Origin of the sequence: Dyella lipolytica (assembly GCF_030160075.1) — a bacterium.
Classification (GTDB): Bacteria; Pseudomonadota; Gammaproteobacteria; order Xanthomonadales; family Rhodanobacteraceae; genus Dyella_B; species Dyella_B lipolytica.
In genome coordinates this window covers 1,068,851-1,120,357 of record NZ_BSNQ01000003.1, presented here as the reverse complement: position 1 = coordinate 1,120,357, position 51,507 = coordinate 1,068,851, and the positions used below count along the sequence as shown (strand labels likewise).

At 59.8% G+C, this 51,507-nt stretch carries 43 protein-coding genes and 3 tRNA genes; 29 read left to right on the top strand and 17 right to left on the bottom strand.

The annotated features are described in order from the left end of the window. Both scpB and QQL64_RS06375 read right to left on the bottom strand, forming a co-directional pair. Window positions 1–687 (bottom strand): SMC-Scp complex subunit ScpB (gene scpB, locus QQL64_RS06380; RefSeq protein WP_284399673.1); only part of this gene is annotated, 687 nt, incomplete at its 3' end. A 45-nt stretch (window positions 688–732) separates the two neighbouring features. Further along, window positions 733–1,659: a segregation and condensation protein A gene (locus QQL64_RS06375; RefSeq protein ID WP_404601019.1), complete on the bottom strand. Its 927-nt coding sequence runs from the start codon at window positions 1,657–1,659 to the stop codon at window positions 733–735. Between the two features lie 768 nt (window positions 1,660–2,427). Between QQL64_RS06375 and QQL64_RS06370 the strand changes: the two genes are divergently transcribed. Then, window positions 2,428–2,799, top strand: a complete 372-nt coding sequence (locus QQL64_RS06370; RefSeq protein ID WP_284397197.1) for a PilZ domain-containing protein — start codon at window positions 2,428–2,430, stop codon at window positions 2,797–2,799. Window positions 2,800–2,861: 62 nt separating this feature from the next. On the opposite strand, the gene QQL64_RS06365 is transcribed toward QQL64_RS06370, so the two are convergent. Beyond that, window positions 2,862–4,550 (bottom strand): long-chain-fatty-acid--CoA ligase, encoded by a 1,689-nt coding sequence (locus QQL64_RS06365; protein ID WP_284399670.1) that lies wholly within the window; start codon window positions 4,548–4,550, stop codon window positions 2,862–2,864. A 126-nt stretch (window positions 4,551–4,676) separates the two neighbouring features. On the opposite strand from QQL64_RS06365, the gene QQL64_RS06360 reads away from it, so the two are divergent. Next, window positions 4,677–5,123: a hypothetical protein gene (locus QQL64_RS06360; RefSeq protein ID WP_284397195.1), complete on the top strand. Its 447-nt coding sequence runs from the start codon at window positions 4,677–4,679 to the stop codon at window positions 5,121–5,123. 70 nt (window positions 5,124–5,193) lie between these two features. On the opposite strand, the gene acnA is transcribed toward QQL64_RS06360, so the two are convergent. Then, window positions 5,194–7,938 (bottom strand): aconitate hydratase AcnA, encoded by a 2,745-nt coding sequence (gene acnA / locus QQL64_RS06355; RefSeq protein WP_284397192.1) that lies wholly within the window; start codon window positions 7,936–7,938, stop codon window positions 5,194–5,196. Window positions 7,939–8,265: 327 nt separating this feature from the next. Here acnA and acnB point away from each other — a divergent pair, with 327 nt between their 5' ends. Together acnB and QQL64_RS06345 are read left to right on the top strand one after the other, a co-directional pair. Then, window positions 8,266–10,857, top strand: coding sequence for a bifunctional aconitate hydratase 2/2-methylisocitrate dehydratase (gene acnB / locus QQL64_RS06350; RefSeq protein WP_284397189.1), 2,592 nt, complete (start codon window positions 8,266–8,268; stop codon window positions 10,855–10,857). A 255-nt stretch (window positions 10,858–11,112) separates the two neighbouring features. Further along, window positions 11,113–12,015, top strand: a complete 903-nt coding sequence (locus tag QQL64_RS06345; protein WP_284397186.1) for a LysR family transcriptional regulator — start codon at window positions 11,113–11,115, stop codon at window positions 12,013–12,015. A gap of 2 nt (window positions 12,016–12,017) precedes the next feature. Here QQL64_RS06345 and hflD read toward each other — a convergent pair whose 3' ends face one another. From hflD to QQL64_RS06330, 3 genes are read right to left on the bottom strand one after another with little or no spacing between them, the layout of a single operon-like run. After that, on the bottom strand, window positions 12,018–12,641 hold the full coding sequence (hflD, locus tag QQL64_RS06340) for a high frequency lysogenization protein HflD (protein WP_284399667.1): 624 nt from the start codon (window positions 12,639–12,641) through the stop codon (window positions 12,018–12,020). A gap of 10 nt (window positions 12,642–12,651) precedes the next feature. After that, window positions 12,652–13,776, bottom strand: coding sequence for a tRNA 2-thiouridine(34) synthase MnmA (gene mnmA / locus QQL64_RS06335; protein ID WP_284397185.1), 1,125 nt, complete (start codon window positions 13,774–13,776; stop codon window positions 12,652–12,654). Continuing rightward, window positions 13,773–14,261, bottom strand: coding sequence for an NUDIX hydrolase (locus QQL64_RS06330; RefSeq protein WP_284397184.1), 489 nt, complete (start codon window positions 14,259–14,261; stop codon window positions 13,773–13,775). The genes mnmA and QQL64_RS06330 overlap by 4 nt, the downstream gene beginning before the upstream one ends. Window positions 14,262–14,395: 134 nt before the next feature. On the opposite strand from QQL64_RS06330, the gene clpS reads away from it, so the two are divergent. Together clpS and clpA are read left to right on the top strand one after the other, a co-directional pair. Next, window positions 14,396–14,722 carry an ATP-dependent Clp protease adapter ClpS gene (gene clpS, locus QQL64_RS06325; RefSeq protein WP_284397182.1) on the top strand — a complete coding sequence of 109 codons (327 nt, stop codon included), beginning with the start codon at window positions 14,396–14,398 and terminating at the stop codon, window positions 14,720–14,722. A gap of 97 nt (window positions 14,723–14,819) precedes the next feature. After that, window positions 14,820–17,090, top strand: coding sequence for an ATP-dependent Clp protease ATP-binding subunit ClpA (clpA, locus tag QQL64_RS06320; protein WP_284397179.1), 2,271 nt, complete (start codon window positions 14,820–14,822; stop codon window positions 17,088–17,090). Window positions 17,091–17,169: 79 nt separating this feature from the next. Here the strand turns inward: clpA and infA are convergent, their stop codons facing one another. Further along, complete coding sequence (gene infA, locus QQL64_RS06315; protein ID WP_019466733.1) at window positions 17,170–17,388, bottom strand: translation initiation factor IF-1; 219 nt, start codon at window positions 17,386–17,388, stop codon at window positions 17,170–17,172. Between the two features lie 80 nt (window positions 17,389–17,468). Continuing rightward, window positions 17,469–17,744 carry a polyhydroxyalkanoic acid system family protein gene (locus QQL64_RS06310; RefSeq protein WP_284397108.1) on the bottom strand — a complete coding sequence of 92 codons (276 nt, stop codon included), beginning with the start codon at window positions 17,742–17,744 and terminating at the stop codon, window positions 17,469–17,471. A 100-nt stretch (window positions 17,745–17,844) separates the two neighbouring features. Here QQL64_RS06310 and QQL64_RS06305 point away from each other — a divergent pair, with 100 nt between their 5' ends. The 11 genes from QQL64_RS06305 (at window position 17,845) to QQL64_RS06255 (ending at window position 26,647) form a co-directional block, all read left to right on the top strand. Next, window positions 17,845–18,615 carry an FHA domain-containing protein gene (locus QQL64_RS06305; protein WP_284399665.1) on the top strand — a complete coding sequence of 257 codons (771 nt, stop codon included), beginning with the start codon at window positions 17,845–17,847 and terminating at the stop codon, window positions 18,613–18,615. 89 nt (window positions 18,616–18,704) lie between these two features. Further along, the gene (gene serC, locus QQL64_RS06300) at window positions 18,705–19,790 is read left to right on the top strand and encodes a 3-phosphoserine/phosphohydroxythreonine transaminase (RefSeq protein ID WP_284397106.1); all 1,086 of its coding nucleotides are present in this window, start codon (window positions 18,705–18,707) and stop codon (window positions 19,788–19,790) included. Between the two features lie 87 nt (window positions 19,791–19,877). Continuing rightward, window positions 19,878–20,966, top strand: coding sequence for a prephenate dehydratase (pheA, locus tag QQL64_RS06295; RefSeq protein ID WP_284397101.1), 1,089 nt, complete (start codon window positions 19,878–19,880; stop codon window positions 20,964–20,966). Next, window positions 20,963–22,279: a 3-phosphoshikimate 1-carboxyvinyltransferase gene (gene aroA, locus QQL64_RS06290; protein WP_284397098.1), complete on the top strand. Its 1,317-nt coding sequence runs from the start codon at window positions 20,963–20,965 to the stop codon at window positions 22,277–22,279. Before pheA ends, aroA begins: the two co-directional genes overlap by 4 nt. A 55-nt stretch (window positions 22,280–22,334) precedes the next feature. Beyond that, window positions 22,335–23,111 carry a 3-deoxy-manno-octulosonate cytidylyltransferase gene (gene kdsB, locus QQL64_RS06285; RefSeq protein WP_284397096.1) on the top strand — a complete coding sequence of 259 codons (777 nt, stop codon included), beginning with the start codon at window positions 22,335–22,337 and terminating at the stop codon, window positions 23,109–23,111. Continuing rightward, the gene (locus QQL64_RS06280) at window positions 23,108–23,575 is read left to right on the top strand and encodes a low molecular weight protein-tyrosine-phosphatase (RefSeq protein WP_284397093.1); all 468 of its coding nucleotides are present in this window, start codon (window positions 23,108–23,110) and stop codon (window positions 23,573–23,575) included. Before kdsB ends, QQL64_RS06280 begins: the two co-directional genes overlap by 4 nt. A 54-nt stretch (window positions 23,576–23,629) precedes the next feature. After that, window positions 23,630–25,456, top strand: coding sequence for an excinuclease ABC subunit UvrC (gene uvrC, locus QQL64_RS06275; protein WP_284397091.1), 1,827 nt, complete (start codon window positions 23,630–23,632; stop codon window positions 25,454–25,456). Window positions 25,457–25,499: 43 nt separating this feature from the next. Continuing rightward, entirely contained in the window at window positions 25,500–26,141 is a 642-nt protein-coding gene (pgsA, locus tag QQL64_RS06270; protein ID WP_284397088.1) for a CDP-diacylglycerol--glycerol-3-phosphate 3-phosphatidyltransferase, read from the top strand. 54 nt (window positions 26,142–26,195) lie between these two features. After that, window positions 26,196–26,271 (top strand) — tRNA-Gly (locus QQL64_RS06265). A 147-nt stretch (window positions 26,272–26,418) separates the two neighbouring features. Then, window positions 26,419–26,494, top strand: a tRNA-Gly gene (locus QQL64_RS06260). Window positions 26,495–26,573: 79 nt separating this feature from the next. Next, window positions 26,574–26,647: transfer RNA gene (locus tag QQL64_RS06255), tRNA-Cys, on the top strand. 436 nt (window positions 26,648–27,083) lie between these two features. On the opposite strand, the gene QQL64_RS06250 is transcribed toward QQL64_RS06255, so the two are convergent. From QQL64_RS06250 to QQL64_RS06235, 4 genes are all read right to left on the bottom strand, one after another. Next, complete coding sequence (locus QQL64_RS06250) at window positions 27,084–27,962, bottom strand: DUF2971 domain-containing protein (protein ID WP_284397086.1); 879 nt, start codon at window positions 27,960–27,962, stop codon at window positions 27,084–27,086. Window positions 27,963–27,998: 36 nt separating this feature from the next. Then, the gene (locus QQL64_RS06245) at window positions 27,999–28,934 is read right to left on the bottom strand and encodes a restriction endonuclease (RefSeq protein ID WP_284397081.1); all 936 of its coding nucleotides are present in this window, start codon (window positions 28,932–28,934) and stop codon (window positions 27,999–28,001) included. An 876-nt stretch (window positions 28,935–29,810) separates the two neighbouring features. Continuing rightward, window positions 29,811–30,599, bottom strand: coding sequence for a hypothetical protein (locus tag QQL64_RS06240; protein ID WP_284397079.1), 789 nt, complete (start codon window positions 30,597–30,599; stop codon window positions 29,811–29,813). A gap of 32 nt (window positions 30,600–30,631) precedes the next feature. Then, complete coding sequence (locus QQL64_RS06235; RefSeq protein WP_284397075.1) at window positions 30,632–31,582, bottom strand: FRG domain-containing protein; 951 nt, start codon at window positions 31,580–31,582, stop codon at window positions 30,632–30,634. Between the two features lie 464 nt (window positions 31,583–32,046). Here QQL64_RS06235 and QQL64_RS06230 point away from each other — a divergent pair, with 464 nt between their 5' ends. The 7 genes from QQL64_RS06230 (at window position 32,047) to QQL64_RS06205 (ending at window position 40,848) form a co-directional block, all read left to right on the top strand. Further along, window positions 32,047–32,868, top strand: a complete 822-nt coding sequence (locus QQL64_RS06230) for an SMP-30/gluconolactonase/LRE family protein (RefSeq protein WP_284397070.1) — start codon at window positions 32,047–32,049, stop codon at window positions 32,866–32,868. Between the two features lie 133 nt (window positions 32,869–33,001). Continuing rightward, window positions 33,002–33,331: a DUF2946 domain-containing protein gene (locus QQL64_RS18250; RefSeq protein WP_404601033.1), complete on the top strand. Its 330-nt coding sequence runs from the start codon at window positions 33,002–33,004 to the stop codon at window positions 33,329–33,331. A 233-nt stretch (window positions 33,332–33,564) separates the two neighbouring features. After that, complete coding sequence (locus QQL64_RS06225) at window positions 33,565–34,620, top strand: transporter (RefSeq protein ID WP_284397068.1); 1,056 nt, start codon at window positions 33,565–33,567, stop codon at window positions 34,618–34,620. 123 nt (window positions 34,621–34,743) lie between these two features. After that, a complete protein-coding gene (locus QQL64_RS06220) occupies window positions 34,744–35,232 on the top strand; it encodes a peroxiredoxin family protein (RefSeq protein ID WP_284397065.1) in 489 nt (162 codons plus the stop codon). Between the two features lie 149 nt (window positions 35,233–35,381). Beyond that, window positions 35,382–36,734, top strand: a complete 1,353-nt coding sequence (locus QQL64_RS06215; RefSeq protein ID WP_284397063.1) for a TolC family protein — start codon at window positions 35,382–35,384, stop codon at window positions 36,732–36,734. Continuing rightward, entirely contained in the window at window positions 36,731–37,804 is a 1,074-nt protein-coding gene (locus QQL64_RS06210) for an efflux RND transporter periplasmic adaptor subunit (RefSeq protein WP_284397061.1), read from the top strand. Before QQL64_RS06215 ends, QQL64_RS06210 begins: the two co-directional genes overlap by 4 nt. Further along, entirely contained in the window at window positions 37,801–40,848 is a 3,048-nt protein-coding gene (locus QQL64_RS06205; RefSeq protein ID WP_284397057.1) for an efflux RND transporter permease subunit, read from the top strand. Before QQL64_RS06210 ends, QQL64_RS06205 begins: the two co-directional genes overlap by 4 nt. A 1-nt stretch (window position 40,849) precedes the next feature. Here the strand turns inward: QQL64_RS06205 and QQL64_RS06200 are convergent, their stop codons facing one another. The 3 genes from QQL64_RS06200 to QQL64_RS06190 all read right to left on the bottom strand — a co-directional run bounded on the left by QQL64_RS06200 (window position 40,850) and on the right by QQL64_RS06190 (window position 44,261). After that, window positions 40,850–42,049: a cation:proton antiporter gene (locus tag QQL64_RS06200; protein WP_284397055.1), complete on the bottom strand. Its 1,200-nt coding sequence runs from the start codon at window positions 42,047–42,049 to the stop codon at window positions 40,850–40,852. Window positions 42,050–42,093: 44 nt separating this feature from the next. Continuing rightward, window positions 42,094–43,545, bottom strand: coding sequence for an MFS transporter (locus QQL64_RS06195; RefSeq protein ID WP_404601021.1), 1,452 nt, complete (start codon window positions 43,543–43,545; stop codon window positions 42,094–42,096). An 89-nt stretch (window positions 43,546–43,634) separates the two neighbouring features. Beyond that, entirely contained in the window at window positions 43,635–44,261 is a 627-nt protein-coding gene (locus tag QQL64_RS06190; RefSeq protein ID WP_284397052.1) for a phosphatase PAP2 family protein, read from the bottom strand. Window positions 44,262–44,381: 120 nt separating this feature from the next. Between QQL64_RS06190 and ligA the strand changes: the two genes are divergently transcribed. Both ligA and epmA read left to right on the top strand, forming a co-directional pair. Further along, the gene (gene ligA / locus QQL64_RS06185; RefSeq protein ID WP_284397047.1) at window positions 44,382–46,775 is read left to right on the top strand and encodes an NAD-dependent DNA ligase LigA; all 2,394 of its coding nucleotides are present in this window, start codon (window positions 44,382–44,384) and stop codon (window positions 46,773–46,775) included. Next, the gene (gene epmA / locus QQL64_RS06180) at window positions 46,775–47,743 is read left to right on the top strand and encodes an EF-P lysine aminoacylase EpmA (protein ID WP_284397045.1); all 969 of its coding nucleotides are present in this window, start codon (window positions 46,775–46,777) and stop codon (window positions 47,741–47,743) included. Before ligA ends, epmA begins: the two co-directional genes overlap by 1 nt. A 7-nt stretch (window positions 47,744–47,750) precedes the next feature. On the opposite strand, the gene QQL64_RS06175 is transcribed toward epmA, so the two are convergent. After that, window positions 47,751–48,404, bottom strand: coding sequence for a response regulator (locus tag QQL64_RS06175; RefSeq protein ID WP_284397042.1), 654 nt, complete (start codon window positions 48,402–48,404; stop codon window positions 47,751–47,753). Window positions 48,405–48,547: 143 nt separating this feature from the next. On the opposite strand from QQL64_RS06175, the gene QQL64_RS06170 reads away from it, so the two are divergent. The 3 genes from QQL64_RS06170 to QQL64_RS06160 form a co-directional block, all read left to right on the top strand. Then, the gene (locus tag QQL64_RS06170) at window positions 48,548–49,240 is read left to right on the top strand and encodes a response regulator (RefSeq protein WP_284397039.1); all 693 of its coding nucleotides are present in this window, start codon (window positions 48,548–48,550) and stop codon (window positions 49,238–49,240) included. 135 nt (window positions 49,241–49,375) lie between these two features. Continuing rightward, window positions 49,376–49,618, top strand: a complete 243-nt coding sequence (locus QQL64_RS06165) for a hypothetical protein (RefSeq protein WP_284397036.1) — start codon at window positions 49,376–49,378, stop codon at window positions 49,616–49,618. Window positions 49,619–49,913: 295 nt separating this feature from the next. Continuing rightward, a partial coding sequence (locus QQL64_RS06160) for an ESPR-type extended signal peptide-containing protein (RefSeq protein ID WP_284397034.1) occupies window positions 49,914–51,507 on the top strand: 1,594 nt, incomplete at its 3' end.

Genomic DNA, 51,507 nt, shown 5'->3' with positions numbered 1-51,507 from the left:
GGGGGGGGGGGCAGTGTCCGCGTGATCGTGTTGATCTTCGTCGGAAGGTTGTTCGCTTGCAGCTTGTTCGCTTTCGAGCTCGTCGGCATCCGGGTCGATCGGCAGATCGCGAATGACCCGCGGCGGAAACGGTTCGTCGTCCAGGCGAAGCTGCGGGTCTTCCAGATCGCGAATTTCCGAGAGCGGCGGCAGTTCGTCCAGCGATTTGAGATTGAAGTAATCCAGAAAGACGCGCGTGGTGCCGAACAGCGCAGGTTTGCCCGGTACATCGCGATGGCCCACCACGCGAATCCACTCGCGTTCTTCCAACGTCTTGATGATATTGGAGGAGACCACCACACCGCGGATTTGTTCGATTTCCGGTCGTGTGATGGGCTGCCGGTAGGCGATCAACGCGAGCGTTTCCAATAGCGCGCGCGAATAGCGGCTAGGCTTCTCGGTCCACATGCGCGACACCCAAGGATGCACGTCATGGCGAACCTGATAGCGGAAGCCGGAACCGACTTCCTTCAGCTCGACGCCGCGGCCGTTGCAGTCTTCGGCCAGCGCTTCGAGCGCCATCGCGATCTGCGACCGGTCGACGCCGTCTTCCTCGACGAATAGCTCGCTCAGCTGCGCCGCGCTCAAAGGTTGGCTGGCGGCCAGCAGTGCTGCTTCGATAATGGGTTTGAGTTGCTCGATCTGCATGGCCTTGGGAACGGATGCGGATGTCAGGACGAATGACATGTTTTTTTATTCAGTGCCGGACGCAGCGTTTTGTTCTTCGAAAGCGTCGTCACCGGCGATGACTTCGGCCTCTTCTTCGGCCGAGCTGGCGTTAGCCTTGATATAGATCGGCGCCAGCGGTTCTTCTTGCACGATGTTGATCAAAAACTCCTTGGCCAGCTCCAGCATAGCCAGGAAGGTCACCACCACACCCAGCTTTCCTTCGGTGACGTCGAACAGGCTTTCAAAACGATGGAACTGGTCGTCATCCAGACGGCTGAGCAATTCACCCATGCGCTGGCGCACACTCAGCGCCTCGCGTTTGATGGCGTGATGCCCGAACAATTCGGCCCGGTGCATGACGTCCTTGAGCGCCAGCAGCATTTCCTTCAGGTCGAGCGGCGGCGGCAACTTGATCACGTTGCGCTCGCCCACATCGGCCTGCACGGTGACCGTATCGCGCTCCAGCCGGGGCAGGGCGTCGATATCTTCGGCAGCGCGCTTGAACCGTTCGTACTCCTGTAGACGCCGCACCAGTTCGGCACGAGGATCGTCTTCCAGCCCTTCTTCCGCGGGCGGTCTCGGTAGCAACAGCCGCGACTTGATCTCAGCCAGGATCGCGGCCATCAGCAGGTATTCCGCGGCCAGTTCCAGGCGCATCACGTCGCGCATCATCTCGATGTATTCCATATATTGCCGGGTGATTTCGGCGATAGGAATGTCGAGAATGTCGAGGTTTTGCCGGCGGATCAGGTAGAGCAACAGATCCAGCGGTCCTTCGAATGCCTCCAGGATGACTTCCAGCGCATCCGGAGGAATATAAAGATCCTGCGGCATTTGCAGCATTGGTTCGCCGCGCACGATCGCCAGCGGCATTTCCTGCTGCTGCGGAACCCCGGCGAACGCGTCATGCGTTGCTTGTATAGGCTGAGACTCGGTTGGCTCAGTGGTCATCAATGCATGTCGTTGGGCCGCCCGGCGTGGGCTGGCAATTCGTTCTGTTGACGATCAGAACCTTCTTTCGATCCCTAACCGAAGAAAGGTCCGTGCCCGGAATGCCTGGTTTGCAGAGGCGATTCCCATGAAGCCAATCTGCGCGATGCCCAGCCAGGGCGTGCGGTTTCCCGCTATTGCTAGTCCTGATGAAGCCACACTCGTGGTTCGATCAGATGGGCGGTCGCTAGGGCCGGGTCGGTCGCTACTACTCTAGGAACGATCAAGCAGGAACCAAGCGTGACGCCGCCGGCGTCGCCCGCGATTCGTAATGGTTGGCTGAATGCATCGGGTGGAGTCCACCCCGACCGGGGCTCCCGGCGGGTATCCGTACGTGGCTCCACACGCGGGTTACAGATTAGCTGCAGTCCGAGGGCATGTCCAGCAAGCGCTTCAGCTGCCGTAAGGGTTCGCTATCGGGGGTGCTCGCGCGTCTAGGCAAGACGGGGCAGCATGTGACCTAACGCGTCTCCCGCTCATCCTTCCTGCATAGCGAAACACCTGAAATCAGCCTTTGAAACGTAGTTGTAGCAGTGGCATGTGGCTTGCATCATCATATGGCGATATCAGGGGGACATCGACCACGAAGGGTCGGTGCTGGCAAGCGAAGGAGATCGCACCGAAGAGAAGGTGTGACACTCCGGCGCGAGGCAGGACGCTGAAAATATGAGATCCGGGATGGGGTCTTGGCGCGTGGCAGCGACGCTGCGCGGGAGGGATATAAAAGACATGACGACAATGAACGACGATGCCATGGACGATTCCGACAGCGAACATTTGCGCCCCGCGCGCATGCGCATCAAGACCACCGTGCTGATGAGTCATGGAGACGAATCGCATCCGACCGACCTGATCGATATTTCGGCGACAGGCGTGTTGCTGCGCCGTCCGCTCCATTGGGGGGGTAAGCAGGGCGAGAGCTGGGTGCTGGACATGATCTTCGGGCATGACCTGCACATTCACCTGGAAGCCAAGGTGGCGCGCCTCTCCGAAAAACATATCGGCTTCGCCTATACGCACATTCCGGAAGACAAGCAGGTGCCGCTATGGAATCTGCTGGGCGGCTACGCCGACATTCTTGAGATGTGGCACGACGAATAAACGTGTCCAGCCACCCCGCTTGATGCAGGGTGTGCTGTTTCTACGCTTCTATCTGTGCAATATCAGCCGGCCGCGACGGCTTTCTTTTCGTCACGCAGTTCACGACGCAGGATCTTGCCCACGTTGCTCTTGGGCAGTGCATCGCGAAATTCGATCACCTTCGGGCGCTTATAGCCGGTGAGGTTTTCGCGGCAGAACTCCTTGAGTTGTTCCACCGTCAGGTTCGGGTCCTTGCGCACCACGAACAGCTTCACCACTTCGCCCGAATGTTCGTCGGGTACGCCGATGGCAGCCACTTCAGCCACACCTGGGTGCTGCATCACCGTATCCTCGATCTCGTTCGGATAGACGTTGAAGCCCGACACCAGGATCATGTCCTTCTTGCGATCGACGATGTAGATAAAGCCGGCATCGTCCATGCGGCCGATGTCGCCTGTTCGCAGCCAGCCGTCTTCGCTAAGCACCTTGCGCGTTTCGCCCGGCTGGTTCCAGTAACCCTTCATCACCTGAGGGCCCTGGATACAAATTTCGCCGACCTCGCCGATACCTAGCTGCTTGCCATCCTCGTCCTGGATGCTGATCGAGGTGGAGGGAACGGGCAAACCGATCGAGCCGCTGAAGTGTGCGCCATCAACCACGGGATTGATGGTGGCGACTGGAGAACTTTCGGTCATGCCATAGCCTTCGATCAGGGCGCAGCCGGTGACTTTCTCCCATTTCTCGGCGACTGCGCGCTGTACGGCCATGCCGCCGCCAAAGCTCATCCGTAGGCTGGAAAAGTCGATCTGGTCGAAGCCTGGGGTATTCAACAAGCCATTGAACAGCGTGTTGACGCCGGTAATCGCGGTAAAGCGCGTTTTGGCAAGCTCCTTCACGAAGCCCGGCATATCGCGCGGATTGGTGATCAGTAGGCTGCGTCCGCCGAAGCGTAGAAAGATGAAGCAATTACAAGTGAGCGCGAAGATGTGATACAGCGGCAGCGCCGTGATGATGGTTTCTTCGCCCGGTTTGATCTTCGCACCGAACCATGCACCGGCCTGCAGCATGTTGGCGATCATGTTGCCGTGGGTGAGCATGGCACCCTTGGCGACACCGGTCGTGCCGCCGGTGTACTGCAAGAACGCAATATCGTCGTGCCCCATCGATGGGTTTGGCACTTCGTGCCGCGCGCCGCGCGAAAGCGCATCGCTGAAACGCACCGCATGCGGCAGCTCATACGCCGGCACCATCTTTTTGACATGTTTGAGCGCGAAATTGATCAGCACGCCCTTGGCGCCCAGCATGTCGCCAATACCAGTGGTGATGATGTGCTTCACCCCGGTCTCGGCGACGACTTGCTGCAAGGTCGCGGCAAAGTTGTCGAGCACTACGATGGCCTGGGCGCCCGCATCTTCCAACTGGTGCTTGAGTTCGCGCGCCGTGTACATCGGGTTGGTGTTCACCACCACCATGCCGGCACGCAAGGCGCCGAACATGGCGATCGGGTACTGCAGCACGTTAGGCATCATGATCGCGATGCGATCGCCCTTCTTGAGCTTGAGCTCCCCCGTCAGGTAAGCGGCGAACTGGCGGCTGAGCGTATCGATCTCGCCGTAGCTGAGGCTCTTGCCAAAATTGGAGAACGCAGTGCGCTGGCGATAGCGTTCAAAGCCTTCGTCCAGGACGGCAACAACCGATGCGTACTGATTGATGTCGATCTCTGCGGGTACGCCATCCGGATAGTGATTCAGCCACGGACGCAGGTTGCTCATGTTCGATCCAAGCTCCAGTAGTGACAAGCCGATGGTGACGACGACGGGCATCGGGCATCATGCAGGCGAAGCATTGGAGCATACGCCAGCGTATAGCAGCAAGCCGCGTTGCAGCGAGATTAGAGCATGTTGAAAATGAAGCGGATGTTCCTGTTTTTGTGTTTGTCGGCCATGCTGATCCTTGGCGTCGTCGGGTGCCATCGCACGCCCGACGAGGTGCTGATTCGGCAAGCTGTCGATACGGCGGCCAAGGCAACCGAGCAGGTGGATGCGTCCGCGCTCACCGGGCAGCTCACCGATGATTTCGACGGCCACAGCGGCGAGATGACCCGCCAGGACATCGGCAACCTGCTGAGGGTGGCGAGATTTCGCGGCGAAACGTTGCATGCGGTGCTCGGACCGGTGGAAGTCGAACCGCGCGGCGACCGCTACGTTGCGGACTTCACCGTCACGCTGACCAGCGGCGGCAGGCTGTTTCCTTCGGAGTTGGGTGTCTACAAGGTCGAAACAGCGTGGCGCCGGGACGGGCGCGACTGGCGGTGCTACGAAGCCACCTGGACCCAACAGCTTTGATGCGTGATCCCGAACAGAAACGCCGCCTTACGCAGGCGGCGTTTCTGTGCTTTGCGAATCAAGCAGCCGATTACGCGGCTTTTTTGCTGGCCAACTGACGCAGCACGTACTGCAAGATGCCGCCGTGGCGGAAGAACTCGCGTTCCTTCGGCGTCAGGAGCAACACCTTGACGGTGAACTTCTTCTCGCCTTTATCGCCCTTGGCGACCACCGTAGCCTCTTTCGATTCGCCGTCCTTCAGGCCGGTGATCTCGAACGTTTCCTTGCCGGTCAAACCCAGCGACTTGGCGTTCTCGCCATCCTTGAACTGCAATGGCAGCACGCCCATGCCGACCAGGTTGGAGCGGTGGATGCGCTCGAAGCTCTCGGCGATCACGGCCTTCACACCCAGCAGCAGGGTGCCCTTGGCCGCCCAGTCGCGCGAAGAGCCGGTGCCGTATTCCTTGCCGGCCAGCACGACCAGCGGCGTCTTTTCGGCTTTGTATTTCATCGCGGCGTCGTAGATGGCCATCTGCTCACCACTCGGCACGTGCAAGGTATAGCCGCCTTCCACGCCATCCAGCATCAGGTTCTTGATGCGAATGTTGGCGAAGGTGCCACGCACCATTACATCGTCGTTGCCGCGACGTGAGCCGTAGGAGTTGAAGTCTTTCGGTTCCACGCCCTTGGAGATCAGGAAGCGACCCGCCGGGCTGTCTTTCTTGATCGAACCGGCTGGCGAGATGTGGTCGGTGGTGATCGAGTCGCCGAACAGACCGAGCACGTGTGCACCGTGGATGTCTTCGATCTTGCCGGTCTGCATCGTCATGCCGTCGAAGTAGGGCGGGTTCTTGATGTAGGTGGAATCGCTCCACTTGTAGACCGAGCCGTCCGGCGAGGCGATATGGTTCCAGCGTGTATCGCCTTTGAAGACATCGGCGTAGTTCTTCTCGAACATGGCCGGATTGATCGCGCCGGCGATGGTGTCGGAGATTTCCTTGTTGGTCGGCCAGATGTCTTTCAGATACACCGGCTTGCCATCGCTGCCTTCGCCGATCGGATCCTTGGAGAGATCGACATCGAGCGAACCGGCTAGCGCATAGGCCACCACCAGCGGTGGCGAGGCGAGGTAATTCATCTTCACTTCCGGATGCACGCGACCTTCAAAATTGCGGTTGCCGGAAAGCACGGAAGCCACGGCGAGATCGCCCTCGGCGATGCCCTTGCTGATTTCCATGGGCAAGGGGCCGGAGTTGCCGATGCAGGTGGTGCAGCCATAACCGACGATATAGAAGCCGACCTTCTCCAGTTCTTTCAGCAGGCCGGTCTTTTCCAGGTAGTCGGTGACGACCAGCGAGCCCGGGCCGATCGATGTCTTCACCCACGGTTTGGCCTTCAGGCCCTTGGCCGCAGCCTTCTTGGCCAGCAGGCCGGCGCCCAACATCACTGCCGGGTTTGACGTGTTGGTGCAGGAGGTGATCGCCGCGATCACCACCGCGCCGTCACCCAGCATGAAGTTCTCGCCGTTCTTCTGCACACGCACGCCGTTGTTGGTGATGCTGTTGGCCGGATTGCCAATCGCTGCAGCACCACCTTCGTTCTGGAAGCTTCCACCATCGCCGCTGGACTTGCGATTCGCGGTGAGCGGGCCGATGGCGTCATGGAAGCTCTTCTGCACGCCTTCCAGCAGTACGCGGTCTTGCGGACGCTTCGGACCGGCCATGGAAGGTCTTACGTCGGCCAGATTGAGTTCCAGCGTGGTAGTGAATTGGGCGTGCGGGGTGTTCTCGTCATGCCACAGGCCCTGTGCCTGGGCGTAGGCTTTGACCAGTTCGATGTGATCGTCGCTGCGTCCAGACAGGTGCATGTAGTTCAGCGCTTCCTGGTCGACCGGGAAGATGCCGCAGGTCGCGCCGTATTCGGGCGCCATGTTGGCGATGGTGGCGCGATCCGCCAATGGCAAATGCTTGAGGCCGTCGCCGAAGAACTCGACGAACTTGCCCACGACGCCAAGCTTGCGCAGCATCTGCGTCACGGTCAGCACCAGATCGGTAGCGGTGACACCTTCCGACAGCTTGCCGGTGAGCTTGAAGCCAACGACCTGTGGAATCAGCATCGACGACGGCTGGCCCAGCATGGCGGCTTCGGCTTCGATGCCGCCCACACCCCATCCCAACACGCCGATGCCGTTGATCATGGTGGTGTGCGAGTCGGTACCGAACACGGTATCCGGATAGGCCCAACTCTGGCCGTCCTTGTCGGCGGTGAACACCACGCGTGCGAGATGCTCGAGGTTCACCTGATGCACGATGCCGGTGCGCGGCGGCACGACCTTGAAGTTGTTGAACGCTTTCTGTCCCCAGCGCAGGAACGAGTAACGCTCTTGATTGCGTTCGAATTCGATCTCGACGTTTTTCTCCAGCGCTGACTCGGAGCCGTAAACATCGACCTGCACCGAGTGGTCGATCACCAGTTCGGCGGGAGCGAGCGGATTGATCTGGTTGGCGTCACCGCCGAGCTTCACCACCGCATCGCGCATTGCGGCCAGATCGACCACGCAGGGCACGCCGGTGAAATCCTGCAACACCACACGCGCAGGCATGAAAGCAATCTCGGTATCCGGCTCCGCCTTGGGATCCCACTTCGCTACTGCCTCGATTTCCTTCTTGGTCACGCTGACGCCATCTTCGTGACGCAATAGGTTCTCCAGCAGGATCTTCATCGAATAAGGCAAATGCTTGAGATCGAAGTGCTGACCGAGTTTGGTCAGGCTGGCGATCTGGTATGAGCTGCCTTTGACCTTGAGGGTGTCGCGGGTGGCGAATGAATCCAGCATGGGAATAACTCCTGTTGCTTGAAGTCTGGCGGACGCACGAGGTGTAGCTGAGACATGCTAGACCAGGGAGCGTTAGGGGAATTGCAAGGAGGTCCGGCTTGCTTTTGGGGATACCGCAAAGTTTGGGGCAAATCGCAAAGCGCGCAAGCCACTTTGGAGTTATTTCAGCACGATGCCATTGCAAGATTTCGAACGCTGCCGGAAATGCCGCTTTGGATTGCAGCACTTATGGTGCGACTGGCAAAATATGCGGCTGAAATGCTCCAAATAGCGGCATTCGGACGAGGCATTCGCCCTTGTCCAGCCCCATCCACAGGACGAGACCACATGCTCAACGCCTATCGCCAACATGTCGCCGAGCGCGCCGCGCTGGGTATTCCCCCGCTGCCGCTGTCGGCCCAGCAGACCGCCGACCTGGTCGATCTGCTGAAGAATCCGCCTGCTGGCGAGGAAGCAGTCCTTGTCGATCTGATCACCCATCGCGTACCCGCGGGCGTGGACGATGCGGCCAAGGTCAAGGCTTCCTATCTTGCGGCCGTAGCCTTCGGCACCGAGAAGTGCACGTTGATCAGCCGCGAGAAGGCAACCGAGTTGCTGGGTACCATGCTGGGTGGCTACAACATCCATCCGCTGATCGAGCTGCTCGACGACGCACAGGTGGGTGGTATCGCCGCCGAAGCGTTGAAGAAAACCTTGCTGATGTTCGACTCGTTCCATGACGTCAAGGAAAAGGCCGACAAGGGCAATGCAAACGCCAAGTCCGTGCTGCAAAGCTGGGCCGATGCGGAGTGGTTCACCAGTCGACCGGAAGTGCCCAAGAGCCTGACCGTCACCGTGTTCAAGGTGCCGGGCGAGACCAATACCGACGATCTGTCGCCGGCTCCCGATGCCACCACGCGTCCGGACATTCCGCTGCATGCGCTGGCGATGCTGAAGAACAAGCGCGACGGTGCGCCGTTCCAACCGGAAGAAGACGGCAAGCGCGGTCCCATCCAGCAAATCATCGACCTCACCAAGCAGGGCCATTTGGTTGCTTACGTGGGCGACGTGGTCGGCACCGGCTCCAGCCGCAAGTCGGCCACCAACTCGGTGCTGTGGTGGACGGGTGAAGACATTCCCTTCATTCCGAACAAGCGCTTCGGTGGCGTCTGTCTGGGTAGCAAGATCGCTCCGATCTTCTACAACACGATGGAAGACGCCGGTGCGCTGCCGATCGAACTCGACGTCTCCAAGATGGAGATGGGCGACGTAGTCGAACTGCGCCCCTATGACGGCAAAGCGCTGAAGAATGGCGAAGTCATCGCCGAATTCCAGGTGAAGTCCGACGTGCTGTTCGACGAAGTGCGCGCGGGCGGCCGCATTCCGTTGATCATCGGCCGCGGCCTTACCGCCAAGGCGCGCGAAGCGCTGGGCCTGCCGCCGTCGAACCTCTTCCGTCTGCCGCAGAACCCCGTTGATACCGGCAAGGGCTACACGCTCGCGCAGAAGATGGTCGGCCGCGCCTGCGGTCTGCCGGAAGGCAAGGGTGTGCGCCCGGGCACTTACTGCGAACCGGAAATGACCTCCGTAGGTTCGCAGGACACCACCGGGCCGATGACCCGCGACGAGCTGAAAGACCTGGCTTGCCTAGGCTTCTCGGCCGATCTGGTGATGCAGTCGTTCTGCCACACCGCCGCTTACCCCAAGCCCGTCGACGTGAAGACCCATCACGAGCTTCCCGCCTTTATCTCCACACGCGGCGGCATCAGCCTGCGCCCGGGTGACGGCGTGATCCATTCCTGGCTCAACCGCATGCTGCTGCCCGATACCGTCGGCACGGGCGGCGACAGCCACACGCGTTTCCCGATCGGCATTTCCTTCCCGGCGGGTTCCGGCCTGGTCGCCTTCGCCGCAGCCACCGGTGTGATGCCGCTGGATATGCCGGAATCCGTGCTCGTGCGCTTCAAGGGCGAATTGCGCCCGGGCGTGACCCTGCGCGACCTGGTGAACGCGATTCCGCTTTACGCCATCAAGCAGGACCTGCTGACGGTTGCCAAGCAGGGCAAGAAGAACATCTTCTCCGGCCGCATCCTCGAAATCGAAGGCTTGCCGAACCTCAAGGTGGAGCAGGCGTTCGAACTATCCGACGCATCCGCCGAGCGTTCCGCTGCCGGCTGCACGGTGCATCTCAACAAGGAACCGATCATCGAGTACCTCAACTCGAACATCACCTTGCTGAAGTACATGATCGCCCAGGGCTACCAGGACGTCCGCAGCCTGCAGCGTCGCATCAAGGCGATGGAAGCGTGGCTGGCCCATCCGCAGCTGATGGCGCGCGATGCGGACGCCGAGTACGCAGCGGTGATCGAGATCGACCTGGCCGACGTGCATGAGCCCATCGTGGCTTGCCCGAACGATCCGGACGACGTGAAGACGCTCTCCGACGTGGCCGGCGCTGCGATCGACGAAGTGTTCATCGGTTCCTGCATGACGAACATCGGTCACTTCCGTGCCGCGTCGAAGCTGCTGGAAGGCAAGCGCGACATCCCCACCAAGCTGTGGGTGGCTCCGCCGACCAAGATGGATCAGAAGCAGCTCACTGAGGAAGGTCATTACGGCGTGCTCGGTACCGCTGGCGCGCGCATGGAAATGCCGGGCTGCTCGCTGTGCATGGGCAACCAGGCGCAGGTGCGCGAGGGCGCGACGGTGTTCTCCACCTCCACCCGCAACTTCCCGAACCGTCTGGGCAAGAACTCCAACGTCTACCTGGGTTCGGCCGAGCTGGCCGCGATCTGCTCGCGTCTTGGCCGCATTCCGACCAAGCAGGAGTACATGACGGACATCGGCGTGATCAACGCCAACGGCGACAAGATTTACCAGTACATGAACTTCGACAAGATCGAGGACTTCAAGCAGGTCGCCGATACGGTCGAGGCTTAAGCGCGACTTTTTGCGTTCGCTTCCTCTCCCCTTTGGGGAGAGGATGGAGGTGAGGGGCTGGGGCTTGCCCCGATCTTCATTCAGAGCACGCTCCGAATCACCCATTACGCAAGATTGGCCCCTCATCCCAACCTTCTCCTCGCTCCTCAGAGCCGAGCACATCCATGTGCTCTCCCCGCATACCCTCAAAGGGGAGAAGGAGCCGGTGCGTGCTGTCGTTTATGCTTTGCCCAGATACAGCAGCAGGGCGCACGGATGATTTCCACCCAATTGTCGGTAGTTTCGTTGCGCGACCTCACGCTGGTGCAAGCCGTGCACCGGCATGGCAGTTTCAACAGCGCGGCCCGCGCCATGCACATCAGCCCCTCGGGCCTGTCGCATCAGGTGCAAAAGGTGGAGCAAGCACTGGGAACGCCGCTATTCGAACGCGGCGGTCGGCGCATCGTGCCGACGGCTGGTGGTCAGCGTCTGCTGGAACAGATCGATGCCGTGCTGCTGGCCGCGGAGCACTTGCAACAAGCGGCGCGTGCCGGCGCGGTCGCTTTTGGCGGCGAGTTGCGGCTCGGTGTGCCGGTATCGCTCGGGCCCTACTTGCTCCCGCATTTGATCGAACCGTTTCCACAGCATTTTCCAGGCGCGCGTCTCAGTCTCTCCGAAGGTAAACCACGCGGCTTGCTGCGACGTCTGCATGAAGGCGAACTGGACGCCGTGTTGGCGCCACCGGCACCCATTGTTAGCGGCATTACGATGAATCCTTTGTTCTTCGAGCCATGGGAACTGATCATGCGTGCCGATCATCCATTGGCAGGTAAGCGCCAAGTCGCGTTGGATCAGTTAGAGGCTAGCGAGGCGATTCTGATGGCGGAAAGCCATGCCGATGGCGAAGGCTACGTGCAGGATGTGAGTCTGGAGAGTTTGGCCGCACTGGTCACATTGCGTGGCGGTCACGCGCTGGTTCCAGCGCTTGCCCATGATCGCCTGGCATCGATGCCCGATATCGTGCTGGCCAAAATCAAAGGACAGGCGCCAGGGCGGGAGATTGCGCTGTACTGGCGCGAAGCCTCCCCTTGGCGAGCGGAATTACAGGCGTTCGCAGAATTGCTGCGCAGACTGGCGCGTCAACGACCCGGCCTGCGCGTGATCGACGCGCTGCGCTGAATTTAGCGGTTGTCGAGCGTCGTGCCCGTCAGCAGGCCACGCGCCAGCATGCTGCATTGACGACGATGCAGCAGCAGCTGCCATTGCCGTCCACCGATCTGCCGCCACAGCACGGCCGAACGCACTGCGGCCAGTAGGCTGGCGCGTACACGCTCCACCAATGCCGGCTGCTGCAGCCATTGCGGATTGCCGGTGACCATCACGCGCGGCCGCAGCGTGGACAAGGTGCCGGCGTAAAGCTCGGCGAGCCGACTGAAAACTTGCGGTGAATTCAAGCCGAAATGTTCCACCTGTCGCTTGGCGGACACGATGCCTTGTTGCAAATCGTCGAGCAAATCCTTGCGATGGGCGAGGCTGCGTTCCAGGCGCATGATGGTCACCACCATGCGCGTAACCGCCATGTCGCGGCTGCTTTCGTCCAACTGCCCGATCAACGTGCGCAAGCCGAGACGAATGCCAGATACGTTGCCGTACACACCGACCACCGACGGTGCATCGATACGAAACACGCTGGACAGGCTGGCATCCAACGCCAGGTCGTCGCAGCGCCCCTCGTTGGCCAGCTGCTGCGCCAGCGCCGACGCCTGGAACACACCGGCCAGGGCAAGCACGCGTTCTTCATTGATCGCAAAAGCTTTAAACACGCTGGATTACTCTCATTGTTTGATCGTCAAGGCCGCCGAAGGCGGCGTCGGTGGCGGCGATCACTGCACCACCCAGACATTCCTCGTCGGCGTAAAACACTACGGACTGACCGGGCGTGACCGCGCGCTGCGGATCGTCGAAACACACTTCTACCCGATCATTGTGTATGGACACCACGCAGCGTTGATCGTGCTGGCGATATCGCGTCTTGGCGGTGCAGCGGAACTCCCGGGCGGGCGGCGTACCGGCCACCCAGGTGGCGGACTCGGCGACCAGCCGCTGCGACTGTAACCATTCGTTCTCGCCACCCTGCGCCACGTAGAGCACGTTGGCCGCGACGTCCTTGCCGACCACATACCAGGGCTCGCCGCCAGCGCCGTGGCGGCCGCCAATACCCAGGCCGTTGCGTTGGCCCAGCGTGTAGTACATCACACCCTGGTGCTCGCCGATCAGACGACCATCGGGACTGTGCATCTCACCGGGTCGGGCAGGGATGTATTGGGTCAGAAACTGCCGAAAATCGCGCTCGCCGATGAAACAAATGCCGGTGGAGTCTTTTTTTGCATGAGTAGGCAGCGCGGCCTCGCGCGCCATGTCGCGTACTCGCGACTTCTCGATCTCACCGACCGGGAACAGTGTGGCAGCCAGCTGCTGCTGTCCCAGCGCATGCAGAAAATAGGTCTGATCCTTGCCCGCATCGACCGCACGCAGCAAGCGGTAACGGCCATCGACGCAATCCACCCGCGCGTAATGGCCGGTCGCGATTTTTTCCGCACCCAACGCACGGGCTTCGTCGAGAAAGGTCTTGAACTTGATCTCGCGATTGCACAGTACGTCCGGATTGGGCGTGCGTCCGGCGCGGTATTCGGCCAGGAAGTGCTCGAACACACCATCCCAGTATTCGGCGGCAAAATTGCGGGCATGGAAGGGGATGCCCAGGCGACCACAAACGGCGACGGCGTCCTTGCGGTCCGTGTCGGTGGTGCAGGGGCCGCTGCGGTCATCCTCCTCCCAGTTCTGCATGAACAGACCTTCGACCGCGTAACCGGCCTGTTGCAGCAGCAAGGCGGCGACCGACGAATCGACGCCGCCGGATATGCCCAGCATCACTTTCATGACAGGCCACCACCCGGCATCAGGTTCGCCAATACCGATAGCGGCAAGCGCTGGCCGCCGAGCCAGTCGTCGATGCTCATCAGCACCATTGGGCTGCGCAGGCGCTCGCCCAGGTCGGCGATCTCGCGGCGGGTTAGCCATAGCGCACGACGGATGCCGCTATCGAGCGTTTGGTGAGGATCGTGGCGTAACGGCCGGGCGGCAAAGCTGAAACGCACCACGACATCGCCGTGTTCGCTGCTGCGCCATTGATGCACGCCCACCAGATGGGTCAGCTCTACCGTCCAGCCGGTTTCTTCGAGTGTCTCGCGTACCGCCGCCTGCTGCAGGCTCTCGTGGTCATCCAAATGACCGGCGGGTTGGTTATAGGCGAGGCGGCCGTTGACCTCCTCCTCAACCATGAGATAGCGGTCGCCATCGGCAACCACGCATGCCACGGTGACATGCGGGCGCCAGACATCGTTGGAACGGTCAGGGTCTGTCATCTAGGGGTCGAAATGGCCCAGGGCGGGCACTGGAAATGACGTTATTGTGCCATTACATCAAGCGCGACCGACGAAGAGCAGAATCCCCCTAGGCGTATACTGCAGTCGTACAAGCAGGAATCCAAAAAGAAAGCATGGCGAACGAACCCGAACAAGAACACGGCGGTGGACATGGGCTCACCGTTGAAGTATCGAAGCCTGAAGTGGCGCGACCTCCGCTGTTTCAGGTGCTGCTCCTGAACGACGATTTCACGCCGATGGATTTTGTGGTGGAGGTCTTGCGGAGCTTTTTCAGTATGGACCAGGAAAAAGCGGTGCAGATCATGTTGCACGTACACACCCGCGGTAAGGGCGTGTGCGGGGTGTTCACCCGCGAGGTGGCCGAGACCAAGGTTACTCAGGTGAACGAATATTCACGTGCCAACCAGCACCCTCTGTTGTGCACGATGGAAAAGGTTTAAGAGTGTGGTTGTGCGGAGACATTGATCAGACTCTTTTGGCCCCCATCTTGCTTCCAACGCGGTAGAGCCGCCCAACATCGCAATGGAGTAGGTCCGGATGTTCAGCAAGGATCTCGAAGTCACCATCGGCCAGTGCTACAAGCAGGCCCGCGAGCAGCGCCACGAGTTCATGACCGTGGAGCACCTGCTGCTTGCGCTTACCGAGAACCAGTCGGCGCTCGGTGCCCTGCGAGCCTGCGGCGCGGATCTTCCGCGACTCACCCATGAGCTGGAAAAGATCATCGCCGAGACCGTGCCGGTGCTGCCGCACGGCGACGAGCGAGATACCCAGCCCACATTAGGTTTCCAGCGTGTACTGCAACGTGCGGTTTATCACGTGCAGTCGTCCGGCCGTAAGGAAGTGACGGGCGCGAACGTTTTGGTCGCCATCTTCGGCGAGAAAGATTCGCACGCCGTGTATTTCCTGCATCAGCAGGAAATTACGCGCCTGGACGTGGTCAATTACATCTCCCACGGCATCGCCAAGATCGGCGACGAGCCGTCATCGAGCATGCCCGGTGCCGAGCGTGAGGCCGAAGAAGGCGGTGAAGGGAAGGGCAATCCGCTCAATGAATACGCCTCCAACCTCAACGAGCTGGCGCTAGAGGGCAAGATCGATCCGCTGATCGGCCGCCAGGATGAAATCGAACGCACCATCCAGGTGCTGTGCCGCCGCCGCAAGAACAATCCGCTCTATGTCGGCGAAGCCGGCGTGGGCAAGACCGCGTTGGCCGAAGGGTTGGCCAAGCGCATCGTCGACGGCGAAGTGCCGGAAGTGCTGGAAAACGCCACCATCTGGGCGCTGGATCTGGGCGCGCTGGTGGCCGGCACCAAGTATCGCGGCGATTTCGAGAAGCGCCTGAAGGCGGTGATCGGCCAATTGAAGAAGCAGCCTGGCGCGATCCTGTTCATCGACGAAATCCACACCATCATCGGCGCGGGTTCCGCGTCGGGCGGCACGATGGACGCCAGTAACCTGATCAAGCCCATGCTGGCTTCGGGCGAGCTGCGTTGCATCGGTTCCACCACCTTCCAGGAATTCCGCGGCATCTTCGAAAAAGATCGCGCGTTGGCTCGGCGCTTCCAGAAGATCGATGTCGTCGAGCCCACCGTGGCCGATAGCTTCGAGATCCTCAAAGGCCTGAAGTCGCGCTTCGAAGAGCACCACAATGTGACCTACAGCATCGAGGCGCTGAAGGCCGCGGTGGATCTTTCGGTGAAGCACATTCCCGACCGCTTGTTGCCCGACAAAGCGATCGATGTGATCGACGAGGCCGGCGCGCGTCAGCGCTTGCTGCCGGTCGATCAACGCACCGGCAAGGTCGATGTGCCGGAAGTGGAATACATCGTCGCCAAGATGGCCCGCATTCCAGCCAAGCAAGTGTCGGCGTCCGACCGCGATGTGCTGAGGAACCTGGAGCGCAACCTGAAAATGGTCGTGTTCGGGCAGGATCCGGCCATCGAGGCCTTGGCGGCGTCGATCAAGATGGCGCGTTCGGGCCTGGCCGATCCTTCCAAGCCGATCGGCTGCTTCCTGCTGGCCGGTCCCACCGGCGTGGGCAAGACCGAGGTTACCAAGCAGCTGGCGATGCAGCTGGGCATCGAGATGATCCGCTTCGACATGTCCGAGTACATGGAAGCGCACTCGGTCTCACGCCTGGTCGGCGCACCTCCGGGTTATGTCGGCTTCGACCAAGGCGGTTTGCTCACCGAGGCGGTGACCAAGCATCCGCATGCCGTGCTGCTGCTGGACGAAATCGAAAAGGCACATCCGGATGTGTTCAACATCCTGTTGCAGGTGATGGATCGCGGCGTGCTCACCGACACCAACGGTCGCGAAGCGAACTTCAAGAACGTGGTGGTGGTGATGACCACCAACGCCGGCGCGCAGCAGGCATCGCGCCGCGGCATCGGCTTCGTGAAGCAAAACCACTCGATGGACTCGATGGAAGTGATCCGTCGCAGCTTCACGCCGGAGTTCCGCAATCGCCTGGACGCGATCATCCAGTTCAATGCACTGGATTTCGATCACATCCTGCGCGTGGTCGACAAATTCCTGATCGAACTGGAATCGCAGCTCAGCGAGAAGCATGTGAGCCTGGACGTGGATGCCGATGCCCGTCGCTGGTTGGCGGAACACGGATTCGATCCGCAGATGGGTGCCCGTCCGATGGCTCGCGTCATCCAGGAGAAGGTCAAGCGCGTGCTGGCCGATGAGCTGTTGTTCGGCAAGCTGGCCGACGGCGGCAAGGTATTGCTGAGCGTGCGGGACGGCGAGCTACAGGTGAACACCGAGGCAGCGGAGTCCGTGCCGGCTGCTGTGTCCTGAGCTAGCGGTTTCAGAAGAAACAAAAAAAGCCGCGCACCTGCGCGGCTTTTTCATTGAGCGGCGAAAGCTGCCGAATCGCTTACTTCATGCGGTAAGTGATGCGACCCTTGGTCAGGTCATAAGGCGTCATTTCCACCTTGACCTTGTCTCCCGTAAGGATGCGGATGTAGTGCTTGCGCATGCGGCCCGAAATATGGGCGGTAATCACGTGGCCGTTTTCCAGCTGCACGCGAAACATGGTGTTGGGCAGGGTCTCTTGGACCGTACCTTCCATTTCGATGACGTCGTCTTTGGCCATGCGTTCCGGCGTTCGCGCAGGCCACCATGGCCGCGTAAGCCGTCGATTATGCCACGGATCCGGGTGGGGTCAAAGAAGTGTTAAGCGAAGTGTTCGTCCAACTTGCGCCTAATTTCCTGTTCGATCATGCCTTTAAGGGGCGAAAGCAGCATTCCGAGCCGTGCGCTCACGTGGATTTCATCGCTGCCTACGGCAATCTTGCCGCTGATACCGGGGCGCTCGAACGCGAGGGTGTCGTTCTGCCACTCGCTCGTGATGTCGAATTTTTGGCGCATGCGTGCAGCAACTTGATCGACCAGGGCATGGGCCTCCGCGTGGGACAGGCGATGCGGGCGGCGGATGTCGATGCTGGGCATGGTCGGACTCATCATGTGGGCTGAACATGATAAAGCGTTATGCGTGTCGATAGATCCTGCGCTTCTGATAGAGTCGCGCCGTCACGCTGTCGGTCACTTCATGCGCATCGAGTTTCCCCATTCCACCCGCGCCGGTTTCCCCTGGAAACAGGCACTGCTGCGCATCGGTAGTGACCCTGACAACGACTTGATCCTTGCTGGGGGGCAGTCGGCTCCTCATCACCTACGCATTCGCATCGACGCTCGCGGCTGGGTGCTGGACGTGCTGCCCGATGCCACGCGTGTGTATGTCAATGCGCGACCGGTGCGCGAGCGCGCCATCCTCCGTTCCGGCGACATGTTGAGCGTGGGCGATTGCCGCATGCTGCTTTGCGCGGACGAGGCACCTGAAGGGCGCGCGTCGCCCGATATGCCGGAGCAGGAGCGTTGCACAGTCGCGCTGCGCGCCGTCGCAGGGCCGCTTTCCGGGCAGGTGCTGCCTTTGTGTGACCGTCTCGAGCTCGGGCCGTATGGGCGCTTGCCGCTTGATCTTCCCCAAGGGGAAAACGCTGCGCTGGTGATCTTCTGGCGGGATGGTCAGCTGCGGCTGGAGACCGAGCAACTGCTCGACTCGCGCTACTCGGTACGCGTCAATGGGGTTGCCACCCAACAGACTGTGCTGCTGCCCGGCGATCAGATAGGCATCGGCATGCATCGCTTCCTGATCGATGCCCCTGGCCTGGAACCCGAGCCCGAGATCGTGATGCCCGAGCCGCCGCATGAGCTGCTGCCGGAAGATGCCGCCGGTCCACGCGGCGAAGTCTGGTGGCTGATCGCCACGGCAGCGGTCCTCGCGCTCGGCATAGCTCTGCTCTTGCTGATCCATTTCTGACAAGTCCTAAGCACTTCCTTGTATCCCGTTGACGATGTGTTGCTGCGGCGCGGCATAATGCATCGATCATCCACGACGGGAAGCAGGGCGTGAGCAGGGTATGGAATTTCAGCGCAGGTCCGGCGGCGCTGCCGCTACCGGTACTCGAACGCGCGCAGCGCGAGCTGCTCGACTGGAGCGGCAGCGGCGCCTCGGTGATGGAGCAATCCCATCGCGGCAAGCGCTTTGCCGCCATGGCTGCACAAGTCGAGGCCGATCTGCGTGAGTTGATGCGCATTCCTGCCAACTACGCCGTGCTGTTCGAGCAGGGTGGGGCGACCCAGCATTTCGCGCAGATTCCGATGAACCTCGCCCGCGAAGGCGATAGCGCGGATTACATCGTTACCGGTCACTGGAGCGAGAAAGCGGCCAGCGAAGCAGCGCCCTATGTGCGGGTCAACGTGGCGGCGACCAGCAAGGCCGACAACTACCTGCGTATGCCGGCGCGGGATACGTGGAAGCTCGATCCCGCTGCGAGCTATGTGCATATCGCCACCAACGAGACCATCCACGGTGTGGAGTTCCAGGACATTCCCGATGTGGGCGACGTCCCGCTGGTTGCGGATATGTCATCGGATATCTTGTCCGGCCCCATCGATATCAGCCGCTTCGGGCTGATCTACGCCGGTGCGCAGAAAAATATCGGGCCGTCCGGTCTGGTACTGATGATCGTGCGCCGTGATCTGCTGGAAAGGCAGGGCCGGCCGATGGCAAAGATCTTCCGTTACGCCGAGCACGCCGCCCACGATTCGATGCTCAACACGCCCAACACCTGGGGCTGGTATCTCGCCGGCCTGACCTTCCAATGGTTGAAGGAGAACGGTGGCCTGGAAGCGATGGCCGAACGCAATCGCGCCAAAGCCACGTTGCTCTACGACACCATCGATGGATCGGGAGGCTTCTATCGCAATCCGATCGATCCGCCGGTGCGCTCACGCATGAACCTGCCGTTTACCTTGCACGACAGTGCGCTCGACGCATCTTTTCTGCAGGAATCGGAAGCCGCCGGCTTGTTGGCGCTCAAGGGGCACAAGGCGTTGGGCGGCATGCGTGCGTCGCTCTACAACGCCGTGCCGCTGGAGGCCGTGCAGGTACTGGTCGCCTTTATGCGCGACTTTGCCCGCCGACACGGCTGATCCACGGCGCCTGATACGGACAATCCGTCGCGTTTCAGGCACTATGTGTTTTGAATTCAGACTTCTTTACGCTTGGACATCCATCGTATGAACGACCCCAAGTCATCGCTGGGAGAGGTGCGGGAACGCATCGACAGCATCGACCGGCAGATCCAGGAACTGATCTCCGAACGTGCCAACTGGGCACGCGAAGTGGCGCGTGTAAAAGGTGAGGGGCTTTCAGCGATCGACTATTACCGACCCGAACGCGAAGCGCATGTGCTGCGCATGGTGGTGGATCGCAACAGCGGTCCGCTTTCCGACACCGAGATGGTGCGCCTGTTCCGCGAAATCATGTCGTCCTGCCTCGCGCAGGAAGATCCGCTCAAGGTCGGCTATCTGGGGCCGGAAGGCACCTTCAGCGAGCAGGCCGTGCGTAAGCACTTCGGTCATGCGGCCTATGGCTTGCCATTGGGCAGCATCGAGGAAGTATTTCAGGAAGTCGCGGCAGGCCATGCGGATTTTGGCGTCGTGCCGGTGGAGAACTCCGGGCAGGGCATGATCCAGATCACGCTGGATCTGTTCCTCACCTCCGAGGCTCGTATCTGTGGCGAAGTGGAATTGCGCGTTCACCAATGCTTGCTGTCACAGCGCGAATCGCTGGAAGGCATCAAGCGTGTTTACGGTCATGCGCAATCGCTGCAACAGTGCAAGACATGGTTGCGCATCAACCTTCCGGACGCCGAGTGCATTGCCGTGCATAGCAACGCCGAAGGTGCGCGCCTGGCCCGACACACCGACGATGCCGCCGCCATTGCCGGCGCCACTGCAGGCAAGATCTATGGACTTAAAACGGTCGCCGATGCCATCGAAGACCGTGCCGACAACACGACTCGCTTCCTGGTGATCGGTCGCTCGCTGTTCCCGCCATCCGGCAACGATCGCACTTCGTTGCTGATTACCGTCAACGATAAGCCCGGTGCGCTCTACGACGTACTCAGTCCGTTCGCCAAGCATGGCGTGAGCTTGAACCGTATCGAATCGCGCCCGGCGCACACGGGCAAGTGGCAATACGCTTTCTTTATCGACGTTTCCGGTCATATCGACGACGAGCCGTTGCAGGCAGCATTGAAGGATATGGGGCCGGTAGCCATGCAAGTACGCGTGCTGGGTTCCTATCCGGTGGCGTTGCCGTGAGCGGTGCGCAGCGTCTGGACTGGGTAAGCCGTCCCGTAAGTTCCTTGCAAGGCGATGTGGTGGTGCCTGGCGACAAGTCGGTCTCGCATCGTTCGATGATGTTGTCGGCCATTGCCGAAGGTACATCGCATATTCGCGGGTTCCTTGAAGGCGAAGACACACGCGCCACCGCAGCGGTGCTGTCGCAGCTGGGCGTGTCGATCGAGGCGCCGTCAGCGGGCGAACGTATCGTGCACGGTGTTGGCCTGCACGGCTTGCGCGGCTCGGACAAATCGCTCGACTGTGGCAATGCCGGCACCGGTATGCGCTTGCTTACGGGTTTGCTGGCAGGGCAATCGTTTGACAGCACATTGATCGGTGACGAGTCCTTGTCCAAGCGCCCGATGCGACGAGTCACGGACCCGCTCGCGAAAATGGGCGCGCAAATCGATAGCCAAGATGGCCTGCCTCCGCTGCGCGTGCGCGGCGGGCGAGCGTTGCACGGCATTCGCTATGAATTGCCGGTGGCCAGCGCTCAGGTCAAATCCGCACTGCTGCTGGCCGGCTTGTACGCCGAAGGCAGCACGGAAGTGATCGAGCCGCACCCGACGCGTGACTACACCGAGCGCATGCTTGCGGCTTTTGGCTGGCCGATCGTGTTTTCCCCGGGCCATGCCAAGCTGGAAGGCGGTCATCGCCTGTGCGCTACCGACGTCGTTGTGCCCGCCGACTTTTCATCGGCGGCATTCTTCCTAGTTGCAGCGAGCATCGTGCCTGGTTCGACACTGCGCCTGCCGGCGGTGGGACTGAACCCGCGGCGCACAGGACTGCTCGAAGCCCTGCAATTGATGGGCGCGGATATCCACGTCGAAAACCGCAGCGAAAGTGGCGGCGAAGCAGTGGGCGACCTCGTGGTTCGCTACGCACCGTTGCATGGCATCGAGCTGCCCGAGGCGCTGGTGCCGGACATGATCGACGAGTTTCCCGCCTTGTTCATCGCGGCCGCCGTTGCGAAGGGTCGCACAGTGATTCGCGGTGCTGCCGAATTGCGCGTCAAAGAGTCGGATCGCATTGCCACCATGGCCGCTGGTATGCGCGCACTAGGCGTTCGCATCGAGGAAACACCGGATGGTGCGATCATCGATGGTGGCTCCATCGGCACCGGTACAGTGGAGAGCCACGGCGATCACCGCATCGCGATGAGCTTCGCCGCTGCCGGCTTGGTCGCGGAAGGCGAGGTGACGATTCGCGACTGCGCCAATGTCGCTACCTCGTTTCCGGGATTCCTCGAACTTGCCAATGGCTGTGGATTTGCATTGAGTACTACGGGCTAGCTCGTCTGCGGACGCTGTTACAGGTACGCTTGCGCGCGTTCGCAACGAGGTCGCCATGTCCGCTGTCACGCCTGCTTTTATCGTCGCCATTCCCGCCCGCTACGGCTCGACGCGCCTGCCGGCCAAGCCGCTGCGTACGATTGCCGGGGTGCCGATGGTCGTACGGGTCGCGCAACGCGCATTGCAGGCGGGCGCCACCCAGGTGGTCGTCGCGGTGGACGATGCGCGCATCGCCGATGCGCTGGCCGGGCAGGGCGTAGATGTGTGCATGACCCGCAGCGATCACGCTTCGGGCAGCGATCGTTTGGCCGAGTGCGCCGCCCACTATGGCTGGCCGGCCGACACCATCGTCGTCAATCTGCAGGGGGATGAGCCCTTTGCTCCCGCTGCCGGCATCCGCGAAGTCGCCCGCGCCCTGGCTCAGGACGATGCGCCCATGGCGACCCTGGCGACTCCGATTACCGAAGCACACGAACTGTTCGACCCGAACGTGGTGAAGCTGGTGCGGGCGTCCAATGGTCGTGCTCTGTATTTCAGCCGTGCACCGCTGCCATGGGCGCGCGATGCCTTTGCGGCAAATCAGAACGCCTTGCCGGATGGGCTGCCGTTCCTGCGGCACATCGGCATTTACGCCTACCGCGCGGGATTTCTGCAGCAATATGCGAGCTTGTCGCGCACGCCGCTGGAACAGGCCGAATCGCTGGAACAACTGCGTGTGCTGGAGCACGGCTACCCGATCGCCGTACGGCTTACTCCGGAACCCTTTCCGCCCGGCATCGATACCGACGTTGATTTGCAGCGTGCCGAAGCCTGGCTGAGCGCTCAGCGGTGACGGTTAGCAGCATCTTGTTCGTATGCCTGGGCAATATCTGTCGCTCGCCGCTGGTCGAGGCGGTGGCGCGCAAGCACTTCGCCCAGGTCGGACTGGATATCGAGGTGGCGTCGTGCGGTACGGGCGGCTGGCATGTCGGCGCAGGCGCCGACTCGCGCATGCAGATGGCGGCTACCGCGGCGGGTTATGACTTGCATCCCCACCGCGCACGACAGCTGCGCGCGACGGACGTCGAGCGCTACGACCTGCTGCTGGCGATGGATCACGACAACCTGCGTGAGCTGCAACACATGGCTGCCCATCAAGGGCAGGAAAAAACAGCATTGTTTCTGGAGTGGGCTGGCGTGATATCGCCGCATGAATTTCCCGACCCTTATTACGGCGAGCGGGCCGATTTCATGCAGTCCGTCCTCCTCGCCGAGCAAGGCGTCCGTGGCCTGATCGACCGCCTGCGCGCCGGCTGAATACCTTCGGCGAATAGGCGTAGCAATCGGGCTAAACGGGCTAAAATCATCGCTATGCAGCCCGCCCCCTCGCAGGCCTTCGACGGCAAGGCCTTTGTTCGCACACTTACCACGTCGCCCGGCGTCTATCGTTATTTCGACGAGGCGGGCGAATTGCTGTACGTCGGCAAGGCCGGCAGCCTGAAGAAGCGGGTCGGTAGCTATTTCCTGAAGCCGCGGATGGAACCTCGCATCGCAGCCATGGTGGCGCAGATTGCACGCTGCGAGATCACCGTTACGCGCACGGAAGCCGAGGCGTTGTTGCTCGAGTCACAGCTGATCAAGGCGCTCAAGCCGCGCTACAACATCCTGCTGCGCGACGACAAAAGCTATCCGTACATCTACCTCTCGGGCGGCGAGGATTATCCGCGACTGGCTTTCCATCGTGGTGCGCGCAATCAGCCGGGCCGTTATTTCGGACCCTTCCCGGGCGCGTTCGCCGTCCGCGAAAGCCTCAACCTGATGCAGAAACTGTTCAAGGTGCGTCAGTGCGAGGACAGCTACTTTCGCAATCGCTCGCGGCCTTGCCTGCAGTACCAGATCGGCCGCTGTACCGGCCCCTGCGTAGGGCTGATCAGTCCGGAGGACTACCGCAACGATGTACGGCACGTGGAAATGTTTCTCGAAGGCCGCAGCAGCGCGGTGATCGACGAGCTGGCCGGATCGATGGGACAAGCCAGTGCCGCGCTGAATTTCGAGCGTGCCGCCGCGTTGCGCGACCAGGTCGCTGCACTGCGCAAGCTGCACGCGCAGAACCACGTGCAAGGCACCACGGCGGACTTGGATGTCATCGCCTGTCGCATCGAATCGGGCATCGCCTGCGTCAGCGTGTTGTTCTTCCGCAACGGCATCAGCCTGGGCACGCGCGATTTCTATCCGCGTCTGCCGCTGGATGCCGAACCGGCCGATGTGCTGGCGCAGTTCATCGCCCAGTACTATCTGGATCGGCCGGTGCCGCGTGAGATCATTCTCGGCGAAGCGATTGCGGACGAGCAAATTCTCGGCGAGGTGCTGGCCCAGCAATGCGGCCATGCCGTTGAGATCAAGACACGCGTGCGTGGCGAGCGCGCGCAGTTCCTGCAAATGGCGGAACGCAATGCCCAGGCTTCGCTCACGTCGCGCATCGCCAGTCGCCAGACACTGGGTACGCGCTTCGAAGATCTGCAGAATCTGCTTGGGCTGGACGAATCCCCGCGTCGTATCGAATGCTTCGATATCAGCCACACGCGCGGCGAAGCGACCGTGGCGTCCTGCGTAGTGTTTGGTCCAGAAGGGCCGGAGAAGTCGCACTATCGCCGCTTCAACATCAGCGGCATCACACCCGGGGACGATTACGCGGCAATGCATCAGGCACTCACGCGGCGTTTCCGCAAGGTGGCGGAAGGCGAGGGCGCCCGACCGGACATCCTGCTGATCGACGGCGGCAGTGGCCAGGTGGCACAGGCGCTAGATGTGCTACGTGACCTCGGCATCACCGGCATCGAAGTCGTCGGCGTCGCCAAAGGGCCGGGCCGACGCGCTGGCGAGGAAACCCTGGTACTGGCCGGATCAAACCGCGAGATACACCCAGGCTCGACGTCGCCAGCCTTGCATCTGGTGGCTGCAGTGCGTGACGAATCGCATCGCTTCGCCATCAGCGGGCATCGCAAGCGTCGCGAGAAAGCCCGCGAGCGCAGTGTGCTTGAAGACGTGCAGGGTGTCGGTGCCCGTCGTCGCACGGCGCTGCTTAAGGCCTTTGGCGGTTTGGCTGGGGTTGAAGCCGCCGGTGTCGAAGAACTGATGCAAGTGAAGGGGATTGATCGCGGCCTGGCCGAACGCATCTATGACGCGCTCCATGCCTGATTGTCACCCACTCGTGCGACACTGAAGAAAACGGAAGGGACCCATGCGCATCAACCTGCCGACCTGGCTGACGCTGTTCCGCGTAGCGCTGCTGCCGGTGATGGTGCTGGTGTTCTATCTGCCGTTCCGTGGGCACAACATCACGGCCGCTATCGTCTTCGCGTTGGCCGGTGTCACGGACTGGCTCGATGGTTATCTCGCGCGTCGGTTGAACATGACCTCCCAGTTCGGCGCCTTCCTCGATCCCGTGGCGGACAAGCTGATGGTGGCCGTCACGCTGTTCATGCTCGTGAACTCGCATCGCGGCGATTGGTCCGGCATCGTGATGGCGATAACCGCGGCGATCATTGTTGGACGTGAAATCAGCATCTCCGCGCTGCGCGAATGGATGGCCGAGATCGGCCTGCGTTCCACGGTGCGGGTGGCGTTTATCGGCAAGCTGAAAACCGTGATGCAGATGGTGGCCTTGATCGTGCTGATTCTGCAGCACGAAAGAAGCGCCGAGGCCTTGCGTCTGTATCACATCGGCGAGGCACTGCTGGTGATCGCCGGGGTGCTTACCATCTGGTCGGGTCTGTATTACCTGCGTGCCGCGTGGCCGGCGCTGCATGGGGATGCACCGGCGCAGGCATCCAAAGATCCTCGTGTTTCTTCCGTCGCGCCTCCCGGCGATCCGCACGCTTGATCGAGACCGGCGCTTGACGGGCTCGTTTCACACGTTAAAATGCGCGGCTCCGATGCGGGAATAGCTCAGTTGGTAGAGCACGACCTTGCCAAGGTCGGGGTCGCGAGTTCGAGTCTCGTTTCCCGCTCCAGTTTTCAGACAAGGCCCCAGGCGCAAGCCCGGGGCCTTGTCGTATGAAGTACTTCAAGAATGTGCGGCAAGTGGCTTGAATCGCTGAAAAAAATCAGCATCGGCTATTCACATCTAACCCGATTCTGCTATAGTTGCACGCTCCGATGCGGGAATAGCTCAGTTGGTAGAGCACGACCTTGCCAAGGTCGGGGTCGCGAGTTCGAGTCTCGTTTCCCGCTCCAGTTTCACGCAAAGCCTCGGGCCACCGGGGTTTTGTTTTTCTAGGGGACCCGATCCGCTAAGATCGTCAATCCCAGCAATGGCCGGGTGGCAGAGTGGTCATGCAGCGGCCTGCAAAGCCGTGTACGCCGGTTCGATTCCGACCTCGGCCTCCATTGCGAAACTTGTGATTCAAAGAGTTAACCGCCGCAAGGCGGTTTTTTCTTACGCGAGATTCCGCCAAAAAACGCCCAAAATCGCCTGTTTGCCACCCTTTTTCGGGTGGCAAACTCGCGTCACTATCCTGGTTGGACGTGTACGCGAGTTCTATGGATAGGGAGACGACATGCATGCGATGCAGTGTACGAAGTGCGGCGAATGGATGAGCGCGAGGGTTGAGCCCGAGGGAAGGGTGCTCAATGTCCTGCTTGCGTGTGAGTCATGTGACTTCGCGCTCGCGGGAGACTTGGATATTGCGTGCATGGAGCAGGTAGCGCTACGCGGCTTGTCTGGTGCGCGGCCCGCACTGTCGCCAGGGCAGCCTGCGGCGAATAAAGCTGACTTCCATGAAGGCGAAATATGAACACCTCGGCGCATCGCGTACCTAGAGGGCTATCTCAATCGCTCGAAATCAAGAGCCCACGCATTTAGGCTCCGGCGGCACCGCCAGATTTCTGCCCACGGATAGCGGGCATCCACGAGCTCCGCGATGGCCGCTTGGTCCTGGTCTTTCGCCTTACATCCAAAGTAAACGGCGCGCAACTCTTCGCGAAGGAACTCAATGTCCTCGAATTCAGCCGTGGGGTCGCGGCCGTCGCCCGTCGCGATACGCCACTCTTCCTCGTAGCGCCAGGGAATCGCCTTGGCGTAGAGGATTCGATCAATGATTTCGTGAGTGAGAGCTGAGCCGCCTGACAGAAAATCCGACAACTCCTCCTCGCTGAAGAGGGAAGGCACTTCGTCGCAATAGTTCACTGGACGCGCAACCTTGTAGGGGCTGTCCACTCCGTCCGGGGCGTAAAATTCCAGGGCGATCCCGCAATGGCTTTCGGCGTAATGAGACCACATCAGGACGCTATCCTTACGCGCGCTGAGACAGATGATTTTGGTGGTGGCCAAGGCGGCTTGAAGTTGACCGTTTAAGTCATCTAGGACGCTTGGTAGCCCTTCTAACGATCCCAAGATCCCGGGCCGCTGACCACTGAGAAAAGCCTGATGGCCACGTTGTAAGTGGATGGGGGCTGTCTCATCGAGCAATTGTCCAAGCTGATTCTTGGCCGCTGGAGCGCGCCCTTGAACACGTTCCCACATCTTTTGGAGTATGGCGTCTACCACCCGATTTTCGTCAAACCTAATCTGAAGGTTGACCTGCATATCGAACGGGTCATTGAAACGCGACGGCCGAGACCAACGTAGTCGACCGGCATTCATGACGATCTTCGCAGTATTTGCCGTCATGTATTTGTAGAAAGACCGCGGTGTATCTGGCACGTCAATATCCCTTAGCCGAAATGTCGAATAGGTCGGCTAGCCGGAGCCACCAAGTCCAACAGGGAGTTCAATAAGTCGCTGAATCTGTTTCTTCTCTACACTGGTCATCTCTCTTGAAACGAGAGGAAATAGATTCACAAAAAATGTTTTGATGTTTGCCAGAGCGCTATCGGAATAGGGGCGCCTTCCATGCACTTCATTGATTACAGCCATGATCCAGCGAATGTAGCCGACGGGTGCGATAATGTCAGGGATATCCTCCCAGCCATCCGTGAGCCCCCTTCGATAGTGTTTGGCAACTAGTGCTTGATCGCAATCGCTTTTGCAACACCAGTAAACGGTCTCTACGCGCTTATCGGTGAAGTCCTCATTGTGCGAGGTCCATAGCACAAGGATTCCGGACGGCGTCGGTCCAAGCAGGTCTTTCCCACAGTGTGCGCACTTTAGCTCAGGATCAGTTGCGAAGAGTCTTGCCGGAACAGGGTGCTCAGTCGACCATGCTGCCGTCGAGGACGGCATATATCTACGGGCAATTGCAATGCCGCCGGGACTTGCCAGGAGTTCTGCTTCGATGCGTCCGCCGTCAAAGACTTGAACCTCGTACGGTAAATTGGCGGCGTTGAGCCTGGCGGCAAGGCCGCCACTAGGTAGGGTCGAATAAAAACCGACAAAGCCTTGGCAACTATGCATTTGGAGCCTGTCGCGAATGTCGCTCTCATCACCGGGTGTAACGGAAGACCCGCTGTGAGCGTTGTGCTTACAACTGACGAGCCAGCGAACGTTGGTTTCACCACCGACTCCGGTGCGCTTCTCCTCAATGATGAGATCGCGCCCGTCATCTGCTCCGCGATCTGGGCCGACGATAATTTTGAAACCTTTAAATGCCAGAAAATCGCGAGCGAACATCTCGAAGTCGTCGCGGGTGGGGCCGTGCGTTGGAATAGCGATCTCTTTGAAGTCTAGAGCTGGCATGTAGGTACCCACTTGAGTGATTCGTTAGATGTCAAACTCACGGCATTCGCCCCCCGTTCTGATCGAACGTGACCAGTAGGTTGTGGACCCGAACGACTTCGTTTGCAATCGGTGGAACAAAAAATTCCTGATCTAGAATCCGTAAGCACCCAGTGTTGATGAAGTAGGCCCGAAAGTAGTGAGTAGGTTCTTCTCGTTCTTGTAGCGGTCCGAACCACTCAGGAATGACATAGCCAGCTATGCCGGTCTTCAGGTAGGTGTCTAAACGCTCATCGAAGTGTTCGGCAGCATTTCGTAGATCGCGGTTGCGTAGTGGGGAATCCTCTTTGACTTCAAATGCGGCTCTGAGTCTATCGCCGCGGGATTCAAATTGCTTCCCAGTGGGCCAAAAGTAGCGAGAAATTGCCGCCGCCCGAAACACTAAATTTTGAACACTATCTAGGGCGGCCGAACAATCGAAGTCGGACGTGGAACCCGCTTTCCGGTTGCTAGACAAGCGGCTAACCAAGCCCCCTAAGAAGTCGATGGAGATACATGCCTGCCTTGTGTGAAAGAGCATGCTCTGTATGTAAAAGGCTTCATGCTGTGGCCAAATCGGCAAGGAATCTTTCATTGGTAGCCAACTATTAGACGCAAGGTGAGTTCCGGCTGGTTCCAGTGCAAACAGACTCGATGTTCAGGGGACATAAAATTCGGAAGAGTCAGCAGGTGGCGCCAACCGCTGTGCATGAGCTGGCACGAAGCGCTCTGCCGCATTCCGGGCGGAATGTGCGCTTTGGGTCGAAAGCGGACGTTGCTGCAATTTCTTTATATCTTCGGACACGATGCCCATGCCACACCGCTCGCGTGCACTTTCACAAATTGCAAGGTAGTTTCTTAGACTCGGGATTGTAAATGTGGTGGTAGCTCATTTAAGCCGAAGACATCTCCGAACCTACGCGCCGCGTCGTGAAGCGCGTCACGCAGCACGTAGTCTTCAAACATTCTGGCAACCAAAACAAAGGAGAATAAGGCGCGGTAAATGCAGTTTGCGGCATCTCCAAGTTGTGAACTCTCGCGTCCCAATCCGAGTTGGCCAGTTCCATGGAATTTCGGCGGTTGGCCAACGTACATATCCATAATTTGACTTGAAGCCCCGTGGATAAACCCCGAATAGGCACTTGCGAGAGATGCCCCGACGTCAGAAACAAGCGAAAGGTTGGCGTTTTCACCCAGACCCATACGTGCGTTGTACGCACGTATTTTCTTTCGCTGAGGGAAATCCGGCCTTTCATGCCTGGCCAATGTGTCTGTGGAATCAGGAAACTCTTCTGCCCAAAAGGCTTCAAAGAACCTCTCGTGCAGTGGTTCGAATCCCCTGAGCATGCCGATTGATATGAAGAATATGTCGTCGTTTGTATCGTCAATAATGCGTTGAAGTGCGCCTTGTTCTTGGTAAAGACCCACTCTTAGCATCGTCACGGCGCCGGTTACACACGAAGTGAGGCGGGCCACCTTAAGCACCAGTGCCTGATGCGGCGATTTCTCCACATAGCGGTAAGCGTGCCCGATGCGCGCGTTGACGTCTATCAACCGCGGACGAGGAACTTTTCCCTCGAATGTCAATACGGTTTCAGCCATCAGGGTTAGTACAGTGCTTACGAACTCATTGCGGTTAGCGGGCATTTCGTCACCTCGTGTGTCAGCTGCCGGTGCCCCTATGTGGTGAAAGACGACGGTTTCATGGCGGCTTCAAAGCGCTCGGCCATCACAAGCTCGATTGCCGCCTTTGCGGCTCCGTCATAACCGGGAAAGATCGTCGCCGCCGTTATACCGTGTCGCATGCACCACTTAAGTAGCATGGCTGCGTAACCGACTGGGAGCGTCACTTTGGTGAGCAAAGTTGCGTCAATTGGTGTTCTCAGTTCGTCGCTAAGCTTGGGAAGAGCTTCAAGCTTGTCTTCGATGGATACATCCTCAACAAAGGGCTCTCCCCGCATTCCGTGGTTCTCGACAAGTAAAAAAGAACCGGCCTGAGCGGATAGGTTCGGTGAGGTGCTACCTGGCACCCGGATCTGCCTAATGCCTACAGCGTTGTGAAGCGTTCCTACATCGACTCCAAATACGGCAAGACGCTGGCCCCTGGCAAAATCTGCGCGGTCCTGATCGTTGCGAAGCTTAGAAAACGCTTCGATGGTAGACGATGCAGCGAAGTAAGCGGCGACATAGGGATTGCTTGATACGTCAAGTAAGCGAGTGGGAACGCCATGGTGCTGAGCTAGCGCCATGAGCGGAAGAATCATGGGGTCGGGCCATGCTTCGTTGTGCGAGGAATACTTAATCATGATCCGCGCCAAATACTCCCGAAATTGTGGCGAATCACCGGGCACGGCGAGGCCTCGGGCATCGCAAAACTGCATGAAACTCGCTAACAGGGTGAACTCAAAGATGGTCTGCAATGGATGGTCACGGTCAGGCATCGCGAACATGCCGTAATCGAATTCCTGCCGGACGTCCTTGCGAAACACCCTGGGTATGAGTCGCCAAGCGCTGACACGTTGCCCTCGAAAGACCATTGTGGGCGAAGCGAACGAAGGGTGTACTGGTGAAATGCGTGTCCAAAACTCGGCCAGGGTGCCGCAGTCTTCGGTCTTGATGAAGTCACCCATAGTCATCCTCGTCCACCGTTTGAGCACATGATACGTGCCACACCCGAAGATGAAGGTCCTGCTAGAAATGACTCCTTCATTTCGTCACTGGACAGGCCGCTTTGGGTCGAAAGTGGACATTTGGACGTGACGTAATAGTACCTGGCACGAGGTGCTCCGTCCGGAACTGTCGAGGACGGCCTTGGTGTCGAGAATGGGTGGCGTGGCCCGTAAGCTATTGATTCGTAGGCGTATCAACGGCCTGCAAAGCCGTGTACGCCGGTTTGATTCCGACCTCGGCCTCCATTGCGACGTGTGAATAAGCGCCCTTGTGGCGCTTTTTCTTTGCGCATCACTTCTGCGCGTAGTCATTCAGTGCCTTTTTGTCACCCGATCTGGAATGGGAATGTCTGATTCCGGAAAGTTCGAACGTCTCTAGATAAGCCATAACTTGCATGTTCGGTTTTTGACGGAGGCATACAGCAATGAACGTTTCCACGCATGTAGAGGACCGCGGTCTGGTGGAATCACCCCGTTGGCATGAGGGAAAGCTCTGGTTCGCCGATTGGATGGCGGGTGAAATCCTGACCCTGGGCAGCCAAGGCGATACGCACGTGATGGCGCGGGCGAAAGCGCCGCCCTTGTCGTTCGATTTTTCCGTCGACGGGCGAATGCTGATCGTTGCTTCGGGCGAGCAGTGGCTATTGCGACGAGAGAAATCCGGCGAAGTGAAACCCTTCGCTGATCTTGGCGGAACGGAATGGAACGAGATTGTTGTGGATGGCCGCGGCAATGCTTACGTCAACGGCGCCGAACTCGTGTTGGTCACGCCGGATGGAAAGGTGCAAGCGCAAGCAGAAGGCTTTGCCTTTCCAAATGGAATGGCTGTAACACCGGACAACAGCGTTCTTATCGTGGCCGAGTCTCACGGGCGATGCCTTACCGCGTTCGACATCGCCGCAGACGGCAGCCTCTCTCGGCGTAGAGTTTGGGCGAACCTTGGCACGGGTACGCCCGACGGCATCTGCATGGATGAGAGCGGTGCTGTCTGGTATGCCGATGTGCCGAACCAGCGTTGCGTACGGGTGCGCGAAGGTGGGGCCGTACTGGATGAAGTAATACTGGATCGCGGCGCTTTCGCATGCATGCTCGGAGGACCCACGCGGCAGACGCTCTATATCACCGCTGCCAACTGGTTCGGCATGGCGCGCATGGGTGAAATGCAGGGGTCTGGACAAGTGCTGTCCGTTCCCGTGCCGGTGCCTGGCGCTGGCTGGCCTTTGGCCGCAACGTCGGTGGTTTCTTGAGCGTGACGCTTTGCCACATTTCGCATTGACGTGTGCCCGCCGTGTTAATGTAACGAGGCTAACGCACACCTAAGCAGTGGGAATATCGGTGCTTCGACGGAACAAATCTCGTCAATGGGTTGCCTGGCTAGCGATGCTGGCCATGGCGCTTATTGTCGTGATGCCGGCGATTTCGCGGGTCATGCCGATGAGCGGCCCGATGCAGGGCTTGGATGCATCCTGTCCTTACCATCAGGTTGAGGCGACGAAGCATCCGGCTGTTCCCGATAGCCCCGCGGATCCCACCGTAAAGTGCGGTTATTGCGTACTGCTTAATCACGCACCGCTGCTTGCCTCCGGCGAGGTGCTTCATCTTCTTCCGGTGGCACCAAATCTGGCTGCTCCGGCGGTCGCTAGGGCCGATGATGCGTATACATCGCCCATCCTGAGTGCGAACCCTCGCGGACCACCGCGCATCGGCTAGCCAACTGACGAACCGATCGTGGTGTGCTTGCCGCGAGTGTTTGTCCCTATTTTTTGAATCATCTTCCGACGAGCGAATCATCGCTGCGTGCGCATGTTCGCCGCGGGAGTACGTCAATTGCCTTTGTCCTGCGAGCTATTGCGATAGCTGCAGCAAGCTTCGGAGTTTCATTCATGCGCGCCATGAATCACATACGCACGCCTCGTATTCAAACCGTTGACCGAAAAATGCGCTTGATAGCTAAACCTCTGGCCGTTTGGACGAGCTTGCTTGCGATCAGCACGCTTCCGCAAGTTGCGCACGCCTGTGCCACATGCGGCTGCACACTTAGTACGGATGCCGCAACCGGTTACTCCACGGCGTCTGGTTGGCGTATCAATATCGATTACACCTACATCGACCAGAATCAGCTGCGTCATGGCAGCAGCAAGGCGACGCCGGAGCAGGTCGTTAACCAGCCTTCCAATCCATCGTTAGGCGGTGGCGAGATCGAGAAGGGTACGATCAATCGCTACATCAATGTCTCCGCGATCTATCGCTTCAATGCCGACTGGGGTGTGACGCTCATCGTTCCCTACGTGCTGCGGGGTCACAACACTTACGGCACGCAACTACAACCGTACACACCTGCGGAGAGCGCGTCGGACCAGCTCAGCGGCGCCCGCGTCGCAGGCATTGGCGATACCAAAATATTGGCGAGCTATCAGGGCTTTTTACCGACGCACAACTTCGGCGTGCAGTTCGGCGTCAAGTTGCCCACCGGCAACTACGGTGGACAGTCGGTAGACGGCAATTTGGTAGGGCATCCGGTGACCTTTCACTCCGGCCCGAATCTTGGCCAATCGCTGGATACCAGCTTGCAGGCAGGTACGGGCAGCACCGACCTGATTGCCGGAGCGTATTACTTCCAGCCGGTGAGCCAGAACTTTGATGCCTTCGTCAACGGGCAGTTCCAGGCGGCGGTCAAGGAGAATCTGGATACGCCTGGTGCAAATTACCGCCCTGGTAATCTCACTTCCGTCAGCTTTGGCCTGCGTTATGAAGCGCACGCGAACTGGGTGCCGCAGTTGCAGATCAACTGGTTCCACAAGATGGCCGATCAGGGCTTTCTGGCCGACACCCCTGACACCGAGGGTACGGTGGTCTATCTAAGCCCAGGCATCAGCGGCAGCCTGAGCAAAAATCTTCAGTTGTATGCGTTCGTGCAGGTACCCGTTTATAGCCATCTTCAGGGCTATCAGTTGTTCCCGGGCTGGACCGGTACCGTGGGCATCAGCATGAAACTCTGACGCTACAAAACCTGACCACTAAACTTATGCGTTGCCGCGTTACCACGGCAACACTCTTCAAAGATCAGCATGATGCCTTTACCAACATCCAGACTTGTATCCCGCTATCTACGCTACGCCTGCATGGGCCTGATACTGGCGGTGACAACGCTCCCTGTACTTGCCGATGATCTGGTCGTCGGCAAGACGGCGCCGCCCATCACGCTAAATACACTCGACGGCAAACGGATCGATCTGCGCGATCTGCGCGGCAAGGTCGTGATTTTGACGTTCTGGGCGACCTGGTGCGATCCATGTCGCGAAGAGTTGCCATTGCTCTCTCGCTACGCGCAAGAACACGCCAAGCAAGGTCTGGTGGTCTTGGGCTTCAGCCTGGATACCCCCGATGAACTCGACCAGGTGCGGACGATCGCAAGCAATTTGAGCTTTCCGGTCGGGTTGCTGGGCGATCCTCATGTACCTGGCTATGGCCGTATCTGGCATTTGCCGGTAAGTTTTACCATCGACCGCAACGGCCGACTGGTCGACAACGGTTGGCAGGACAAACAACCGGCCTGGACGGCCGACCGATTGGAGCAGGTGGTTACGCCGTTGCTGGCCCATGCGCCGTAGTATTTTCGCCATATCCCTAGTCCAAAGTAATTGCTAAGCCAGAGCCGCTAGCCTTATGCAGGTATCAGGCAGGAGGCGTTTGAGTGCGGTTGTCCAAGATTTGGTTACTTTTTGAAGCAACGCCCCGTTTGCACTCATGGCGAGCGGGCATGGCGGCGTGCGCGCTGGCGGGCACTTTATTGGCCGGCTGTGCAACGTATTCGCCGCAGCCACTGGGCAGCGGGCAGGGGGCCAGCGATGTTTCGAAGCTCACCGTGAATGCGGCGGATATGCCGTTGCCGGCGTTGCGCACGCACCGTTTCGATCCTTCGCACGGTTTGGACGTCACGGATGTGGCGATGCTCGCCGTCGCCAACAATCCCGATTTGAAGGTGCTGCGCGATCAGCTGGGCATCGCCCGTGCGCAATCGTTTGCCGCGGGACTGTTGCCCGATCCGCAAATTGCCATCAACCAGGAATACATAACGCATCCCCAACCGGGTTCCACGACGCCGTATGTCTACGGCATCAGCGAAGACATCACCAGCCTGCTCACCCGCTCGACGCGCAAGGCCGCTGCAAATAGCCAGGCCGATCAAGTGAATCTGGATCTGCTATGGGCGGAGTGGCAAACGATCGCTCAGGCGCGTCTGTTGTTCAACCAAGTGACATCGTTGCGTGCCCAGCAACAGCAGCTCGCTACCGAAAAGGCTGCATTGGTTTCGGTCGACAGCTATGTGCGCAAAGCGCTGCAACAGGGCAATCTCACTTACGACGGCGCCAGTGCAGGACTGAATGCTTATGCCGATGCCAGCAAGCAGTTGTCCGATCGTACGGTCCAATTGCATCAGGCCGAGCATGATTTGCGCGTGCTGCTCGGACTTGCACCGGATGCGCCGCTGGATTTGATCGGCGAGCCATTCCGAACGGAACCTACGCCCGACCAAGTACAGGTTGCGCTGACCAGCCTGCCGCAACGGCGACCGGATCTGCTGGCCCTACAGGCCGGCTATAAAGCACAGGAAGCTACCCTGCGTGGCGCGATACGCGCGCAATTCCCCGCATTGAATGTGGGTGTCGATCGCCAGCGCGATAACTCGAATGTCGTTTCCCACGGTTTCAATATCGGTTTGACGTTGCCGTTGTTCGATCGCAACCGCGGCAACATCGCCATCGAGAAAGCGACGCGACAGCAACTCAAGGATGACTACGAGAATCGCGTGCTCACCACGCGCAACGACATCCAACAGCTGATGATCGATCAGGATACGCTGGCCCGGCAGCGTGACCAGTTGCAAACCCATGCCGCGCAGTTGGACGACGCCCGCCGCGCCGCAGAAGCTGCCTGGCAGAAAGGTCTGATCGACTGGCCGACCTATCTCTCTATCCGTGCCAATGCACTCAGCGCAGACATGGATTTCATCGCGGCACGCGACCAGCAATCGCAGCAGTCGATTGCGCTGGAAACGCTGCTAGGCGATACCGACCTTCAACCCACTTCCGCCTCGACATCCAAACCATGAATCGATTTCTTCTGACTCGCGCTACGTTGGTGGCGCTGCTTGCTCTGCTGGCCGGTTGCGGTGGCGGGGCTGCGGATGGCGACGATGCGGCCGATGTCAGTGGCCAGGTACTGATTACGACTACGACGCCGGTCAGCCAGTCGTTTCACGACACGATCCAGGCCTGGGGTACTGCGGTCGGCGATCCGCATCGGGCAACCGTGATCAGTCTGGGTCATGGCGGGCAGGTAACAGGTGCGGATGTCGCAGCGGGGCAGACCGTGCGACACGGCCAGGCACTGTTGCACATTGCGCCTGATCCGGCGGCGCGCAATACATACCGGCAGGCGCAAAGCGCGCTGGAGCTAGCTACCGGCGAATTGAAGCGCACCGAGCAGATGGTCGCACAGCACCTGGCGACGCAATCGCAACTGGCGGCCGCACACAAAGCGCTGGACGACGCACAAGCCGGACTGGATGCCCAGCGCGCTCTCGGCGGCGGGTCCGCTGAAGAAATCATCAGCGCGCCGGCCGATGGCGTGGTCACCGCGTTGAACGTCAATCTCGGCGATCGCTTCCAGGCCGGTGCAGCCTTGTTGTCGTTCACACCATTGCATGGATTGATTGCTCGCCTTGGTGTGCAGCCGGAAGATGGTTCGCGCCTGAAGCCTGGCATGCCGGTGCAAGTGCAAGGCGTCTACGGTTCCGGCGACATGTTGGACGGCCAAATCAACATGGTCGGCCAGGCGATCGACGCGCAGACACATCTGCTGCCGCTGCAGGTTGCACTGCCGCCCAGCGCGAGCGCGAGTTTGGTCGCTGGCGCAGCGGTACGCGCCAACATCGAGACCGCGAGCTATACGGCGTGGGCGTTACCGCGCGACGCGGTCCTGCATGACGACAAGGGCGACTACGTTTTTACTGTGGATCACGACCACGCCAAGCGCATCGACATCACTCTTAAGCATTCCGAAGGCGATACCGTCGGCGTTCAAGGTGCGCTTGACGGCAAGATGCGCATCATCGTGCTCGGCAGCTACGAATTGAACGACGGCGACGCAGTGCGCGAGCAGCAGGAGCCTGCCAAGTGAGTATCACTGCATGGATGCAGCGCCACCGGCGCTCGCTATTGTTCCTGGTGTTGATGCTGGCCATCGGCGGTATCGCCAGTGCGGTGTTCATGCCGGTGGCGTTGTTTCCGAATGTGGCGTTCCCGCGCGTGCAGCTGGCGCTGGATGCCGGCGACCGTCCGGCGGACCAGATGGCCATCGCCGTCACCACGCCCATCGAAAGTGCATTGCGGCGCGTGCCCGGCGTGCGGGATGTGCGATCCACCACCAGTCGTGGCAGCGCGGATATCGAGGTGACCTTCGACTGGGGCACGGACATGAGCCGTGCCTTGGGCGACGTCAATGCCGCGGCCAGCCAGGTGCTGCCCGAACTGCCGGCCGGCACGCTGCTTACCAGCCGGCGCATGGATCCAACGACATTCCCGATGGTGGCGTACAGCCTGCGCTCGCACACCTTGTCGCCAAGCGCCTTGTACGATCTGGCGCAATATCAGCTGCGCCCTTTGCTCAGCAGCATTCCCGGCGTGGCTCATGTCAGCGTGCAGGGCGGCGAGGTGGCGGAATTCCACGCCGATGTAGATCCGGACCGGCTGCGTGCGCAGGATCTAAGCCTCGTCGATGTCGCAACGGCCGTCAGTCATGCCGCGACGATCCAGGCGATGGGGCACGTCTCCGATCACTACAAGCTGTATCTGCTGCTGGCCGAGAATCAGCCCGGTACCGTGGCGGAGCTGGGCAATATCGTTGTTCGTGCGGATAGTCACGGTGTCGTGCGCCTTGGCGACATTGCCAACGTTACGATCAGTCATGTGCCGCAATGGATTCGCGTTACCGCCGACGGCCAGGACGCGGTGCTGGTGCAGATTTTCCAGCAGCCCGACGGCAACAGCGTGCAGATCGCCCGCGACGTCAAGCAACGGCTGCATGACTATGCACCACAAATGCCGGCCGGCGTGAATGTCGCCAACTGGTACGACCAGTCGCAACTGGTCACCGGTGCGGCGGGTAGCGTGCGCGATGCGATCCTGGTAGGCATCGTGCTGGCCGGCCTGGTGCTGTTCGTCTTTTTGCGCAACACCCGCGTGATTCTCGTCGCCATGATGGTGGTGCCGGCCGTGCTGGCGATTACCGTGTTGTTGCTGCACGTGCTGGGCATGAGCTTCAACATGATGACGCTCGGCGGCATGGCCGCGGCCGTCGGTTTGATCATCGACGACGTGATCGTGATGCTGGAGCACATCATGCGCCGGCTGCGTGGCGCCACTGGCGAAGTCAACGAACGGATTGCGCTGGCAGCGTGGGAGTTCACCCGGCCGCTGACTGGCTCCAGCGCTGCAACGGTGGTGATTTTTCTGCCGCTCGCGTTTCTCACCGGCGTCACGGGTGCGTTCTTCAAGGCCTTGTCGCTGACCATGGCCAGCGCGCTGGTGATCTCCTATCTGCTGACATGGATCGTGGTGCCTTTGCTTTCGGAGCGGTTGCTCGACCAAAGGCATATCGCTGATCACTCGTCGAGCCGCACCTCGCAACGCATGGCAAGCGGTTATCAAAACGTGCTGCTGCGCTGGCTGAAGCGCCCCGTTTGGGTGTTGGTATTGGTAGTGCCGTTGCTTGCTATAGGCGCTCTGGCCTATAGCCGCGTCGGCACGGGCTTCATGCCGGCGATGGACGAGGGCGGTTTCACCTTCGACTATATTTCCAAACCGGGTACGTCGCTGGAAGAGACCGGGCGTTTGCTCAACCAGGTGGAAGCCATCATCCGGGCTAATCCCTATGTGGATACGTATTCCCGACGCACCGGTTTGCAGTTGGGCGACGGGTTGACGGAAGCCAACACGGGCGACATTTTCGTCCGCCTCAAGAATGGCTCCCGGCCGCCCACCGAAGATGTAATGAACGACATCCGCAAAGAGGCGCAGGCGAAAGTGCCGGGCCTGGATGTCGATGTGTCGCAGCTGATGGAAGACATGATCGGTGATCTGGTCGCCGTGCCCCAGCCTATCGAAATTCAGCTCTACAGCGACAACGCCGACGAGCTTAATGAAACCGCCGAACGAGTTGCCGATGCACTAGGCAAGGTCAAGGGCGTCAACGGCGTGCTCAACGGCATTAACCCGGCGGGCGATGCGCTGACCGTGACGGTCGACCCGGCGAAAGCGGCGTTGCAGGGACTGGATCCCGCGGAAGTCACCGACCAGGTCACTGCCGCTATCGATGGCACCGTTTCCGCGCAGCTGCCCGCCGCAGGCAAAATGGTAGGCGTGCGCGTGCGCTTGCCCGCAACGTCATACCGTCATTTGGAGCAAGTGTCAGCGCTGCCGATTCGAGCGGCGGATGGTCATTTGTTGCCTTTGTCGCAGATTGCCACGCTGCAAGTCGTACAGGGCCAGCCTGAGATCACACGCAACAACCTCAAACGCATGGTGGCGGTCACGGGCCGCATCAGCGGGCGAAGCATGGGCGCGACCGTCGATGACGTGAAGGTAATGCTGGCCAAGCCGGGCCTGTTGCCCAAGGGCATGTATTACGAACTCGGTGGCCTTTATCAGCAGCAGCAAGAGGCGTTTCGCGGCCTGACCGTGGTGCTGATCGCCGCCATTGCGCTCGTATTTACGCTGCTTCTTTTCCTGTATGAAAGTTTTCGCGTGGCGTTGGCGATTCTGGCGATGCCGCTGCTCGCGCTCGGTGCGGTGTTCATCGGTCTGTGGATCACCGGCATCGAGCTGAATATCTCGGCGATGATGGGTATGACCATGATCGTCGGCATCGTGACCGAGGTAGCGATCTTCTACTTCTCCGAATTGGAAGAAACCGTCCGCGAGTTGCCCTTGCATCAGGCCTTGCTGGCAGCGGCCCAATACCGCACCCGTCCCATTCTGATGTCGACGCTGGCGGCGATCCTTACGCTCTCGCCGTTGGCTCTCGCGTTGGGCTCGGGTTCGCAAATGCAGCAACCGCTCGCGGTCGCGATCATTGCTGGCATGTTGGTGCAGGTGCCGTTGGTGTTGCTGGTGATGCCGGTGCTTTACTCAGTGCTCACGCGCTCGCGTGCGGAGCGGCTGTGATTCACGCCTCGCTTTCCTGAGTTGGCGTGCTGCCGACACTTCGGCGCAGCAGCCACGCCAGCACTGGCGGTGTCACCATCGCGGTAAGCAGTGACATCGCCACGATGATGGCGTACATCTGGTCGTTGAATACGCCAGCGGCGAGGCCAAGGCTGGCGATCACCACGCCTACTTCGCCACGCGGCACCATGCCAAAGCCTACGATGGCAGCACCGATGCGTCCCAGCGATAGCGCCCCGAGAAAACCGCCGAGCAGTTTCGACACGATGGCGATCAAGGTCACAACGGCAAGCGCGATCAGTGCGTCCGTATTGGCGAGCTGATGCAGATCGATCTTGCTTCCGGTCAGCACGAAGAAGAACGGAGTAAGCAACGCCAGCAAGGGCTGAAACTGTTGTTCCAGCGTGTGTTGCTGACGAGTTTCGGAGGCAATCATGCCCGCCAGGAAGGCGCCGATGATCGCCGCCAATCCAAACAGCGTGGATACGTAAGCAAGCCCTAGGCATAGCGCCAGCACGATGAGCAGCGGCGAATACACGCTGCTTGGTTTATCGAGCCAGGTTGAATTCCAGCGCATCACGCGCGAGCCGCCCCAGCCGATGACCGCGATAAAGCCGATCGCACCCGCCAGCACCATCAGCAAATGGCTGACGTCAAAGCCTTTGCCGCCCTGCAGCGATACCACCACGCCCAACAGCAGCATGGCCAGGATGTCGTCGATGACCGCGGCGCCAAGAATCACCTTGCTTTCCACACGCTGCAGCGCGCCGAGTTCCTGCAGGACACGGGCCGTGATGCCGGCAGAGGTCGCTACGAAGGCTGCCGCCACAAACAAGGACTTGTCCCAGGGATACCCGCTCGAGTGCGCCCAAAAAGAACCCATGGCAAACGGCAGCAGCACGCCGAGTACACCGACAAGCAGCGCCGACTTGCCGACTTTCTTGAGATCCTCAAGTCGCGTTTCCAAACCGACAGAAAACAGCAGCAACACCACGCCGATTTCGGATAGCACATCCAACGGTGTGCCGGAGGCGATCTGCTCAGGTGTAATCCAGCCAAGCAGTGAAGGACCGATCACGCAACCCGCGGCGATCTCGCCCACGACGCCCGGCATCTTCAGCCGTTGGGCGATCTCCGCGCCAATCTGTGCGGCAACGAAGACGATGAAAAGAGAAAACAGGATCTCGTTGGCGTGGTGCATGGTCGGCATCCTTCGATCATGAGCATGCCGGACATGCTACTCGTTCACGCGGATGATGGCACCGTGGCGATTGGGACTTTGTCGAGCCGCGCAAATACCCGGCTGGCGACGGCGGTAATGATCGCCAACACAATGACCGTCCAACGGAATGCCACTACGTACGCAGCATTGCCATGGCCGTGCAGCAGCGTCTGCATAAGCAGCGTTGCCATCGCAATGCCGAAGCTCATCGATAGGTATTGCGTGGTGGAGGCCATCGACGAAGCCATCGATGCATGTTTGATATCCAGATCGGTATAGATCAGCGTGTTCATAACGGTGTACTGCATGCCCATGAATCCACCGTAGACAAACACCAGCAACGCGATCATGGCCATCGGAGTGTGGGGACCAAGCAATGCGAACATCGCCAGCAGTACCGACACGATCAGCGTATTGGCGAACAGCATGCGGCGATAACCGAGGCGTATCAGCAGACGATTTACCAGCCATTTCGCGCTGATCGAACCCAGCGCTTGCGGCACCATCATCAGACCCGCCATCAGCGGCGACCATCCGCAGCCCACCTGAAGAAACAGCACGATCAGCAGGAACATGCCGCTGACACCAAGTCGTGTAAGCAGATTGCCCGACAGCGACACCCACACGCTGCGTACACGCAACAGGCTGATATCAGCGACCGGGTGATCGGTGCGGCGGCTATGCCACACATAAACGATGCCCAAGCCGATAGCCATCAGCACCAGTGTTCCCATTTCCGCCCAGCGGATATGTTCGTCTGCCGCGAATTCGGAAGCGGCCAGCAACAACGCCGACGCGCCGGCAAAAAGCAGAAAACCGACCAGATCGAAGCGGTTCGCCTTATCGAGACGATACTCAGGCATTTCGTGGCGATTGAGCCAGATACCGACGATGCCCACGGGCACGTTGAGCAGAAAGATCAATCGCCAGTTCGTGTATTCCACCAGCGCACCGCCGAGCAGCGGTCCGAGTACCGAGCCCAGCAGGCCGAAGGTGGCGACCGTACTCATCACTTGCACGAAGTCGCGTTTGTCGATCGTACGCACCAGCACGTAACGACCCACTGGCATCAGCGCCGCGCCGCCACAACCTTGCAGCACGCGTGCCATCACCAGTTGCGGCAAGGTCTGTGAGAGACCGCAGAGTAGGGAGCCGATCGCGAACACGCTGATGGCGATACCGAACACCCGCCGCGTACCGAAGCGGTCGCATAACCACGGACTGGCAGGAATCAGAATCGCCAGGGTCAGCACATAACTGGTGAGCGCGCTGCGCATGCCCAATGGCGTGACGCCCAGCGCATCGGCCATGGCTGGCACGGCGGTGTTGACGATGGTGGAATCGAGCGCCTGCATGAAGAACGCAGCCGCCACTAACCAGATCAGGCCGCTGTAACTCTCACGAGTGGACGGCTTGCCCATGTCCGTCGTAACCGCGGTGGCGGTGGTGGAAGATACGGCGGAAGGGGGAGACATGACGCGTCATGATAACTGCTATGGCAGCTTTTTTCCTGTGCTTTCAGCTGTGCAAGTCAGTGCCGTTTCACATTGAGCGTCAACAAACCTCATGGTTTGAAATGATGGATGAAGCCCACCTGGAAGCCCCCGGGCAGCCAGCCGATGATAAGCGGAGAGCTGCGGCGCGAGGCCCAAATGCCCACGCCTGCACCCAGCGCAGCACCGACCAACACATCACTCTGCCAATGGCTGCGCGTCTTCATACGCGCTTCGGCATCGTAGGCAGGCAACAACGCCAATGCGTAGACGAGCGGGTGATCCGGTCCGTAGTTCACCATAAAGGGCGTTACCGCCGCCGATATGGCGGTGACTTCGCCACTCGGGAAACTCTGCGCGTTGGTGCCCCGGAAGAACAAGTTTGGATTGGAGGTCTGCGACGGCCGCTCGCGCTGGAACGTATACTTCATCGCTTCCGCGCCAAGGCTGGAAATGACCATGGCGTCGACCGAGCGCCAGAATGTGTCACCCAGCTTGTCATGGTCACCAAAGGCCAGCGCACCCACGCCCACCGTCGCGATGGTGCCGTACATCAGCGCCGTCTGGTTACTACGCCTCCAGATGCCGCTGTTGTCGTATTTCAGACGGGAATCGATCCCGAATGGGCCGCCACCGGCAAGGGCCGGGCCGGAACACAAAAGGATCGCCAAAAGCAGCCCTAAGCGCTTGCTATACATGGCATTTCCCTCCCCGTTGCGATGTAACGCTGCAACGTGTGAGACGTACCCTATGCCTGCAAGCTTTCAGTGGGCTTAGAAACGGCCAGACAAGTGCGTGAATCGTTAAACTTCGAGACTATGAGTCCGACATCCGCCTCCCTAGACCCGGGCCGCCGCGCGGCCGACCTGCGCCGCCGGATCGAGCAAGCCAACTATCGCTACCACGTCCTCGACGATCCGGAGATCACCGACGCCGAGTACGACGCACTCATGCGCGAACTCGAAGCGCTGGAAGCCGAACATCCGCAGTTAGCGGTGCAGGACTCGCCGACTCGCCGCGTGGGCGCACGGGCGCAAGGCGGTTTCGCCGAAGTGCGGCATGCGCTACCCATGCTGTCGCTGGGCAATGCCTTCGAGCAGGAGGGCGGCACGGATCGAGAGCGTTACCGCGAAGTAGCCGAATTCGAACGTCGCATCGAACAGACGCTGGGCAGGCGTAACCCCGTGTTCTCGGTCGAACCCAAACTCGATGGCCTGGCCATCAGCCTGCGCTATGAAAATGGCATCTTCGTACAAGGCGCGACGCGTGGCGACGGTGAAACCGGCGAAGACGTCACTGCCAATCTGCGCACGGTGCGCGCCATTCCGCTGCGGTTGCGCGGCGAGGGCTGGCCGCGCGTGCTGGAAGTCCGCGGCGAAGTCATCATGCTGCGCAAGGATTTCGACGCGTTCAACGCACGTGCGCTAGAGCACGGCGAGAAGACACTCGCCAATCCGCGCAACGGTGCGGCCGGTTCGCTACGGCAGCTCGATCCGGCGATCACCGCCAAGCGGAAATTGAGTTTCTATGCGTATGCCGTCGGTGTGGTCGAGGGAGGCGAGTTGCCATCGACGCACTCGCAGACGTTGCACACATTGCGAGATTGGGGCTTTCCGGTGTCGCCGGAAGTGGATGTCGCCAAGGGCTTCGATGGCTTGATTGCCTACTTCACGCGCATCGGCGCCAAGCGCGATCGCTTGCCTTATGACATCGATGGCGTGGTCTACAAACTGGACGATTACGCCGGTCAGCGCGAGATGGGTTTTGTCGCGCGCGCACCACGCTGGGCGATTGCGCACAAGTTCCCCGCACAAGAACAAAGCACGACGGTCGACGCGATCGAGATCCAGATCGGCCGCACCGGCGCGGCCACACCGGTAGCACGACTCGCGCCGGTGCAAGTGGCCGGCGTCACCGTTACCAACGCGACGCTGCACAACGCCGACCAGGTGGCGCGCCTCGATGTGCGCGTGGGCGATACGGTGATCGTGCGCCGCGCGGGCGACGTGATTCCCGAAGTGGTGCGCGTGATTCCCGAACGGCGTCCCGCAAAGACGCGGCCGTGGCAAATGCCTACGCATTGTCCGGTATGTGGGTCGGCGCTGGTGCGCGAAGAGGGCGAGGCCGCTTGGCGTTGTTCCGGTGGCCTGATCTGCGCGGCACAACGCAAGGAAGCGCTGATTCATTTCGCGTCGCGCCGCGCGATGGATATCGAAGGCATCGGCGAGCGCTTCGTCGATGCGCTGGTGGACTTCGGTTACGTGCATACGCCGGCCGATCTCTACCACCTCACGCTGGATCATCTGCTGGAAATGAAACGTCGCGCCGACGAGCGCGACGGCACCACGCCCGAAACCGTTAAAGCCGGCAAGATCGCTACCAAGTGGGCGGAAAATCTGATCGAGGCGATCGAGGCCAGCAAGACGACGACACTGGCACGGTTCCTTTATGCCCTCGGCATCGTGCACATCGGCGAAAGCACGGCGAAGACACTCGCAACGTGGCTCGGGCGGCTGAAGTGGGTGCGCGGCATGCCTGCCGCGATTCTGCGTGAATTGCCGGACATTGGCGCGGAGGTCGCCGGATCGATCGCCGCTTTCTTCCGACAAGAGGGCAACGGCGCCGTCGTGGATGCATTGCTGAAAGCCGGTATAAAACTGACCGATGAAACCGACCCTTCGCCGCGCCTGCATCAAAAGCTGAGTCTGTCGGTTTTGCTGGAGGACGCGGGCATCAACGGCATAGGTCGTCGCAATGCCGAATTGCTCGCTACGCATTTCCCCACGCTTGGCAAATTGCGCACCGGCGGTGCGGCGCACTGGATTACCGCGGGCGTGCCGCAGAACGCCGCGACGAGCCTGGACGACTACCTTACAGATCCTGCCAAACGCGAAACACTGCATGAGGCGGAGCAGGCGATGCATCGCTTGCTCGCCGCAACACCCCAACAAGACGCCGTCGCCGAATTGCCTCTGGCTGGCCAGACCGCCGTGCTTACCGGATCTCTGAGCAGCATGGGACGCGATGAGGCCAAGGAAAAGCTCGAGGCGTTGGGCGCCAAGGTCGCCGGTAGTGTGTCAAAGAAAACCAGCTTCGTTGTCGCGGGCGAAGCGGCAGGGTCCAAACTCGACAAAGCGCAAGAGCTGGGCGTCGAAGTGTGGGACGAAGCACGCTTGCTCGATCTGTTCAAGACATACGGAGCATCAAGCTAATGGATATCCCTTCCGTCACACCGTTCCGCCAACGATTGAAGGGGCGCGCGCAGCTCTACGCGATGATTCGCGCTTTTTTCGCGGAACGTAGCGTGCTGGAAGTGGAAACCCCGATTCTGTCTGCCGCCGGCAACACGGACCCAAACATCGAAAGCTTCAGCGCCCCGTTCAGCGGTCATGTCGATGCCGGCGCGCGCGACCGTTGGCTGCGTACCTCGCCCGAACATCCACTGAAACGCCTGCTCGCCGATGGCGTGGGTGATTGTTACGAACTCGGGCGTGTGTTTCGCAACGGCGAAGCAGGGGAGCGGCACAACCCCGAATTCACCATGCTGGAGTGGTACCGCGTCGGTTGGAATCATCGACAGCTGATGGAAGAGGCCATCACCCTGGTCGAATCCGCGCTTGCGATGGTTGGTCGGCGTGCCGAAGTGCTCATCGAAGGCTACCGTCAGTTCTTTCTCGACGAACTGGGGCTGGATCCGCTACACGCCGGTATCGATGACCTGCGCAAACCCTTGGCCGAATACAACATCGATCCGCTCGGCCTCACGCGTGACGACTGGCTGGATCTGCTGATAACGCACAAACTGCAACCGACCTTTCCGAGCGACCGCATCACGGTGATCCACGATTACCCAGCGAGCCAATCCGCATTGGCTCGCATACGGCCCGGCGATCCGCCGATGGCCGAACGCTTCGAGCTGTATCTCGGGCCCTACGAACTGGCCAACGGCTATCACGAACTCAATGATGCCGCGGAGCAACGCTCGCGTTTTCAGCGCGACAACGCGCGCCGTCGCGAACGCGGCTTGCGCGAAATGCCGGTCGATGAGCAACTACTGGCGGTGCTCGACAGCATGCCCGACTGCGCCGGTGTTGCATTGGGTATCGAGCGGTTATTGATGTGCCTGGCAGGAACCAATCGCATCGGCGATGTGCTTGCCTTTCCCTTTTCGCAAGCCTAAGCGCGATCTATTCCTTGAGCGGGGTTTGCGTCAGGCCGAGTTCGATCGCGTATTTGAAGAGATCGGCATCCGTCTCGATGCCGAGTTTGCGCATGGCGTTGATTTTCTGGGTGCTGATCGTTTGCTTGCTGCGCTGTAGTTTTTCGGCAATGTCGTTGATGGTATCGCCGCCGACATAGAGCGCGATCACTTCTGCTTCTCGTTGTGAGAGACGGGAAGATGCGGTGGCGGAGGGCAACGACTTCATCATGCTGGCGATGCTTGGCGAGAAATAGCGCCGGCCGATATGCACCGCCTGTATCGCTGCACGCAGGTGAGATATATCGTCTGTCTTGCTGAGAACGGCGTTGATGCCATGCGTCAGCAGGCTGCGAATCAATACCGCTTTATCCATGCTTGTCAGCAGGATGATACGAAGCTGCGGATAACGCACGCGGAGAAAAGCAACCAGCTCCAACCCGTCGCCGTGCTCGCCGCCCGGCATCGCATAATCGGTTACCAACACATCGCATGGCTGGGTGTCGAGCAGAGCGATCAGCTGCGTCGAATCCGCTACGGAGCCGATCCGTCGCACCGAGGAAATGTCATCGAGCGTGGCCTCGATACCCATCCGGATGACCGGATGATCGTCAGCTACCGCTACTCGAATAAAGTTATCCATCCTGGCGTGATCCATCGGCGGTACTGGTAACGTCTAACGTTGCTTGATGTGTCGATCCTAGTACAACCCGGTAGGCCCCGGGAGCACAGCCTGTGCTAGCTTAAGTGTCGGATATTGTGGGTAACGAACGTAAGGAGTCGTGCTTGGCCATACGGGTTGCCGTAGTCGATGACCATCCGACCATGCTGGCCGGCATGGAGCACCTGTTGTCCGGACTAGAAGGGATAAAACTTGTCGGATTGGCTAGTAACTCTACGGACCTGGTCGAGCTATTAGGTAAAACGGCTTGTGATGTCGTCGTTACCGATTTTTCCATGCCAGGCGGTCGTTACGGTGATGGTTTGTCGCTGCTGCGCTTTCTGCAGCGGCGCTTCCCAGCCGTTCGGCTCGTGGTGCTCACCGGCATGGAAAATAGTACTGTCCTATCCAGCATCCTCGAAGTTGGCGCAGGCGGTATCGTCAGTAAATCTGACGATCTTGATCATGTTGAACACGCTATTCGCACCGTGCAACACGGTGAACGCTATCTGTCGCCTGAGGCATCGCGCTTGCTCGAACAGATATCGGCAGCGTCCGACGAACATGATTCACACGTTCGGCTCAGCAAACGGGAAGCCGAGGTTCTTCGCCTCTATGCAGAGGGGCTTACGGTATCTGAGATCGGCGTCCGTGCAGGTCGCAGCAGCAAGACCATCAGTGCCCAGAAGATGGCGGCCATGAAGAAGCTTGGGCTGCAAAACGATGCGGACATCTTCAATTACGCCTTGGCGCATGGTCTTGTGCAGACATCGCAGATGTCGCGCCGTACTGCCAGGCAAACTGATAAAGACGTCTGATTCATCCGACATGCAGTGCGCCTAAACGTTGTGCATGTTAGGCAATGTCCGATAGCTTACTCATAGGTACACATATACCTTCGTTCAGATCGGAACCGATGCTCGGTCGGTTTGCCTTGGACAAAGGGACTCATCGTGGACGAGCCGTCCGATACAGAAATCACCGCTGTGCTACTCGGCTTCTGCACGCTCGACAAAACGAAGCGTCCAGCGTTTGTCGAATGCCTCAATAATTTTGTCTACGCATCGGCGACGCAGCAGCGTCGTCTGGTGGACGAGTGGCTGAAAGTCTGCAGGGACTCCACGGATCCGACCATCAAGAGAATTGCCGAGTCGGCGGCAGTCTACACAGCGCGTCCGCGAAAGCGCCGTAAATAGTACCTAATTTCACGCGTTCTCCGACCCATGAGTCAGCATTCGACCACGCAGTAAGTGGTACGTGGCGAGCCCCCTATTTGTTGATTTAGGACTAGTACGAGACTCGTTTAGTCCTCGTCCGATAGCTGGCGATTGAGCTTATTTCTAGGATTGCACTGTGCCCGGCGAACTACCTCGGGCCACGCCTTCTAGGCAATCGAAGCACTTCACCGAATGGATCTCGTTGCGCGATGGAAACACCTCGTGACGGGAAAGTGCGCCCGAATTTCAAGCTAACTCACCAGGAAACCATTTTATGAACACCATCTATCGCATTGTCTGGAACGCCGCCACCGGTAAGTGGGTCGTGGCATCGGAATTGGCCAAGGGCCGCAAGAAGAGTCGCAAAGCGCTAGTCAGCGCGTTGGCTGTTGCACTCGCCGCGTCTGCACCGTTTGGCGCCGCGTTTGCCGCCGGCAGCGGCACCACCTGCACTACATCCGACGGTCAGTCGGGCACACTGAATTCTGCGGGTATATGTGAGGCAGATAGCGTTATCACGCCTTTGGACGCATCACTACCGTCATCTCCGGGTATTGCGATAGGAAATGGCGGCACGGTTACCACCGGCAATGCCAACGACATTGCCATTGGCAATGTCGCAACTGGAAGTTCAGCCGATGCTGCCTATCCGGCGATCGCTATTGGTTATGGGGCAACCGCTAATAACTTGAACACAGTAGCTCTCGGTACGGGGGCACAAGCTACAAATGGGGGCGCCATTGCTATTGGCAGTAGTGCTAACGCCTCAGGTTATGAAGCCATTGCTTTGTACGGCACAGCCTCAGGCACTTCTGCTGTGAGCATCGGTACGGGCTCTAAAGCGGCCGCCGACTACTCCGCGGCCTTCGGGTCAGGCGCCATCGCCAATACTTCAGGTGCCATTGCGATCGGCGCGTACAGTGCCCTTCCGTCTAGCGCTACGGGTACTGATGCAATAGCCATTGGGACTAAAGCGACCACAAACGCTGATTTCAGCATCGCAATCGGCTCTGCTGCTGCCGCAAGCGGACAGGGAGCGGTCGCCATGGGCAATGGCGCCTTGGCAACGGAGACAAATGGTACGGCAGTGGGCATCGCGGCGAAGGCTTCCGGCGTCAACTCCGCGGCCTTCGGACCATCAGCCATTGCCAATGGCGACTATAGCGTCGCGATTGGTTCTGGGGCCAACGTCACCGCGTCGAACGCTGTTGCCTTGGGCGCGGGTTCGGTCGCCGATACGGCCAATACCATCTCGGTAGGCAACAGCACCACTCAGAACAAGATCGTGAACATGGGTGCCGGCACCATTTCCGCCACCAGCACCGATGCGGTGAACGGCAGCCAGTTGTACGGTACTGCCAATAGCGTGGCCACTGCGCTGGGTGGCAACTCGACGGTGAATGCCGATGGTTCGATCACTGCGCCTACTTATACGGTGGGCGGCACGCCGGTAACCGGTGTAGGCGCCGCGATCACGAATATCGACGGCCGCGTGACGCAGAACACCAGCGACATCAGTGACCTCGCCGATCAGATCGGCAGCGGCACGGTGGGTCTGGTGCAGCAGACCGCCGCGGGTGCAAACCTCACCGTGGGTGCGAACACCGACGGCGCGGTGGTGGATTTCACCGGCACGGCGGGCACGCGCACACTGACCGGTGTGACGGCCGGCAACGTGGCCGCCGGTAGCACCGACGCGGTGAACGGTTCGCAGTTGTTTGCCACCAATGAAAACGTGGCCACCAACACGGCCAACATTGCGACGAACACGGCGAACATTGCCACCAACACCAACAACATCGCCACCAACACGGCGAATATCGCGACGAACACGGCCAACATCGCCACCAACACCAGCGACATCAACA

Excerpts from the sequence above, each read along its gene's own strand:
- QQL64_RS06310 (WP_284397108.1), bottom strand. The coding sequence starts at position 17,744 with ATGCCCAGCATCGACATCCGCCGCCCGCATCGCCTGTCCCACGCGGAG.
- QQL64_RS06345 (WP_284397186.1), top strand. The coding sequence starts at position 11,113 with ATGATTTCCACCCAATTGTCGGTAGTTTCGTTGCGCGACCTCACGCTG.
- QQL64_RS06175 (WP_284397042.1), bottom strand. The coding sequence starts at position 48,404 with ATGGATAACTTTATTCGAGTAGCGGTAGCTGACGATCATCCGGTCATC.
- epmA (WP_284397045.1), top strand. The coding sequence starts at position 46,775 with ATGGATATCCCTTCCGTCACACCGTTCCGCCAACGATTGAAGGGGCGC.
- QQL64_RS06245 (WP_284397081.1), bottom strand. The coding sequence starts at position 28,934 with ATGCCAGCTCTAGACTTCAAAGAGATCGCTATTCCAACGCACGGCCCC.
- QQL64_RS06210 (WP_284397061.1), top strand. The coding sequence starts at position 36,731 with ATGAATCGATTTCTTCTGACTCGCGCTACGTTGGTGGCGCTGCTTGCT.
- QQL64_RS06365 (WP_284399670.1), bottom strand. The coding sequence starts at position 4,550 with ATGAGCAACCTGCGTCCGTGGCTGAATCACTATCCGGATGGCGTACCC.
- QQL64_RS06305 (WP_284399665.1), top strand. The coding sequence starts at position 17,845 with ATGCGCATCGAGTTTCCCCATTCCACCCGCGCCGGTTTCCCCTGGAAA.
- QQL64_RS06360 (WP_284397195.1), top strand. The coding sequence starts at position 4,677 with ATGTTGAAAATGAAGCGGATGTTCCTGTTTTTGTGTTTGTCGGCCATG.
- uvrC (WP_284397091.1), top strand. The coding sequence starts at position 23,630 with ATGCAGCCCGCCCCCTCGCAGGCCTTCGACGGCAAGGCCTTTGTTCGC.
- QQL64_RS06370 (WP_284397197.1), top strand. The coding sequence starts at position 2,428 with ATGACGACAATGAACGACGATGCCATGGACGATTCCGACAGCGAACAT.
- QQL64_RS06230 (WP_284397070.1), top strand. The coding sequence starts at position 32,047 with ATGAACGTTTCCACGCATGTAGAGGACCGCGGTCTGGTGGAATCACCC.
- QQL64_RS06240 (WP_284397079.1), bottom strand. The coding sequence starts at position 30,599 with ATGCCCGCTAACCGCAATGAGTTCGTAAGCACTGTACTAACCCTGATG.
- QQL64_RS06200 (WP_284397055.1), bottom strand. The coding sequence starts at position 42,049 with ATGCACCACGCCAACGAGATCCTGTTTTCTCTTTTCATCGTCTTCGTT.
- QQL64_RS06190 (WP_284397052.1), bottom strand. The coding sequence starts at position 44,261 with ATGTATAGCAAGCGCTTAGGGCTGCTTTTGGCGATCCTTTTGTGTTCC.
- QQL64_RS06235 (WP_284397075.1), bottom strand. The coding sequence starts at position 31,582 with ATGGGTGACTTCATCAAGACCGAAGACTGCGGCACCCTGGCCGAGTTT.
- clpS (WP_284397182.1), top strand. The coding sequence starts at position 14,396 with ATGGCGAACGAACCCGAACAAGAACACGGCGGTGGACATGGGCTCACC.
- QQL64_RS06215 (WP_284397063.1), top strand. The coding sequence starts at position 35,382 with ATGGCGGCGTGCGCGCTGGCGGGCACTTTATTGGCCGGCTGTGCAACG.
- mnmA (WP_284397185.1), bottom strand. The coding sequence starts at position 13,776 with ATGAAAGTGATGCTGGGCATATCCGGCGGCGTCGATTCGTCGGTCGCC.
- acnB (WP_284397189.1), top strand. The coding sequence starts at position 8,266 with ATGCTCAACGCCTATCGCCAACATGTCGCCGAGCGCGCCGCGCTGGGT.
- infA (WP_019466733.1), bottom strand. The coding sequence starts at position 17,388 with ATGGCCAAAGACGACGTCATCGAAATGGAAGGTACGGTCCAAGAGACC.
- pgsA (WP_284397088.1), top strand. The coding sequence starts at position 25,500 with ATGCGCATCAACCTGCCGACCTGGCTGACGCTGTTCCGCGTAGCGCTG.
- QQL64_RS06375 (WP_404601019.1), bottom strand. The coding sequence starts at position 1,659 with ATGACCACTGAGCCAACCGAGTCTCAGCCTATACAAGCAACGCATGAC.
- QQL64_RS06330 (WP_284397184.1), bottom strand. The coding sequence starts at position 14,261 with ATGACAGACCCTGACCGTTCCAACGATGTCTGGCGCCCGCATGTCACC.
- kdsB (WP_284397096.1), top strand. The coding sequence starts at position 22,335 with ATGTCCGCTGTCACGCCTGCTTTTATCGTCGCCATTCCCGCCCGCTAC.
- pheA (WP_284397101.1), top strand. The coding sequence starts at position 19,878 with ATGAACGACCCCAAGTCATCGCTGGGAGAGGTGCGGGAACGCATCGAC.
- QQL64_RS06220 (WP_284397065.1), top strand. The coding sequence starts at position 34,744 with ATGGGCCTGATACTGGCGGTGACAACGCTCCCTGTACTTGCCGATGAT.
- QQL64_RS18250 (WP_404601033.1), top strand. The coding sequence starts at position 33,002 with ATGCTGGCCATGGCGCTTATTGTCGTGATGCCGGCGATTTCGCGGGTC.
- ligA (WP_284397047.1), top strand. The coding sequence starts at position 44,382 with ATGAGTCCGACATCCGCCTCCCTAGACCCGGGCCGCCGCGCGGCCGAC.
- QQL64_RS06195 (WP_404601021.1), bottom strand. The coding sequence starts at position 43,545 with ATGTCTCCCCCTTCCGCCGTATCTTCCACCACCGCCACCGCGGTTACG.
- clpA (WP_284397179.1), top strand. The coding sequence starts at position 14,820 with ATGTTCAGCAAGGATCTCGAAGTCACCATCGGCCAGTGCTACAAGCAG.
- acnA (WP_284397192.1), bottom strand. The coding sequence starts at position 7,938 with ATGCTGGATTCATTCGCCACCCGCGACACCCTCAAGGTCAAAGGCAGC.